The organism is Candidatus Clostridium radicumherbarum (assembly GCF_045310525.1).
In the GTDB taxonomy this organism is placed as follows: domain Bacteria; phylum Bacillota; class Clostridia; order Clostridiales; family Clostridiaceae; genus Clostridium_AT; species Clostridium_AT radicumherbarum.
Window position 1 is genome coordinate 749728 of record NZ_JBJHZY010000001.1, and the last position, 57671, is coordinate 807398.

A 57671-nucleotide genomic window follows, 5' to 3' on the forward strand; every position below is an offset into this window, starting at 1 on the left:
TACAAAGTATTTTTTAATATTGATGTTAGTCCAAGGCTACATAGTTGGTATATTGGATGCAAGATTTTTTTATAACAACAACATGAAGAAGACTGCTATAAAAGCTAGAATTTTGGGTATTGGTTTTATGATTTTAGGCATAGCATTATTTACTTTAAGAGAAATAATGTGAAATATATGGTGTGGAAAGTTGAAGGTGTTGCATTTTGAAGGAAATAATTAGAGACTTAATTTCTCCAAAGGTTGATGAGAATGTTGCCTATATTAAAGGTTTGTTAAAGGATACATCAGATATAGTTTATAGACAATTTAATATTGCCGAATGGAAGGCAGCTCTTATTTACATAGATGGAATGGCAGACAAATTTATTTTAGATAACTTTGTACTTGAATCTGTAATGCTTAAGAGTGAAAGAGTAGAAAATGTAATGCAAATTAAAGATAAGATACTTACAGTGTCTGATATGAAGCAGGTAATGAAGCTTTCTGAAGGCTTAAACGCTGTACTTTCAGGTGATTCAATCATGTTTATTGAAGGTCTGTCTGTTTTATATGTTATTGCAACTAGGGCTTGGCCAACAAGGGGAGTAAGTGAGCCTTCCGGTGAATCTGTTATTAGAGGAGGACGAGATGGATTTACAGAAACCATAAGATTTAATACTGCATTAATTAGAAGAAGAATAAAGGATACCAGACTTAAGATCGAGCCTAAAATTGTAGGTATTAGATCAAAAACAGATGTGGCTATACTTTACATAGATGATGTTGTTAATAAAGATGTTCTGGAAAAAGTTAAGTCAAGAATTCAAAACATAAAAATAGATGCAGTTTTAGATAGTGGATATATTGAGGAATTTATTGAAGACAATAAACTATCTCCTTTTCCCCAATTACAAAGTACTGAAAAGCCAGATGTCATTGCAGCAGGTTTGTATGAAGGCAGAGTAGCTATATTAGTTGATAATTCTCCCTTTTGTATACTTGCACCAGCAACTTTACCAAGTCTTTTTCAGACACCAGATGATTATTATCAAAGATGGATAAATTCATCAATACTTAGGCTTGTAAGATTTTCTGCAATTATTTTATCAATGCTTTTGCCATCACTTTATATTGCCGTGACTTCTTTTCATACAGCTATTATACCTACAAAGCTAGCATATTCTATCGCTGCTTCTAGAGAGGGAGTTCCTTTTCCGGCCTTTGTTGAAACCATAATCATGGAGATAGCCTTAGCATTTATATTAGAAGCAGTGGTAAGATTGCCTAAGGCAATAGGTTCAACAATTGGTATAGTAGGAGGATTAATATTAGGGCAGGCGGCAGTCAGTGCAGGAATTGTAAGTCCTATTATGATAATTATTGTATCCATTACTTCTATTTCTAGCTTTATTACTCCTAATTATGAGGTTAGCTCTGCTTTAAGATTATCTAGGTTGTTTCTCATAATATGTTCTTCAATAATAGGATTGTATGGTATAGCTATTGGCTCAATAATAATAATCATACATTTAGTAAAACTTAAAAGCTTTGGGATTCCATACTTATCACCACTAGTTCATCCTCATAAAAGAGATATGAAAGATACATTCATTAGAGCTCCTATAAATCTATTTAAGAGAAGACCTGAATTTATGGAAACCAAAGATAAAATAAGGCAAGAATAATTTATTACTTACACTGATTATACAGGAAAGTGAGGACTACTCTATATGAGCGAGAAAAGGTTAGTTGGCAAATATGGATTATTTTCAACTATAGTAGTAACGGTAATAGGTGTAGGGGTGTTTTCCTATCCTAGTTCTATGGCTCAACAAGTTGGAACTGATGGGTGGATTGTAACAATAGCTGCTGGTTTTATATGCATGGCATTGTTATTTATAATATATAAAATTGTAGATAAAAATGGGTTCATATCTTTTTATGACCTTACTATAAATACATTAGGAAAACTATTTGGGAATATCATAATATTGTTACTTTGTTTTTATTTTATTTTTTCTATTTCTATTGGCATGAGAATATTTGCTGAAGTAATAAAAATGTACTTATTATTGAAAACTCCAACAGAATTTATATTATTGGTGATGATTTTTACAGGACTATACTTGGTACGTACAGATATTTCTGTATTAGTTAAATTTAATGAAATATCCTTTGTAATTATGTTTGTACCAATGATAATAATTTTACTGTTTTCAACTAATAATGGGGACATTACAAATGTATTGCCTATATTGCAGCACTCCCCAAAAGAATATATAAGTGCACTAATAACTTCCACCTATGCTTTTGGAGGATTTGAAATTGCATTTTTAATTTTGCCATATATGAAAGATGTAAAGGAAATTAAAAAAACACTAATCAGCAGTATATCATTTATTACACTCTTTTATTTAGCGGTTGTAATCTTATGTTTAATGTTTTTTACAAAGGATCTTACTAAAGAGCTTATCTGGCCTACTATGGGTTTGGTAAGAGCTATCATGATACCAGGATCATTTATTGAGAGATGGGAAGGTATAGTAATGGCACTGTGGGTTTTTTATTATTTCACAACTTTTGTAAATATATTCTATTTTTCAGCAGAACTAATTAAAAAGAGCTTTAAGCTTGATGAAATAAAATTAACTGCTTTAATACTCTCACCAATTATTTATTTGCTAGCTTTATATCCTGAAAATATCGCCGAAATTTATGATATATCTAATAAAACCACCTTGTTTTTTGTTACCTTGAGTTTCATATTTGTGCCTTTTGTTTTATTGATATTTAAAGGAGGCAGAAAAAGAGGTGAGAAAAGTGAAGTATAAAAGAATACTGCCTATAATTTTGTGCAGTTTATTCTTAAGCGGATGTTGGGATAAAGTTGAAATTGATAGAAAATTATTTATAACAACTATAGGAATTGATCTAGGTAAAGATGCCGGCAATAATAAGGATGCAAAGGAAATTAAGCCCAATGACCCGTTTCAAGATAGAATTTCTTCTAAGAAGCTTTCAATAATCTATAGCTTCCCTGATATAAGCAGCCTTGGGCCTGGAATAACTAGTACTGCTAGGGATAAATACATTAACGTCGATGCTTCTTCTATGGAGGACGGAATAATTGAGGCTACTGGGAGAAGCAGCAGAAGTATATATTTAGGACAGACAAAGCTTATAATGCTAAATAGTGCAATTTTAGAACAGCCTGATATTTTTAAAGAAATATTAGATTATTTGGAAAGACACCCTTATTTGAACAAAATGATGAGGATTGTAGTTTCTGAAGGAAAGGCTGAGGAATTTGTAAAATTTCAACCTACCATGGAAAAAAATATAGAGAATTATTTAACTGGACTTATGGAAAGCAGTGAAAGTAATGCCTCAATTTTGCCAGTTACTTTAAATGAAGTAATAATTCTTCTTGGCCAGAATGGAAATGCAATTATACCTAAAATTAGCATGGATAAAGAAAAGAAGGATATTGTGCTTTCAGGAGTAGCAGTTATTAAGAATTATAAATTAAAGGGCTTTTTAACACCTGAAGAGGTTGCGGATTTAGAAATAATGAGGGGTAAAATCAAAGGTGGAAAAAGAGTGATTTATATGGATGGTCACCCAATTGATATAGAGATAAATGATATAGAAAGAAAAATAAAAGTAAGTGGAGATAAAAATAAACTTTTCTTTAATATTAATTGTAGGTTAGAAGCGCAGCTTATGGAAGGTTTTAAAGGAAAAGAGATACTTTCAAATACAGAACTTAATTCTATTGAAAAAAATTTTAGCGAATCTATTTCTAAAGAATGTAATATTATTGCTAAACTGTTACAGACTGAGTTTCAGGTAGATCCCATAAATTTAAGGGAATATGTGGAGAAATATAAGCCATCTCTTTGGAAGGGAATTAAGGATAATTGGGATGAAGCTTTTAAAAGTGCAGAAATTACAGTAAATGTTGATGTAAAAATCAGAAGAATTGGTGTTACTAAATAGAGATTGATGAATAATTTAGAAAAATATGGTAATAATTACTGACAAATAAGCAATATGGGGGATAAAAATGAAAAAATTTATATGTGTTGTTATTTGTCTATTCATAGGATATTCAATATTCTGGAGTGGCTTTTCAGTTAAAGGTCTGAAAGCTAACAATGTAAATAGTATGTCACTACAAAATTCAATTGAAAACAAAATTATACGATTCCATGTTATTGCAAATAGTGACAAAGCTGAAGACCAAGCTTTAAAACTGAAGGTTAGAGACAAAGTGCTTGAATATATTGCTCCTAAATTAAAGACATCTAAAAGTATAGAAGAATCCAGGCAAATTCTAATGCAAAACGATACTAACATTCAAAAAATAGCTGATAAAGTTATAAAGGATAATGGATACTCTTATAAATCAGTTACGATGCTATCAAAGGAAGATTTTCCAGTTAAGACTTATGGAAATATTACTCTTCCCCAAGGTGAGTATGAAGCCTATAGAATTATTATTGGAAATGGTTCTGGTCAAAACTGGTGGTGCGTAATGTTTCCACCCCTCTGTTTTATAGATATAACTAAAGGTGAAGTTTCATACAAGGAAACAGAAAAAGCTATGAAAGAGGTACTTTCACAAAATGAATATGAGGAAGTTGACAATACAAATTCACTTTCTAAGGATGGAAAGGAAGAAAAAAATACAAATAAAGATTTAGGAAAGGCTAACACTGAAAATGCAGGAAAAGATACCACAGAAAAGTTAGAAATAAGATTTAAAATTTTGGATGAACTTAAAAAATTATTTTCATAAATAATTAAGAAACTCGGCTTTATATGTCGAGTTTTTCTTTTCTTGGGTGAATAATAAAAATATAACTACAAATACTATGTGAAGAAATTTATGGGAGGTAAAGTCCTATGCAAATGACAAAAAAAAGAATTATATATACTATTGCGGTAACTTTAATTGTTGTATTCTCTACAACATTTGCTATTTTAATGACTTTAGAGAGAACTGATTATAGAAACTATCTTCAAAGCGAATATAGTAAGAATATGCATGAATTAATAACTTCAGTAGAGAATATTAGAGTAGATTTAAGTAAAGCAGCTATAACAAATTCCAGGGAAGAAAAAATAATAACCTTTGAAGAAATTTTTAGATACAGTGCTACAGCTAATGATAAGTTGCATTCACTGCCAATTCCACAGCAAAATATTGAGAGTACAAGTAAATTTCTGTCTCAAGTAGGAGATTTCTGTTACACTTTAGTTAAGGCTTCCTCTGAAGGAAAAGATTTAAGTGATAAGGATTATAACAATATTGACAATTTGAAACAAGAAGCCTTGAAACTACAAAATGATCTAAATGTGGTGTTAGCTGATATAAGTGAAGGCAGGGTAAAATGGGGAGAAGTTAGGCAAAAGGCAACTGGTGTATTAGCAAGCGGAAACGAAGAAGCAGTTTCCACCCAATTTGCAAATATACAAAAGCAAATTGCAGCATATCCATCATTAATCTACGATGGCCCATTTTCTGATAATATTATGGATATAAAACCTAAAATAACTGCTCAAGCTGAAGTTTCTTTATCAGATGCAACTAATGTTGTTTATAAAGTTATAGGAAAAGAAAATATTGGAAAGATTGATAATGTTCCTAATGAGGGAAAAACTAAGATTCCTTCCTATCGCTTTAATGTTACAATGAAAAACAGAAATGCTAAACAGAACACAGTTATATGCGAAATTAGTAAAAACGGAGGCAGGGTAGTTTATCTATTAGATAATAGATTAATTAATAATCCAACAGTTGATTTAAAAAAAGCTGCTGACATAGGAGCTAAATATTTGCTTAATTTAGGCTATAAGAATATGATTACTGCCTATACTCTAAAATATGATAATACTGCTATTATAAATTATGTATTTAAACAAAATGATATAGCAATTTATCCAGATCAAATTAAGCTAAAAATTGCATTAGATAATGGAAATATAATAGGAATTGAATCCGAAAAATATTTAGTTTCTCATGAAGAAAATAGAAAACTTAATACCCCTAAAATTTCTGAAACAGAGGCTGAAGCTAAAGTTAGTAAGAGATTAAGCATTTCTACCAAAAGGCTTGCAGTAATTCCAACAGCAACTAATACAGAAATTCTTTGTTATGAGTTTGCAGGAAGTTATAAAAATGATAAATTCATAGTTTACATTAATGCCCAAACAGGTTATGAACAAAGAATATTACAGATAATTAATACCCCAAACGGAGAACTTGCAATGTGAGATATGGTGAGCCACGGGGACGTTTCTCGTGGCTCATTTTTATGTAGCAATCTACTTGTATTATGATATAATGATTAATGAATAAATATTAAGATATACAAGGAGCTGAAAGTATGAAGAAAAAGGTTGCTGTATTATTTGGTGGTCAATCTACTGAACATGAGGTTTCAAGGGTTTCTGCTGCCTCAGTACTTAGAAATATCGATGTTGCTAAATATGACATATATCCAATTGGCATATCAAAAGAAGGAAAATGGTTTGAATATAATGGAAAAGTAGAAAATATAGAAAATGGAAAATGGGAAAGTGATGAATTTTACAAAGTGTCTGAAGGACAAAAAATATTATTTAATAATGAAGTTGATGTAGTATTTCCAGTATTACATGGATTATATGGAGAAGATGGAACTATTCAAGGTATGTGTAAGCTGTTAAATATACCATGTGTTGGACCTGGAGTTATGTCTTCAGCTATTTGTATGGACAAGATTTACACAAAATACCTTCTGGAGAGGTTTGGAGTAAGGCAGGCTGAATATGTAGTTGTAAATGCCTATGAATATGAAGAAGATAATAAAAAAATATTGAATAAAATTGACGAAACACTTAAATTCCCTGTATTTATTAAACCTTCTAACAGTGGATCTTCTGTAGGAATAACAAAGGCACATAACTTAGAAGAATTAAAGGAAGGTATAGTACTTGCATTAAAACATGATAGGAAGGTTCTAGTTGAAAGAGGGATAAATGCAAGAGAGGTAGAAGTTGCTGTATTGGGTAACGATTATCCTGAAGCGGCTGTCCCTGGAGAAATTATTCCAGCAAAAGAATTTTATGATTATGAGGCAAAATATAATAATGTAGCTTCAAAGCTTTTAATACCTGCTGATTTAGAAGAAGCAAAATTAGAAGAAGTAAAAGCAGCGGCTATAAATATATATAAAATATTAGATTGCGCTGGAATGGCAAGAGTGGATTTTCTTGTAGATAAAGATACAAAGGAAATTTATTTAAATGAAGTTAATACTATACCTGGTTTTACTAGCATTAGTATGTATCCTAAAATGTGGCAGGCTGCTGGTAAAAGCTATAGTAAGCTTATTGATGAATTAATAGAATTAGCAGTAGCTAGGAATAACTGTTAGTAAAAGGGAGGTAGTAAAATATTGAATAAAAAGGCCGTAATAACCATTTCAAGTCAGCAGAATAATGTGGAGGACAGTAGAATTGAAGTAGTTTCTCCTGGTGAATTTTATAAAGACAAGGAAGCCTATTGTGCTGAGTATGATGAAACTGAGATTTCAGGTATGGAGGGTACTAGGACTACTTTAAGAGTTGCTCCAGAAAAATTTACATTATTAAGAGTTGGTACAACAAATGCAGAGATGAATTTCCAAAAGAATGGCAATGCATTAACTATATATAATACCCCTTATGGAGTTATTGAAATGAAGATTGAAACATTAGATTTAAAAATCAATGTAGGTGAATCTGGTGGAGATATATTAGTTAATTATAATCTTATTATTAGTGGAGAAAAGCCACAAAACACAATATTGAAGGTTAATATTAAGGCATAAAGAAATACACAAAGCATTATTTAGAAAATACAAAGGGGGGGAACGCATGAGGACAATAGCTACTGCCAAATACAATTTTCATCATATTATTGGAAACAGCGAAGCCTTAATATGTTGTAAGGATAAAGCAGTAAGGGCCTCTAAAACTTCTTCCCCTATACTTATTTATGGAGAAACAGGTACAGGAAAAGAATTATTTATACAAGCTATACATAATAATTCGGATCGAAGTAATAAGCCCTTTATAGCACAAAATTGTGCAGCTATTCCCAGTAATTTACTTGAAGGAATACTTTTTGGAATAACAAAGGGAGCCTTTACAGGAGCTGAGGATAAAAAAGGCATATTTGAATTAGCAAATGGTGGCACCTTATATTTAGATGAACTCAATTCAATGCCTATTGAGCTTCAGGGGAAACTTTTACGAGTATTACAGGATGGTACTGTTAGAAGATTAGGCAGTTCTATAAATAAAAGCGTAGATACTAGATTAATAGTATCATTAAATGAATGGCCAGAGCTATTAATTGAAGAAGGAAAGCTTAGAAAAGATCTATATTATAGATTAAACGTAGTAAGAATTGATTTACCTCCCTTAAGATATAGAAAAGAAGATATACCTCTAATTACTGAATACTTTATTAAAAAATTTAATAAAAAATTTCATGCATCTATTGATGGAATAGATGCATCCTCCCTGGAAAAATTAATCTACTTAGAATGGCAGGGAAATGTAAGAGAGCTTGAACATGTAATTGAAGGTGTTTTTAACTTAAAGCAAAAGGGCAAAATAAATGATAATGATTTGGAGTATATTGGACTCAACATAGTAAATAGAAATATGTCCCTCAAAAGTAAAGTGGAAGAAATAGAAAAATCCTATATTAAAGAAGCACTTATTATTAATAAATACAACATTTCTAAGGCTGCTGATTTTTTACAAATACCACGGCAGACCTTACAAAGCAAGATAAAAAAATATAATATTCATAATTAGGGAAGAAATTAACTTCCTTTTTTATTTTTAAATTTGTAATTAATCCGAATTTTATGATTTTCATAATTTATTGGGGAAAAGGGTATATTATTTGATGATAATAGTGAAAAATAAGAGATATTACTAAATCTAGAAGCGAATATGGAGCTGTAAAAAGAATTGATAGCAAGCTTTAATAAAAATTTTGATGAAAAGCAAAAAAAATATAGCAAAAAATAAAAAGATATGTTATCATATTATAGTATTTTAAAAAAACATAACAATAATTCCATTTTATAGGGTAATTTCTATTATAATATGTGAAAAAGAACTTGTCAACTAATTTTTAAAAAAATACTAGGGGGTGAATATTGCTTCAAAAATACATTTGAAGTAATAGCTTATGAAAAATACAAAATATATATTCGTCACTGGTGGAGTAGTTTCATCACTTGGAAAAGGGATAACTGCAGCATCCTTAGGAAGACTTCTTAAAAATAGAGGAATAAAAGTTTCAATTCAAAAGTTTGATCCATATTTAAATGTTGACCCAGGAACTATGAGTCCTTATCAGCATGGTGAGGTTTTTGTAACAGATGATGGAGCAGAAACTGATTTGGATCTAGGCCATTATGAGAGATTTATTGATGAAAATTTAAGTAAAAACAGCAACGTTACCACAGGAAAGGTGTATTGGTCAGTTATTTCCAAGGAAAGAAAGGGAGATTATCTAGGCGGTACAGTACAAGTAATTCCACATATTACAAATGAAATAAAACAGAGGGTATATAGAGTTGCAAAGGAAAGAGAAATAGATGTAGTTATTACTGAAATTGGTGGAACTGTTGGTGACATTGAATCACTTCCTTTTTTAGAAGCGATTAGACAGATTAAATATGAAGTTGGAAGAGAAAATGTATGTTTTATTCATGTGACTCTTGTTCCATATTTAGGAAAGGCCGGAGAACTTAAAACTAAGCCAACTCAACATTCTGTTAAAGAATTAAGAGGTATAGGTATTCAACCTGATATAATTGTTTGTCGTTCTGAAAAACCTCTTTCTGAGGATTTAAAAGGCAAAATAGGATTATTCTGCAATATCGATGGAAGATCGGTAATTCAAAACCTTGATGCAGAAAATTTATATGAAGTACCACTAATGCTTCATGAAGAAGGTTTAGATACTCTCGTTTGTGAAAAACTTAGTCTTCCATGTGGGAAAATAGATAACAATGAATGGATAGCTATGGTAAAGAAAATAAAGAACTTATCTAACAATGTAAATATTGCATTGGTTGGAAAATATGTAGAGCTTCATGATGCTTACATATCAGTTGTAGAAGCACTAAATCACGGCGGTTTAAGTAATGATGCAAATGTAAATATAAAATGGATAAATTCAGTTGACTTAGATAAGGAAAATGTAGGCACCTTACTAGCTGATGTGGATGGAATTTTAGTACCTGGTGGATTTGGTGACAGAGGTATTGAAGGAAAAATAGAAGCAATAAAATATGCTCGTGAAAACAAAGTACCTTTTCTTGGTATATGTCTTGGAATGCAGTGTGCTGTAATTGAATTTGCAAGAAATGTATTAGGCTTTAAAGATGCACATAGCTCAGAAATAAATCCAGAGACAAACTACCCAGTAATAGATTTAATGCCAGATCAAAAGGATATAGATGAAATGGGCGGCACTATGAGGCTTGGCTTATATCCATGTAAACTGTCAAAGGAAAGCTTTGCTATAAAAGCCTATAATGAAGACTTAATATATGAAAGACATAGACATAGATATGAATTTAATAATGAATATAGAAAACCACTTACTGATGCTGGTTTAATACTTTCAGGAACTAGTCCTGATGGAAGACTTGTGGAAATAGTAGAACTAAAAGATCATCCTTGGTTTGTTGGTGTTCAATTTCATCCTGAGCTAAAATCAAGACCAAATAGACCTCATGCACTTTTTAAAGATTTTATAGAAGCTGCTATTAAAACTAAAACAAAATAATAAAAAAGATTCTCTTTTGAGAATCTTTTTTTTATAAACTTGCAAAATTACATGTCGAATTAAAAATATGCCCTTAGACAAAGTGAAGTATTTTTTTTGAAGGAATTCCTTAAGATTTATAGAATTATTATATTAAAATAAATTAAAAAATATTTTGGAGGCGAGAAAGGTGCTGATTAATTCTAAAATAAGCATTGCATTAAAGAACGCCTATGATCAATATGAAATTAAAGAGATATCTATATTCGAAATTGAGAAGCTGGAAAAGGCTTTTCCCTGCATTCAGATTAATTCTAAAGGACATAAGCAATTTAGTTTTACAATAAAATGCCCTTTATGTGGAGAGGCACATTATTATAAATATAATATAAATGATTTTCTTAAAAGAGAAGTAATTATTGGTGGCTGCGAAACTTTGGGAGTACCTCTTTTTTATATTGGTAATGAAAGTAAAGTGCATGAAAGAATTAATAAGGTCAATGAGCAAAAAAGTGATTTAATAATTATGCTTTGAGTGAATAAATTCACTCTTTTTATTTTAAAAATAAAAAAATGGATTAAAATCGTAAAATAGTATATAATGTATAAGGTATTACATTTCATGGTAGTTCTTTCTGAAATCCCGATAAAATTATAAATATATAAGTGAATATTTGGAGGTGTATTGTTTGCTTAGCAAAGAATTGGAAGTTAAAACTCTAACAGAGCTTAGAGATATTGCTAAGGAGCTTGGTATAAAAAATATATCAAAGTTTAAAAAAGCAGAGCTTATTGAAGAAATTAGCAAGGTTTCTCCTGCATCCATTGAAAAAAATGGGGTAGTTCTTAGAGAAAAAATAACTCCTAAAAAGGATGAAATAAAAGAAGAAACTGAAAAATCCTATGTAAAAAGTGAAGAAATAAAAGCTGATACAACGAATTTAACTCATGAACCTGCTCCAAGGCCTGAGCCTGTCATAGAAAAAGTTTCCTTTGAAGAAAAAAGAGAAAGGCTTAAAGAAATGATAGATGAATCTGATACTGCTAGGGGAGTATTAGATGTTATTGAAAATAGTTTTGGCTTTTTAAGAGGACAAAACTATCTTTCAGGACCAAATGACATCTATGTTTCTCCTTCACAAATTAGACGATTCAATTTAAGAACAGGTGATATGGTTGAAGGTAAGGTGAGAACTCCTAAAGAAGGAGAAAAGTTTAAAGCTCTATTATATGTACAAGGGGTAAATGGTGAAAACCCTGAAAGAGCTGTTGGAAGAAAAAGATTTGAAACTTTAACTCCTATTTATCCTGAAGAAAGAATCAAATTAGAAACAAGTCCCTTAGATTTATCCTCTAGATTAATGGATATTATTTCACCATTAGGTAAAGGACAAAGAGGTATAATAGTTGCACCTCCTAAGGCTGGTAAAACTACTCTTCTTAAAAAAGTTGCCAATAGCATTAGTAAAAATCACCCGGAAATAAAATTAATAGTTCTTTTAATAGATGAAAGACCTGAAGAGGTTACTGATATGCAGCGTTCTATTAATGGTGAAGTTATATTTTCAACCTTTGATGAAGAACCAGATCATCATACAAAGGTTGCAGAAATGGTGCTTGAAAGAGCAAAGAGGATGGTAGAGCAAGGTCAGGACGTGGTTATATTATTAGACAGCATAACAAGGCTTTCTAGGGCCTACAATCTTACAATAACTCCAACGGGACGTACACTTTCTGGAGGATTAGATCCAGGAGCGCTTATAAATCCTAAAAAATTCTTTGGTGCTGCTAGAAATATTGAAGAAGGTGGAAGCCTTACTATTCTTGCCACAGCCCTTGTAGAAACAGGTAGCAGAATGGATGATATGATTTTTGAAGAATTTAAGGGAACTGGCAATATGGAAGTCCACTTAGATAGGAAGCTTCAAGAAAGAAGAATTTTTCCTGCTATTGATATTTATAAATCTGGTACAAGAAGAGAAGACTTACTTCTTACTTCTAAAGAGCAGGAGGTTATCTTTAATATAAGAAGGGTTATGTACAAAGAAAATAGTGCAGATTTAATTACAGAAAAGCTAATTGAGCATATGGCAAAAACAAGAAATAATGATGATTTCTTAGAAATTTTTATGAAAAATGATATTTTAAGAAAAGATAATGGAAAAGAAAAATGGGAAAGGTAAATCCTTTCCCATTTTTTTATTCTGTAATATTGAACTTCTTTCTAAATTTCTCAACTCTTCCACCTACGTCAACAATCTTTTGACGTCCAGTGTAGAATGGATGGCATTTAGAGCATATTTCTACTTTTAGTTCTTTCTTAACAGAACCAGTTGTAAATGTGTTTCCACATGCACACTTAACCACAGCGTCTTGGTGGTATTCTGGATGTATGCCTTCTCTCATTTCATTCACCTCTTTCAATTATCGAATATGTTTCCATATTCTCAACTACTAGATTATAGCATGCAAATATTTTGTAGTCAATCTTTAATAAAAGGCTGTTTTTTGATACAATATATTTGTTTAGTTTAATTGCTAGGGGGAAATGATATGAGTAAATTATATTTTAGATATGGAGCAATGAATTGCGGTAAATCAACAAATCTTTTACAAGTTGCATACAACTATGAAGAAAGAGGAATGAGTATAATAATAATAAAACCTAAGACTGATACAAAGGGCGGAAATAAGGTTGTATCAAGACTTGGTGTTACAAGGGAAGTAGACCTTTTAATTAGTGAAGATATGAATATATGCACTGAGGTGGAAGCCTTACTTAAGAAAAACATCAGAATAGATTGTATTCTTGTGGACGAAGCGCAGTTTTTCAAAAGCGGTCATATAGATCAGCTTTTTGAAATAGCTGTTTTAATGGACATTCCAGTTATTTGCTATGGCCTTCGCACGGATTTTCAGATGAATGGCTTTGAAGGAAGTTCAAGATTACTGCTATTAGCCCACAGTATAGAAGAACTTAAGAATATTTGCCACTGTGGTAAAAAGGCTCTTTTAAATGGGAGAATGATCAATGGAAAATATGTTTTTGAAGGAAAACAAGTTGCTATTGATAAACAGGATAATGTAGAATACCATGCCCTATGTCCTAAATGCTATTTTGAATTAAAAAAAGAGTTTGAAAATGAAAGATTAAACATGAAGAAATAAGTGAGGAATATTTATGAATAAAAAGGTTTCTGTAGGCGGACAAGCTGTTATTGAAGGTGTAATGATGAGGGGCAGTAAAGGAGTTTCTACTGCAGTTCGAACTCCTGAGGGTGAAATTGTAATAGAAAGGTTAGATATAGTACCCTATTCAAAAAAATATAAACTCTTAGGATTGCCTGTAATTAGAGGCTTCGTATCCCTGATAGAATCTCTTGTTATAGGAATAAAAACCTTAAACTATTCAGCTAAATTTTTTGAAGAAGAAGAGGAACTTTCTAAGTTTGATAAGTGGTTTAAAAATAAATTTAAAGATAAAAGTGATAATATTATTGCAGGAGTATCCCTTATATTCTCATTAGTTGTTGCTGTATTATTATTTTTCTTACTGCCTACCTATGCAGCAAACTTTTTTAAGAAAGTTGCTAACATAAATACGGTATGGCTTAATGTAATTGAAGGAATAATAAGAGTTATGTTATTTTTATTATATATATATTTCATTGGTAAGCTAGAGGATATTAAAAGAGTATTTGAATATCATGGCGCAGAACATAAGACTATCTTTTGTTATGAAAATGGTATGGAGCTTACACCGGAAAATGCAAAAAAATTTAGGAGATTACATCCAAGATGCGGGACTAATTTTTTATTTTTGGTAATGATAGTAAGTATAATTATTTTTTCCTTAACAGGATGGAATTCTTTACTTCAAAGACTTTTATATAGAATAATACTGCTGCCTGTGATATCGGGAATTACATACGAACTTATTAGATGGATGGGTAAGAGTAATAGTAAAGCTGCAAATATACTAGCTTTTCCAGGGCTTATGCTGCAAAAACTTACAACAAGGGAACCGGATTTATCTGAAATAGAAGTGGCTATTGCTGCATTAAAGTCAGCAGAGGGACTAGAATAAATCATAAGGATGATGTAAATGAAAATACAACAATTACTAACTGAGGGTTATGAAATTTTAAAGTATAATAATGAAAATTATATTTTAGATTCTCAGCTGATTTTAGGCAAGGTTTTAAATTTAGATAGAGTGTCAATAATTACTAATAGGGACAAAGAAGTCAGTGAGAAAAGTGTAATTGAATATTTTCGATTAATTGACTTAAGGAAAAATAAGATGCCCTTAAAATATATAACAGAAGAAACTGAATTTATGGGAATATCTTTTTTTATAAAACCAGGTGTTTTAATACCTAGGCCGGATACAGAAATTTTGGTAGAAGAGGTTTTAAAGCTTACAAATAAAAAAGATAAAATGACATTATGTGATGTCTGCTGCGGCAGTGGCGCTATTGGGCTTTCAATAGCTAAAATATCAGAGACTTCAGAAGTTTATTGTAGTGATATATCTGAAGAAGCTTCCGAGGTAACATCTAAAAATATAGAATTGCTTTCATTAAATAATAAAGCTCGTTTTGTTAAAAGTGATTTGCTTCAGTTTGCTCTAGATAATAAGCTTAAGTTTGACATAGTGGTATCAAACCCACCATATATAAGAACATCTGTGATACCAACTTTAATGGAGGATGTAAAGGATTATGAACCATATATTGCCCTATGGGGAGGCGAGGATGGATTAAATTTTTATAGATCCATTACAAAACAAAGCCTTCAGGTTTTAAAGAGGCAGGGGATTCTAGCTTATGAAATAGGGTATGACCAAGCTGAAGAAGTTAAAGGAATCCTTGAAGAAAATGGCTTCAGTAATATTAAGATAATTAAAGACCTTGCAGGGCTTAATAGAGTATTAATTGCTACTCTAAATTAATAATAAAAAATTCCATCGCTATTTTTTGGGGCTTGTGTTATAATAATAAATTGTGAAAATAATATATGGAGTGATTATATAAATGTTAGATAGACTTAATTTTACAGAAAATAAATATGAAGAGCTTTCTAGAAAAATAAGCGATCCTTCAGTTATGGCTGATCAAAAGGAATGGCAGAAGCTCTGCAAAGAACATGCTGACTTAGAAATAATAGTTAATAAATATAAAGAATATAAAAAAACTATAGAAGATATTGAAGCCAATAAGGAAATGCTTAATGAGGACATTGAGAAAGAACTTAAGGAGATGGCTCAAGAAGAGATAAGGGATTTAACTTTAAAATCAGAAGAGCTTCACAAAGAATTAAATATATTGCTTCTTCCAAAGGATCCAAATGATGAAAAGAACGTATTTATTGAAATCAGAGGTGGGGCCGGTGGAGAAGAAGCTGCTCTTTTTGCCTCAAACCTTTTTAGAATGTATACTAGATATGCAGAACGTCACAGATGGAGAATTGAACTAATGAGTGCCAATGAAACTGATATTGGCGGCTTTAAGGAAGTTGTATTTATGGTTAGGGGTCAATCCGCCTATAGTAAGCTTAAATATGAAAGTGGGGTTCACAGAGTACAAAGGGTTCCTGATACTGAATCCAGCGGACGTATCCATACTTCCACAGCTACGGTAGCAGTTTTACCAGAAGTTGATGATGTAGATGTAACTATTAATCCAAATGATATTAGAATTGATGTTTTTAGAGCTTCCGGTCACGGTGGCCAGTGCGTTAATACAACAGATTCAGCAGTAAGAATAACACATATTCCAACTGGTCTTGTAGTGTCCTGCCAGGATGAAAAATCCCAGCTTAAAAATAAAGAAAAAGCCATGAAGGTTTTAATGTCAAGACTTTATGAAAGAGCTGAAGCTGAAAGACATGCTGGAATAGCTGAAGATAGAAAGAGTCAAGTTGGAACTGGAGATAGAAGTGAAAGAATTAGAACCTATAACTATCCTCAAGGTAGAGTTACAGATCATAGAATAGGGCTAACCCTCTACAAGTTAGAAGCCTTTCTAGATGGCGATATTGATGAAATGATCGATGGATTAATTACTGAAGACCAAGCTAGAAAGATGGAAGCAATGGGAAGTAATGAATAATCAAAAGCGCACACAAATATAGAGGTGAAATTATGGACATAAATAAAGCTATTAGGAAGCAAAAAAAATCTAATATTGGGTTTTTGCTATTCTTAAGCTTTATTTTTTTTATGTTGCCATTTATTTTATTTTTAGCCCATAAATCGAATACCTTCTTTATTATTTATCTTTTAATAATTGAGATGCTTATATTAATAACAATATTAATTAATATAAGCAATAATTATATAAAGTACAGCAGTGATAGCTACAGATTAAAAATAAAACTGCTGTATTTTGGCGCGGAAATGAATATAATTTGTGATAAAGTAAAATTTGTACATGCTGAAGGAAAATGTGCGCAGATGTCTATAATCTTTATTATGAATTCTAGATTTAGGAATAAAAAAATTATGCCTATAGATAATAATTTTATAAGTAAACATCCCTATTTAGCACAGCAATATTACTGGTTAAAAACACATAATCCGGAAGATAACTTTTATTATCTTATTATAAATAAAGGTGGCTTTGAGAAATATAAATTATTAGATATGATTTATAGAAATTGTGTAAAAGCTGAATATACTGAAGGGGCCGTAGAAATTATTAAGGAATATAGAGGAAGTAATATTGTATAAATTTTAAGCATATGGTTCTTCACTCCGAGTTTCATAAATAGAATGTATAGAGTTAATTTGTGGAGTAGGAGTGATAACTTGCTTAGAAATAATATTTATTTAATTGTGGCTTTTGGAAGCATTGTATCTTTAATTGGAACTATGCTTGGAGCATCCTTAGGAATTATAGTTAAAAAGCCTTCAAATAGACTCTTAGGTGCTATAATTGGCTTTGCAGGCGGTTTGATGCTTTCTATTGTAGTCTTTGATTTAATTCCTGAGGCTATTGACAATTGGAGCTTTAGCGGCACTTTGATGTTTTGTATACTAGGGATTCTAGTTATATCTATGTTAGATAGAATTATCAATATTACTAGCAGCAACTTTGCTAAAAATAAACATATGAAGGTTGCTTTTATGGCTGCAATTGGATTAATGCTGCATAATCTACCTGAAGGCGTTATTATGGGTGTTGGGTTTCTTGCTGGTCAGAGCCTTGGTTTTAAGATGAGCATAATAATTGCTATACATGATATTCCGGAAGGTATTGCAGTTTCAGCTCCACTGATGGCTTCGAAGGTGAGGGTGAGAAAAATTTTACTATTTGCCTTTTTAACAGCTTTTCCAACTGCCATAGGAACCATGATAGGAGCATACCTAGGAAGCATTTCAGATAATATATTAGGTGCATGTCTTGCTCTTGCTTCAGGAATTATGATGTATGTAGTTTGTGGAGAAATGTTTCCCGAATCTTCAAAGCTTTGGGATGGAATAACAAGCACAGCTGGTATCTTGACTGGAATAATCTTAGGGCTTATAATGACTAAAATGCTCTAATGTACATATAAGCGAAGGAGAAATTTTTAATGAATACTAAAGTTATATTATTAGATGAAGCTAAAATAGATGAGGATAAAATATTATTGGCAGGCAAGGTAATAAGGGAAGGTGGACTTGTTGCATTTCCTACTGAAACTGTCTATGGACTAGGGGCAAATGCACTTGATCCTAGTGCTGTAAAAAATATATTCGAGGCAAAAGGTAGACCTCAGGATAACCCATTAATAATTCACGTATCAGATTTTAATATTAATCCCTACGTTAAACATATTCCTGAAGTAGCTGCAAAATTCATGAAAAGATTTTGGCCTGGGCCCTTAACTCTAATATTTAATAAGACAGAAGTGATCCCAGAAGTGACTAGTGGAGGGCTCTCTACTATTGGCATAAGAATGCCTTCTAATGTAATAGCTAGAGAACTAATTAAAGCCTCAAAAGTGCCAATAGCTGCTCCGTCTGCAAATATATCAGGCAAACCAAGTCCTACTGAAGTTAATAGATGTATAGAAGATTTAAATGGAAAAGTTGATATAATACTTGGAGGCGGAAGTTGTGAAGTTGGGCTTGAATCAACTATTGTAGATTGTACAGTAATTCCCCCTTGTATTTTAAGGCCAGGGGGTATAACCTTGGATATGCTAAAGGAAATAGAACCATCAATATATATGGACCCAGCAATTATGAAAAAACCAAAGGAAGATCTTAAACCAAAGGCGCCTGGAATGAAGTATAGACATTATGCTCCTAATGCGCCTATGAAAATAATACAGGGAGATATAGAAAAAACTATTGCAAAAATTAATGAAATAGTGCAAAATAGTATAGGTGAAAAAATAAGCGTAGGAATTTTAGCTACAGATGAAACTAAAGATAAATATTTAGATGGAATAATTATTTCACTAGGAAGCAGAAATGATATAAGCTCTATAGGAAAGAATTTATTTGAAGCTTTGCGAAGCCTAGATGATCAAAAGGTAGATTTAATTCTTGCTGAGGCCTTTGAAGAAGATGAAATAGGGACAGCCATTATGAATAGAATGAGAAAGTCAGCTGGTTTTGATATTATTAATGTTTAAATTATTAAGGAGGGTTGAAAATGGAAGTGTTATTTGTATGTACAGGTAATACCTGCAGAAGCTGTATGGCTGAAGCCATTTTTAATAGTCTTTGTACTATTAAAAATGTGAAAGCTTCATCTGCTGGACTATCAATTGTAAAAAAAAGTATAGCCTCCATTTACTCAGCCCAATTAATTAAGGAAAATTTATCCTTAGACATTAGTAAAAGATTGGCAATTCAGCTTACTTTGGAAATGTTAAATAATGCTGATTTGATATTAACCATGACCATTAATATTAAAAATATGATCTTATCAAGCTTTCCAAAGCTTAAAGACAAGGTATTCTCTTTGAATGAATATGTCGGCATAAAGGGTGATATAGTTGACCCATATGGCGGTGATTTTCCTGTTTACAATAAAACCTATGAAGCTTTAAATAATAGTATATTATTATTGTTGGACAAAATAAAGGAAGATAAAAGCATTTAAAAAATGTGCTGTTATCTTCTTTTTTGTAATAAAAAATTATAAAAATTCTAAAAATAATATAAGGGATACAAGGAGGAAAATTATGAAAATTGCAATAGGCAGCGATCATGCTGGTTTAAGTTTAAAAAAAGAAGTAGTAAAACATTTAGAAAAAAGAGGTATAGAATTTAAGGATTTTGGAACTTTTACTGAAGATTCAACTGACTATCCTGATTATGCTCAGGCTGTTGCAGAGGAGGTTGCTTCAAAGAATTTTGATTTTGGTATTTTAGTATGCGGTACTGGAATTGGAATAAGTATTGCTGCAAATAAGGTTCCAGGTATAAGGGCAGCACTATGCTCCGATACCTTCAGTGCTCACTCAAGCAGAGAACATAATGATGCAAATATCTTAGCCTTAGGAGCAAGAGTATTAGGTACTGGACTTGCATTTGACATAGTTGATAACTTTTTAAATGCTAGCTTTTTAGGAGATAGACATTTAAAAAGAATTAATAAAATAACAGCAATTGAAAATAAATATATGAAATAGGGGGAAGTAAAATGAGTAAAGTTACACAAATCGCACATCCATTGATATTACACAAATTGGCATTTATTAGGGATAAAAACACAGGTTCAAAAGATTTTAGAGAGCTTGTAGAGGAAGTAGCAATGCTTATGGCTTATGAAGTAACTCGTGACTTACAGCTGGAGGAAGTGGAAATTGAGACTCCTATATGCACTGCTAAATGTAAAATGCTTTCAGGTAAAAAGGTTGCAATAGTCCCAATTTTAAGAGCTGGACTTGGAATGGTGGATGGAATGCTTAAACTTATACCTGCAGCAAAGGTTGGTCATATTGGATTATATAGAGATGAAGCTACACTAAAACCAGTAGAATATTTTTGCAAACTTCCACAGGATATTGAAGAAAGAGATGTAATTGTGACTGATCCAATGCTAGCAACCGGAGGCTCAGCAGTTGATGCAATAGCTTTATTAAAGAGAAAAGGAGCAAAATATATTAAATTGATGTGCTTAATAGCAGCTCCTGAAGGCATAAAAAATGTTATGAATGCTCATCCTGATGTAGATATATATGTAGCAGCTATTGATGAAAAGTTAAATGAACATGGTTATATTGTACCAGGACTAGGAGACGCAGGAGACCGCCTCTTTGGAACAAAATAAGGCAAAGCTTTAAGTTTCAATTTATATTTCTAAATAAATTTAAAAAATAAAAACTGATTCCTGTATAGGCAGGAGTCAGTTTTTTATATTTCATATGGTGATTATTGATTCTATGAAGTAAGAGAATGAGAGTTTTAGGAGGAAACTTTAAAATTAGTCTTTGTATTATTAATATAAATGACTTATAATATTAGTGATTAATGTAGAAATGAGGAATACTGATGGAACGAAGAGATAAGAATAATTATTATCTTGATATTGCTGAGACTGTTCTTGAAAGAGGAACTTGTTTAAGAAGAAATTATGGATCAATTATTGTTAAAAATGATGAGATAATATCTAGTGGATATACGGGAGCCCCAAGAGGACGAAAAAATTGTCATGATATAGGAATTTGCCGTAGAGAACAATTAAATGTTCCAAGAGGTACCCAGTATGAATTGTGCCGCTCAGTTCACTCTGAAGCTAATGCAATTATTAGTGCTTCTAGGCGGGATATGATAGGTGCCACTATATACATTGTGGGTAAGGAAACTAGAACCTTAGAGCTTGTGAGGGATGCAAATTCTTGCACAATGTGCAAAAGGTTAATTATAAATGCAGGTATAGAAAAAGTGATTATTAGAGATACAAAAGATAAATATCGTATAATTTATGTACAGGATTGGATTAAAGATGATGATTCTTTAAGTAATGAATTTGGGTATTAAATAGTGCTTTATATATGGGAGAGGATTCTTACTAATCGATTAAATCAGGAAGGTAACTTATGAATAATTATTTTTTAATTTTAATATCGGCAGTTATATCTTTATTAGCAACTCCATTAGTAAAAAAGTTGGCAGTAAAAATTGGGGCAATAGATGTTCCAAAGGATGAAAGAAGAGTGCATAAAAAGCCAATTCCATTATTAGGTGGTTTAGCAATTTATATTGCATTTATAATAACTATAATTTTAAAAAAAGGCAGCCTTGAAACTTCTGAATTAGGAATAATTTTAGGTTCAACAATAATAGTTATAGGCGGAGTTATTGACGACATTAAGAATTTAAAGCCCTTAGTAAAACTTAGTTTTCAAATTGCAGCCGCCCTGTGCTTAATCGCAAGTGGAGTAAGTATAACAATACTGACAAATCCTTTTGGAGGCATAAATGGACTTATATACATAAGCTGGCTGTATATACCTTTTACAGTAATTTGGGTTGTAGGTATAACCAATGCGTTAAATCTTATTGATGGCTTAGATGGTTTAGCTGCTGGGGTGGCTCTTATTTCTACAATAACAATTTTTATTATTGCTATAATTCATAATAGATCTGAAGCTGCCATTCTTACTTCAGTACTTGGTGGAGCTATTATTGGATTTTTGCCATACAATTTTAATCCTGCAACCATATTTATGGGTGATACAGGAGCACAGCTGCTGGGATTTTTACTAGCAGCAATATCTATGGAGGGGACAATTAAATCAGCTACAGCCTTTGCAATATCTGTTCCAATACTAGCTATTGGGCTGCCAATCTATGACACTATATTTGCTATGATTAGAAGAAAGGTAAATGGGAAACCAATTTCTCAAGCAGACAGAGGGCATTTGCATCATAGATTGTTAGACCTTGGACTATCACAGAGGCAAGCTGTTATTATAATGTATTTAATTAGTGCAATTCTAGGAGGCATCGCTATTATAGCAATGCAAATAAGTACCGTTCGTTCTTATTTCTTAATGGCTTCAGTAATAACAATTATTGTATTTGTTGCTTGGAAGATGGGCTTCTTTAAACATGACTAGCATATTGCTTAGGAGGAAATAAAATGGAGAAAATTAAAGTGATTACCATATTCGGAACTAGACCTGAGGCGGTAAAAATGGCTCCTCTGGTAAATGAATTACAACAAAGAGAAGAGATAGAATCTTTGGTTTGCGTAACAGCACAACATAGACAAATGTTAGATCAAGTCCTTGAACTTTTTAATATAATTCCTAATTACGATTTGAATATTATGCAGGCAAAGCAAAGTTTAACAGGTATAACTACTAAAGTATTAGAAGGCCTGGAAGAAGTTTTTGAAAAAGAACAACCAAACTTGATTTTAGTTCATGGTGATACAACTACTACCTTTGCTGGATCTCTTGCTGCTTTCTACAAGCAAATAAAGGTTGGTCATGTAGAAGCGGGTCTTAGAACCTTTGATAAATACTTTCCTTTCCCTGAAGAAATGAATAGAAAACTTACAGGGGCCATTGCTGATCTTCATTTTGCACCTACTGCAGGGGCAAAAGAAAACCTTTTGAGAGAAGGAATTAAGGAAAGCGACATTTATGTAACAGGAAATACCGTAATTGACGCTATGAATTATACAGTTGAAGACAAGTATGAATTTACAAATAAAGAATTAAATGAAATAGATTATAAGTCTAAAAAGGTAATTATGGTTACAGCTCATAGAAGAGAAAATTGGGGTGAAGGCATAGAAAATATATGTAAGGCTCTAAAAAATATTGTAGAAAACAATAAAGAAGTTGAGCTTGTTTATTTAGTTCATTTAAATCCTGTAGTTAAAGATGTTGTTTACAAATATTTAGATGGAGTTGAAAGAGTACATTTGCTGCCACCGCTTGATACAAAGGAAACACATAATCTAATGAATAAGTGTTATATGATTATGACTGATTCCGGCGGCCTTCAAGAAGAGGCACCGCATCTCGGGAAACCAGTCCTGGTACTTAGGGATGTAACAGAAAGACCTGAAGCTGTGGAAGCAGGTACTGTAAAACTTATTGGAACCAACATGGAAGTTATAATAAATAATGCTAATGAGTTAATAAGAGATAAAGATGAATATGATGTTATGAGAAAAGCCATAAACCCTTATGGCGATGGTAAAGCTTCTAAAAGAATAGTTGATGCTATATTATATAATTTTGGTTATAAAAACAAAACCTTAACTGAATTTAGTGTAAATGAGAAGCATTAAAAGATATTAAAATATTATAAAGACACAAACTTTTTTAAAGCTTGTGTCTTTTTCTTATGTAAAAGTTGATAAATGCAAAGTAATCGAATATAATGAAATTGTTTACATGGGTATTTTAAATTTAATAAATGGGGGAATGAGAATGAGAGATGTAGTAATTGTAAGTGCAGTTCGAACTGCAATTGGTTCATTTGGGGGGAGTTTAAAGGATATACCAGCTCCAGAACTTGGAGCAATAGTTGTTAAGGAAGCACTTAAAAGAGTTAACTTAAAACCTGAAATGGTGGATGAAGTTATACTAGGAAATGTTCTGCAGGCAGGGCTTGGACAAAATACTGCAAGGCAAACTGTAATAAAAGCAGGACTTCCAGTTGAGGTACCAGCAATGACCATTAATAAGGTATGTGGTTCTGGTCTTAGAGCAGTTGAGCTAGCTGCACAAATTATTAAAGCTGGAGATGCTGATGTAATTATTGCAGGCGGTATGGAAAACATGTCTAGGGCACCTTATATTTTAAATGATGCTAGATGGGGATATAGAATGGGTGCAGGTTCCTTAGTAGATTCTATGCTTAGTGAAGGACTTACTGATGTTTTTAATGGATATCATATGGGAATAACAGCTGAAAATGTAGCAGAAAAGTGGAATATATCAAGAGAAATGCAGGATGAATTTGCACTTAATTCACAATTAAAAGCTGAAAAAGCAATTACTGAAGGTAAGTTTAAAGAAGAAATAGTTCCTGTAAGTAACCCACAGAGAAAAGGAGAACCTATTATTTTTGAAGTGGATGAGTTTCCGAGAAAAGGCAGCACTATAGAATCACTAAGAAAATTAAAGCCTGCCTTTAAGAAAGACGGAACTGTAACTGCAGGCAATGCTTCTGGAATAAATGATGGTGCAGCAGCTTTAGTAATAATGAGTTTAGAGAAGGCAAAAGAGTTAGGTCTAAGTCCTATGGCAACCATAGTTTCATATGCTCAAGGTGGGGTAGATCCGTCAATTATGGGCTATGGACCTTATAGCGCAGTGAGAAAGGCTTTAGAAAAAGGAAAGCTTGAACTTAAGGACATAGATTTGATTGAAGCTAATGAGGCTTTTGCTGCTCAAAGCTTAGCAGTAGCTAAGGATTTAAAGCTTGATATGAATAAGGTTAATGTAAATGGAGGTGCAATTGCTTTAGGGCACCCTATAGGTGCATCTGGAGCACGAATACTTGTTACTCTTATTCATGAAATGCAAAGAAACAATGTTAAGAATGGATTAGCTACATTATGTATAGGTGGGGGAATGGGAACTGCAATTATAATTCAAAGATAGTATAAAAACACAAAGAGGCTTAGGCCTCTTTTTTTTCACACTTTTTAAAATTTCTTATATATTAATAGTATATTTATGGAATAAAAGTTAATGGTTTTGTCCATAATCAAAAGAGAAAGGTAGGGGGTCTCTTTGAAAAATAAAATCATTATATTAGTTTTCTTATTTATTTTATCTTTGTCAAACTTAAATAATTTATCCTTTGCGAAAAAAAATACGAGTATATTGAATAAAATAATTGAATCAGCTAATGGAAGTATTGTTGAGTATGGTATCAGAGCCAATTTCGAAATTGATGAAAATGGTGAAAAGTATTGTCTTAATTTATTAAAAAAATTAAATCTATCAGATAGCAATATAAACATTTCAAAGGATGGCAAATATTACAGTGTGGATTTTAAATCAGAGGCAGTAAATGGCTACATAGAATATTCGGATTATGATAATCATAATCTTGTGAGTTTAAATATTGTTAGAACCAATAATGAAAACAGACTAGATGAGCTTATAAACACAATTGACTCAGCTGTTAATAAAAAAGATGTTAAGTATTTTCAATATTTAAAGGCAAAGGTTCCGGAAAGCGATAATGAAAAATTAAATAATGAAATTATAAAAATGTTAATGATAGAAAATACAAGTAATATCTCAACAGTTAAATTAAAAAATGGTACTAGTACTGTAGCATATACAAAGCAATTTATCCCAATAAAGGATAATGGAAAACTTGTAGATTTAAATTTTGCTGTCTGCAGTTATGGAGCAGGAACCTATTTAATAATCGGTACGCCAATCATTATAGAAGCTTATTAATAAGAAGTGGGGGAATTGTATGGATAAAATAGTCATTAATGGAGGAAATAAGCTTGCTGGAAAAGTAAAGGTAAGTGCTGCAAAGAATTCTGTTTTGCCTATTATAGTTTCAAGTATTTTAAGTGGTGACAAATGTATCATAGAAAATGCACCTATGCTTGAAGATGTTTGTGTTATAGTGGATACCTTAAGGTCCTTGGGAGCTGAAATAAGCATTAACAAAGAAAATAACAGAATCCTTATTGATACCACTAAACTAATATATGGTGAGCCTTCAAGTGAACTAGTAAGAAAGATGAGAGCATCTTTTCTTATTATGGGACCTATGATTGCAAAATTTGGAAGATTTAAAATATCCCTTCCGGGAGGCTGTAATATAGGAACAAGACCAATTGACTTGCATTTAAAAGGCTTTACTGCATTAGGTGCAGAGGTTAATGTTGGCCACGGCTATGTTGAGGCTAAGGCAAATAAACTAATTGGAAACAAAATTTATTTGGATTTTCCTTCAGTTGGAGCTACAGAAAACATTATGATGGCTGCAATTTTTGCTGAAGGTGAAACTATAATTGAAAATTCTGCTGAAGAACCAGAAATTGAGGACTTAGCAAAATTTCTAAATAGTATGGGAGCCGAAGTTATAGGCGCAGGTAGTGATACAATTAAAATTATAGGAGTAAAAAGCTTAAAAGGAACCATACACAAACCTATTTGTGATCGAATAGAAGCTGGAACCTATATGGCTGCTGCAGCTATTACAAGAAGCAAAATTATAATTTCAGGAATAAATGAAGAACATATAAAACCAATAATTGCTAAACTCACTGAAATAGGTGTTTCAATAGAAGCAAATGGTGACGAAATAATTGTAGATGCCGATAGAGACTTAAAGCCGGTAGATATAAAAACAATGCCATATCCGGGATTTCCTACTGATATGCAGGCACAAATGATGAGTCTTTTATGTGTACTAAAAGGAACAAGTATAGTAACTGAAACCATATTTGAAAACAGATTTATGCATGTTCAGGAACTGAAGAGAATGGGTGCAAACATAAAAATTGATGGAAGAACTGCAGTTATCGAAGGAATAGAAAGATTTAGCGGTTCAGAGGTAAGAGCTACTGATCTTAGAGCAGGAGCAGCCTTAATACTTGCTGGACTTGCAGCAGAGGGAACAACGGAAATTAGTGATGTTTATCATATAGACAGAGGTTATGTAGATATTGAAGGTAAACTTAAGGGCTTAGGTGCTGATATAGAAAGAAAATATTTTTAAGGGGCTGTGAGAGCAGCTCTTTTTTTATGCTTAGAAAGTAATATTCATATAAATCACTAAATAAAATAGTATATAAGCTTATAGAAAAAAGGCAAAGCTTAAGGCTTAGCTTAACAAATGAGGGGGATTGTATTGCAAAGAGTATTTGTTTCTCTAAGACTTGGAAAGTTAGTGATTTATTTCATTTTATCAATTTTACTACTTATTATATTTTCTATGTTAATTATCGGTATTGAAAATAAAGGAATTAATTTTAGTAAAGGTGACGAAGGCATATCTAAATACAACCCTACTAAAGAAGATATTTTAAAAAATAATGACAAAACTACAATTATAAAGGTGTACTTATCAAAGGAAAATAAGGTAGTTGAAATGAATCTTGAGGAATATGTAAGGGGGGTAGTGGCTGCAGAGATGCCTGCCGAATTTAATTTAGAAGCCCTTAAGGCTCAAGCAGTTGCGGCAAGAACCTATGCCTTAGCACATATGGAACAGTATGGTGGAACGAAATGCTCCTATGCTAAAGGCGCTGACATTTGCGATACTGTCAATAGTCAAGCTTATATGAGTAAAGAAGAGAGATTTAGACTTTGGAAAAATAGTTCAGCTATAGGCTATTGGAATAAGATTACTGATGCAATTAATCAAACAGAAGGAGAAATATTAACCTATGATGGTAAACTAGTTCTTGAGCCATATTACTTTGCAGTTAGCAGCGGAAAAACTGAAAATGCGGCTGAAGTTTTTGCTACTAGCGAGCCTTATCTTAAATCTGTGAATAGTCCTGGGGAAGAGGCGTCAGGAAATTATAAGACTACTCATAAATACAGTATTAATGAATTTATCAATATTGTTAATTCAAAATATTCTAAGGCAAAGCTTAATTCCAAAAATATTAAGAGTCAGATAAACATAGTAGAGAGAACCTCAGCAGGAAGTGTGAAAAAAATAAAGCTTGGAAATGTTGTAATATCTGGAACTGACTTTCGAACAATGTTAAATTTAAATTCTGCAAATTTTAAAATTACCATAGCTAAAGATTTACAAGTTGAATGCTTTGGTTATGGCCACGGAGTAGGAATGAGTCAATGGGGTGCAGAAGCTATGGCAAAGGCAGGAAGCAGCTTTCAAGAGATTCTATCTCATTACTATCAAGGAATAAAGATAGAAAAGATAAAAGATTTAAAATAAAAATTAAATGAAAATAGCTACAATAAATAAAGTATGTTACATAAACTGATCGCTGCATAATAAGCTCTAAGCTCAGAATAGCCACAAAACCAAGTGTTGGCCTGAATTCATTTCATTCAGACGAACAACACTAGGGCTTTGCGGCTATTCTTTTGCTAAGTGCTTCTATACTGGGCAGCTTAACCGTATTCGCTGCCACTCGTAAGCAGCCAGTGAAAAGCCATTTAAGCTTTTCACCTCTTTTTGCTCATTACAGATATTATATTTATTTGCGCTAAACTTCATTTAGCTAATTTTATAATACAATATTTTAAAAAGAATGTCGAAAAATAAGGAAAAAAATTCTAGTATAATTTCATAAAATATGTATTTTTTACTAACCTCTGGACAAACTACAAAAAGGAGGTGTTTGTATGGACAAAAAATTATTCAGCAAAACGTCAAATTTTTTTAAGAAGGAAGGCTTCTATGTAATTCTGTTTGTTTGTCTTTGTATTGTTGCAACAGTTGCAGCAGTTACATCAAGAAATGCAAGATCAGTTAAAAAACCACCTGTTGCTAATCAACAAACAACAAGTGAAGCTGATAAGCAAACAGCATTAATAGATGAACTACCTAAAAATGGCTATCAAAATGCCCTTGAGGTAAAAGGAAATACCAATACTGGAATTACCGTTCCTAGTAATGGAGCAACTGCAGTGGTAAGTACTGCTAATACAAAATTTGCAAAACCTGTTGAGGGAACTTTAGCAAGAGCATATTCAGAGGATCCTGTTTGGTCAGATACTACAGAAACTTATAGACCTAACTTTGGACTAGATATCAAAGCTGATTTAGGAAAAGATGTCTATGCTGTACTTGATGGAAAAGTTGAAGAAGTAGGCGAGAGCAAAGAAGGCTATGGTATTCAGGTTGTTATAAATCACCAAAATGGGTTAAAGACAATATATGCAAATCTTGATCCAAATAGTACAGTTGCAAATGGTAAAACAGTTAAGAAGGGTGAAAAAATCGGAAAGGTTGGAAACACAACCCTTAGAACATCCTATGAAAAGTATGGTAGTCACTTACACTTTGCAGTTATGCAGGGTAAGGAATATGTTGATCCAGCAAAATATATAAAATACGACACTAAATAATGGAAACATATAAACTTACTACATTGAGAGTAATACTTAAAATTATAGGATTTAGCATTACAGGTTGAGTCATATTTTTTAAGTTTACTTTTAGTTTAGTATTTGCAGAAAAAATTCTTATCTGCAAATAAAACAAAACTAATGATGTTTCATTAGCCATTTTGCGAAATTCATATCGGAAAATGGCTAATGAAAGTAATTTAAAGAATTATAAATGCATATTATTAATATAGAAGGGTTAAGGAGGTAGCACTTTGAAAGACTACATTGAGGAGAGAGTTCTTGAAGTCGCAAACTACATTATCGATTCAAAAGCTACAATAAGAAAAACAGCCAAGGTTTTTGGAGTTAGTAAAAGTACAATTCACAAAGATATGACTGAAAGATTACCTAAAATAAATCCTCAAATAGCGGATGAAGCTAAAAATATTTTAGATTACAATAAAGCTGAAAGACACATTAGAGGTGGAAAAGCTACTAAGTTAAAATATAAAGCTATTGAAGGTTAAAAACATTCCTATTATAATAAGAGTAAGAGATAATGTAATTCAAGTTTAGTACAACTTGTTTTTATAGTATTACAAAAGAGCAGGAGAGTTGATAGGAATGTGTTTTAGAATTGGTACGGATATGGGGATTGACTTAGGTACAGCTACAGTACTTGTTTATATTAAAGGAAAGGGTGTTATACTTAAAGAGCCTTCTGTAGTTGCAATTGATAAAAGTTATAATAAAGTTAAGGCTGTGGGTGAAGAAGCTAGACAAATGATTGGAAGAACTCCTGGTAATATAGTAGCAATTCGTCCATTAAGAGATGGAGTTATTTCAGATTACGATGTGACTGAGACAATGCTTAAACATTTTATTAGAAAGGCCTGTGGAAATAGAAGAATGTCTGCACCTAGAGTCATGGTATGCATTCCCTGCCAGGCAACTGAAGTTGAAAAAAGAGCAGTTAGAGATGCAGCTGTAAATGCTGGAGCAAAAAAAGTTTTTCTAATAGAAGAACCATTAGCAGCTGCTATAGGAGCTAATTTGGATATAACTGAAGCAAGCGGAAGTATGGTTATTGATATTGGCGGAGGCACAACAGATGTTGCAGTTATTTCTTTAGGCGGCATCGTAGTTAGATCTTCAATTAAAGTTGCAGGAGACAAGTTCGATGAAGCAATAGCAAGATATATTCGAAAAAAACATAAGCTCATGATTGGAGAACGAACAGCAGAAGACTTGAAAATAAATATTGGATCTGCATTTAAAAGAGAAAATGAAGTTACTATGGAAATAAGAGGAAGGGACCTAATTACTGGTCTTCCCAAGAATATAACTGTATCTTCAGAAGAAATGAGAGAAGCACTAAGTGATACAGTAAATAGTATAGCTGATTGTACTCATGCTGTACTTGAAAAAACTCCTCCTGAACTTGCTGCTGATATTGCAGACAAAGGCATAATAATGACTGGTGGAGGATCACTTCTAAATGGGCTAGATAAACTAATTGCTAGTGTAACTAATGTACCAGTATTTGTTGCCGAAGAACCTGTGTCTTGTGTGGCAATAGGGACTGGAAAAGCTCTAGAATATCTAGATAAAATTGATATTAGCTCAAATGGTTATGATGTTTCATTAATTGATAAATAAATTTACATTTCTTGAGTTTAACATAAATTAGCCGCGTAAAAGCATTCTGTTTGATAATAAACATGGATAATGCTTATACTGCGGCTTTTATTTTGGATTTTATTATTTGCCTGTAAAATTTATTCTGTTACCAGAATAGAGGTAATATGAATGAATAATAGCATGTGTTATTACCTTTGAAAGTTTCATTATTAAATCCAATCTTATATTTCTTGTAGTAAACAATTCATTGCTGTCACTAGAATCAACTATTCCTATAATAGAGGCTCTGCCAACCTCCGGCAGCGATTTGCCAACTCCCTTGCCAGGATGGATAGGATAATCCCTAACCTGGATCTCACCTATACTTTCAGTATCTCCCAAACATGCATCAATACCTATAATATTTCCTTTAGGATATATATTTTTTATTTCATTCAATTTTCTATCAATGTTTAAAGCATGAATTGGTTCTGAAATGGTACCAAATACCGGAAAGGGGAAAAAATTATCTTTTAATAAAGTACCCACTAATGGACCTAGACAATCTCCAATACATCTATCTGTTCCAATACAAACTATAATTGTATTTTCATCAATATAATCTTTTAGAAAGGTTGCAATTTCATAATATGCTAAAGGATTATCATAATGGGATCTAACTTTACTCAAAATATGCCCTCCTTGCAAAAAAATGTTTTTCTCAATTGTTACAGGCCTAAGATTAAAATTAAAAATGGAAATTATTCAATAATATATATGCTTGAAATCTATTAAATATAAGATGAAATATGTATAATTAATTTAAAATAATTTATTGACAGTTTTAATTTCCTATGTTATTCTAATTTAGAATTAAATTATAAGCTCTTATCAAGAGAGGTGGAGGGAAATGGCCCTATGAAACCCGGCAACCAAGTATTATACTAAGGTGCCAATTCCAGCAGAGTTTTATCTGCAAGATAAGTGATGTGTTAAACACGCCTCTTCTTGTAGAAGAGGCTTTATTTTGTTAAAACTTACTTGTAACATATAGGAAGGAGTTATAAAATGAGAAGATTATTTACTTCAGAATCAGTTACTGAAGGGCATCCAGATAAAGTTTGTGATCAAATTTCAGACGCAGTGTTAGACGCTATATTAGCCCAGGATCCAAATGCAAGGGTTGCCTGTGAAACAGCAGTTACTACAGGTATGGTATTAGTTATGGGAGAAATATCAACTAATTGTTATGTAGATATACCTAAGGTTGTAAGAAAAACCGTTGAGGAAATTGGATATACTAGAGCAAAGTTTGGATTTGATGCAGATACTTGCTCAGTCCTCACTTCAATTGATGAACAATCCACAGATATAGCTATGGGTGTCGATCAAGCTCTTGAGGCCAAAAATGGACAAATAGAGAATATTGGAGCAATAGGTGCTGGTGACCAAGGTATGATGTTTGGTTATGCTACTAACGAAACACCAGAATATATGCCGCTTGCAATAGCTATGGCTCATAGACTTGCTAGAAAGCTTTCAGAGGTTAGAAAGGATGGTACATTATCATACCTAAGACCAGACGGAAAAACTCAAGTTACTGTAGAATATGAAGATGACAAGCCAATTAGAATTGACACAATTGTAATATCTACACAACATAATCCAGAAGTAACTCGTGAGGAAATCGAAAGAGACTTAATTGAACATGTTATAAGAAAAGTTGTTCCAGAAGAACTCTTAGATGAAAACACAAAATATCTAGTAAATCCAACTGGCAGATTTGTTATTGGTGGACCAAATGGAGACTCAGGACTTACTGGCAGAAAAATTATAGTAGATACCTATGGTGGATATGGAAGACACGGTGGTGGAGCATTTTCAGGAAAAGACCCAACAAAAGTTGATAGATCTGCTGCCTATGCAGCTAGATGGGTTGCTAAAAATTTGGTGGCTGCCGGTGTTGCTGATAAATTAGAAATTGAGCTTGCATATGCTATAGGAGTAGCAAAACCGGTTTCAATTGAAGTTGATACCTTTGGTACAGGAAAAATAAAAGATGATATAATAATTGATATTATTAACAAGGTATTTGATTTAAGACCAGCAGCAATAATTAAGGCCTTAGATTTAAGAAGACCAATATATAAGCAAACAGCTTCATATGGCCATTTTGGAAGAACTGATATTGATCTTCCATGGGAGAAAAATAATAAAGTAGAAGAAATAAAAAAATATTTATAGTTAATTTATAAGACTACTGACTAAGTCAGTGGTCTTATGTTCTGTTTAAGACTTTTTGTTTAAAAGAGGATGTAATTACAAATAACTATAATAAATGAATAATATGTATTTTAATTGTAAAAACTATAATTAGCAAAAGTTTAAATTACACTATGTACTGAAAAGAGGAATATTATGAAAAGTGAATGGAGAGAAAGAGTTATCAAAATTTTAAAAGGAATAAGAGTTTTATTTAATAGAGTATTAGTATTGCTAGCTGTTATAGCTATAGGAACTGCTATGCTTTCAGCTTATTCGTTTATTCATTTCATTAATAAAATGGCTTATATTTATAGGGGCAATCCTAATACTATTTTAATAGGACTTGTAATTCTGATTATTATTCCATTAATATCATTTTTGCTGGAAAAAAGCTTATCATCAAGATTAAATAACTAATAAAAAATCTCTGGCTATCTTAAGCCGGAGTTTTTTTATTGCTGCTGAATTGAATATTAAAGATTACATTAATTATTATTGGACAATAATATAGACAGCAGAATTATTAAGTTAAATAAAGTTGTTTAAAGTTATTCAATAATGTATCCTATAATTACAGGTTATATATTTTTATTAAGTTTAGGAGAGATTTTATGCCAGAAATTCAAGGCGTAGTTGAGGATATAATATTTAAAAATGAAGAGAATGGCTATGTAGTTGCTATTATTAAAGATGCAGACAAAAAGAATACAATTGTAGGTTATATCCCTTATTTAACTGAAGGACAGAGCTTAAAACTGCAAGGCATATGGGTTAAACATCCTCAGTTTGGTGATCAATTTAAGGTGGAAGGCTATGAGGAATTATTGCCTAGTTCTATAATTGGCATTGAAAGATATTTATCTTCTGGAGTTATTTCTGGTATTGGGCCAGTTACAGCTAGAAAAATAATTGAGAAATTCGGAGATAAAAGCCTTGAACTAATGGATAAAGATATAGATTGTCTTAAAGAAATAGAAGGGATTGGAGAAAAAAAACTTGAAATTATTAAAGAGTCCTATTTAAGACAAAGAGAAGTTAAAAATATAATGGTTTTCCTGCAAACCTATGGTGTAACTACAAGTCAATGTGTTAAAATTTACAAGAAATTTGGTGATGACTCCATAAATGTAGTTAAACAAAATCCATATATTTTAACTGAAGAAATTAATGGAATAGGCTTTAAAACCGCAGATAAAATTGCAAGAAGCTTAGGGGTAGAACTGAACTCTCCATATAGGATAAGCAGTGGCATTAACTACATTATTAATGAGTTTTGCAGCCTTGGAAATACTTATATGCCATTACATCTTCTTTTAAAGGAAGGAAAGAATATACTTACAATAAAAGAAGAGGACATAGAATTAGTACTATATGATAATACTGTTGAAGGAAAGATAAAGGTTGAGGTTATTGAGGATAAAAAGTGTGTATTTTTGATTCCCTTTTATTATTCGGAACTTGGAGTAACAAAAAAAATACTAACTCTTGCCTTAGACACTTATGAACCTATTAATACGGATGTAGAATTTGAAATAAAGCAATTTGAAAAGGAACGTAATATTAATTTTGAAGCTTCTCAAATCGAGGCTATAAAAGGTGCAATAGAAAATGGTATAGAAGTTATTACCGGAGGCCCTGGCACAGGTAAAACAACAATTATCAACTGCATAATCGATATTTTTGAGAAGGCTAATATGAAGGTGTTTATGGCTGCCCCAACAGGCAGAGCAGCAAAAAGAATGTCTGAAGCTACAGGAAGAGAAGCAAAAACTATTCACAGACTTCTAGAGATTGGCTTTAATGAAGAGGACACTATGGAATTTGTCAAAGATGAAGCTTCAAGTTTAGAGTGTGATGTTGTAATTATAGATGAAGCCTCAATGATTGATATTATGCTGATGAATAGCTTGCTTAAGGCAATTGCCCCAGGTACAAGGCTAATCATTGTTGGTGATGTTGACCAACTTCCTTCTGTAGGACCTGGTAATGTTCTTAGAGATATTATTGAAAGCAATTGCTTAAAAGTAGTAAGGTTAAAACAAATTTTTAGACAGGCTAAGGAAAGTATGATTATTGTAAATGCACATAAGATTAATAATGGTGAAATGCCCCTTCTTAATGAGAAAAATAAGGATTTTTATTTTATTAGCGGGGAAGATCAAAATAATATTTTAAATACAATAGTTGGACTTATAGATAAAAGATTACCTAAATTTAACTCCAGATGGAATAAACTACAGCACATACAAATTCTATCCCCTATGAGAAAAGGAGTTCTAGGTGTTCAAAACCTAAATAAAGTGCTTCAAAATACCTTAAATCCAAGACACATAAGTAAAGATGAAAAGGAGTTTAGGGAGCTTATTTTTAGAACTGGCGATAAAGTAATGCAAATAAAAAATAATTACACTCTCAAATGGACGAGAGTAGCAGGATTAGGAGAAGATGAAGGCTTAGGAGTGTTTAATGGAGATGTGGGGTATATTGAGAATATAGATATTGAAAATGATTTAATTACAGTAATTTTTGATGATGAAAGAAAAGTAATATATGAAAGTATGTTCTTAGATGAATTAGATTTAGCTTATGCTATAACTATACATAAAAGTCAAGGTAGTGAATTCCCGGTAATTATAATACCAAGTTTCATGGGACCGCCGCTTTTAATGAATAAAAATCTATTATATACAGGAATTACAAGAGCTAAACAATTAGTGGTTTTAGTTGGTTCTATTAAAGCAGTTCATTTTATGATTAATAATAATAGAAGCTTTGAAAGATATTCGGCACTTAAATGGAGAATTGCTGATATAATAGAAAGTGATATTCTATAGTTTCTAAAATATATTATATTAATGATTTAATAGAGGTAAAATGATATGTTAACTTTTAAAACCTCCAGTTTCGCTAATTTTTATAATAGAATCGGTGAGAGTATTTTAAACTTTAGTTACAGTAAAGAGAAGGCATTAAATGTGATTGCACCTCCATTTAGCTCTCCTAGTATATTTATAAAAATTATTTTAAAATTCGTTGAAGCTAAAAAAAGTATCTTATATATTACAGGAGAAGTAGAGGAAAACGTTCAGCTTTTAAACATTTTAAAGAAACAAACAGATTTCAGAGCTTATAGCTACATAAGAAATAATTTATATAAAACCAATGCCCTTTTAACGGTCACTAACTATACAAACGCAGCTTTTATAGAAGAGAAATACGATTTAGTAATCTATGATGATATTAATAGCTTCCCTAAGTACAATACCTTTGAAATTATTGATGTTATTATGAAATGTGTAAAAGAATCAGGAAAAGTAATTTCCTTTTCCATAGAAGGTATATTTAGGGCACAAAGGGATATACTTATTCCTACTAGAAGTAATAAAAAACCCTTATCGGAACCCCGTTATGTTATTACAAGAATAGATTTAAATAAAGAAATGCCTTTCATAATTTATGATTACCTTAATTTTTCTGTTGAAAATGATAGGAAGGTTGTAATTTATATTCCTAATAATACTGAAAAGGTTCATAATGTGTTTTCTTATTTATGCAACTTTAGAAGCATTTTAAGTAAAAATATTATGTATTTTATAAATGGAGAAAGTGACGAAAAAATACTCTATAATTTTTCTAGAATTAAAAAAGCTATTCTTGTTACAGATGATTATAAGGATAGAAGCATTTGCTTAGACGATGCAGATGTTATAGTTTATTTTTCTGATGACATATTTTTTGATTATAAGAAGTTAACTTTTTTATGTGGAAAGGTAGGAAGAAGTGAAAAGCTTCGGGCTTCAGAAGTTATATTTTTGGCTAACGATGAAACTTATGACATGGATAAGGCGAAAAATATTATTCGATACTTCAACAAGGAATCATGGGAATTGGGATTGTTAAATATTTAATAGAAAGTGTTTTAAATGTTATTTACTGCTCAAATGAGACCTGTTTAATCTGCAATGATTACATCGATTCTGATGGACCATTATGCAAAAACTGCAGTGGAAAAATTGAGTATTGCAGCGATTCATTTAAATTAGAAAATAAAATTGAGTGCTATAGTGCTGCATATTATGCTTCCTGCATTAAAGAAATGATAAGAAGGCTAAAATATAAAAGTGATTTTGCTGCAGGTGAATTTCTTGGAGAAATGCTGCTTAATTCTGTTAAAAAGAATAATATAGAATTTGACTTGATCACCTTTGTGCCTCTTAGTAAAAAGACCTATAAAAAAAGAGGTTTTAATCAAAGTGAATTTTTAGCAAGATATATAAGTAAAGGTGCTAATACACCTATGAAAGAATTATTGCGTAAGAAGAAGGATACAAAGGATCAAATAGGCTTAGACGGGTATAATCGATGGCAAAATATGCTAGATTGCTTTGAAACATTAAATTATAATTTAGATAATAAAAAAGTAATTCTTATTGATGATGTTATAACAACTGGAGCTACAGCTTTTTATTGTGCAAAGCAATTATTTAAAAGTGGTGCTGATAAAGTTTCTGTATTGACTGTGGCAAAAAGTAGGTTATAATAAATATGTTAAGTTAGGTTTGTGATTGAAAGTCGATGCCAGTCGCAGGCAAAACGATCCACGTAAGTTAAACAAAGCTTTAATGAGCATGGTGCGGCTTAGAAGTAAATCCTGCCGATAATATCGAGAGAACTAGTAGTGAGAGGTTGATTCTGGGTAGCGAAAATTCCAGCAGGTGAGTGTGGGGTCAAAGATCAGGTCAGCTAACTTAATATGCAGTAATAATGCAGTATGGCAGTCTTATTTTAGACTGCTATATTTATTTTTTGAATAAATTAGCCTCCTATTAACCACCTAAAAAATAAATAAAAAAGGATATCATACCCTAGGCACATTTATTTTAAAGTTTAGAAAATCTGAGAGTGGAAGTTGTAATAGCTGTAATTAAAGAATAGGTTTGCTCTGTGAAAGAAGGGGAAAAAATTGAAATCTAAATAATATGGTATCAAAAATAAAGGATTTAACTCATATATAGAATTGATAGTCATATATTAATATTAATAATATCAAATATAAATGTATATTACTTTTAACTGTCAATATCAATTTGAAGAAGGATTTAGTAATGAATTTTAATTTAAAAACTACATTAATCTATTCAGTAGTTATACTATTAGCAGCATTGATAAACTTTATATATTCCATCATAAAAAGAATGCAATTAAGAGATGCAATTATTTTACTATGTATTTGCGTTATCGTATTCTGTGTTGACCTTGTAATTTGTATAAAAAATGACAACTTTAAAAAATGAATATTAGCATTTATTCTATATTATAGCTGTTGTGATTTCATAGTGGGGATTATAAGGTTACAGCAGCAGAATAAAGAGCACTCTAAAAATAGGGTGCTTTCTATTATCACAAAAACACCTTAATTTAAATAGTATATATGGACAAGCAGTTCATAGGATTTGTTGTTCTCCTTTCATTACTTAAGAAGAAAGAGCACTCAGAAATGGGTGCTTATAAATTTTATGCATATAAAAAAATTATAGTGCAAATACTAATAAGTGGAAAGCGGAAGCCTCCTTCAATTTGATACATACATAAAATAGCAGTTGACCCCGTTGGTAGCTGCTTTTTATTTGGAAAATATAAAAGCCTTAGAATAACCTGAAGCTATTATTTAATTCATCAAGTGAAATTGAATATATTAATAATAACAATTAAAAGCCCTGATTATCCATGGATTTATTTTTTTATCTTGACGTAAAAGAAGTAAGCACTATCAAATTTTTAAGAATGATAGTGCTTTTATTTAGGTAATCTTTTTGGAACTAACAAATAATATAATTATTATTCTTTTCTATCCTAAAATCCATGATGGTGAAAATGTGGGAAGAAAGGATGGAAAAAATGGTGATGAAAATGGTGATGAAAATGATGAAAGCGACGACCAAAACGAGGATCTGGGTCCACAGGATCCATTTGAGACATCATATTTAACTCTCCCATCATTGGACAGCTGTTCTTCATTGGACATGTTTCCATCGAAGGACAATAGGACATTGGCGCCATCATATAAGGCATTTCCATATAATATTTATCTGTATGTTTGCGGCGGTCAGCATCTAGATTTTCTGTAGTAATTATCCCAGATTCATTGTTGCTATAATCTTGTTCATTGTTATTTCTATAATACATTGGTTTACCTCCATGAAATTTACCTACAATAATATACTATGCTGTTAGCTTGGAATGTGATACAAAAGTTTACCTGAAATTTAAAAGGCCTAGAGGAATTAGCTCTCCTTCTATCTGTATTCCTAACCCGTTCTGTATTTCTGTTTCTTTCGGTATTCATTTAACCAAGTTCATTTGAGAACTCATTAATAAATTTTATGGAAGATGTAAAGATAAAACATATAAAACCAGTGCTTATATTTGGTATTATGTTATGCGAAATTATAAATTGAAAAACAATAGGTGAGTGTGGGGCCAAAGATCAGGTCGGCTAGCTTAATGAAAAATCCAAGTAATTCTTGAATTTTTTTATTTTTACTTAAATTTTTATTAAGCTATTGAGGGATATTATTTTTAATAATACACATAATTATAAATATCAAATTAGAATAAGCCTAAATAAAAGTAAATATTAAATAATAACTATGTAAATTTATTTAATATTTTGTGAATTATATCGAAAAAGCTTGTTATTTTTCATATTTAGTAATAAAATGATATTAATAAATTCTACTAACAAAGCATAAATTTAACTTTATGCAAATACATTATAAAACCAGTAAATTATCACCTAATATAGGTAGAGAGGGGCTGTGTTGTATGAAGATAAATATATTAGGAAAGAACATTGAGGTTTCTGAAGGTTTAAGAAATGCAATCGAAAAGAAAATCTCAAGGCTCGATAAGTTCTTTGAAAACGAGCAGGAGGCATTTGTAACATTAAGTGTTCAAAAGGCAAGAAAAATCATTGAAGTTACTATACGATTTAATGGAGTACTTTTAAGAAGTGAAGAAGCTAATTCAGATATGTATGCTGCAATAGATATTGTTAGTGATAAATTAGAAAGACAGATGGTTAAACAAAAATCAAGACTTGAAAGAAAATATCATACAAATGTTCCATTAAAATATAAAGAAATTCCAACATATGAATATCATGAAGGTGAAGTAATAGATCCACATATAGTAAAAACTAAAAAATTTGCTGTAAAGCCTATGTCTTCCGAGGAAGCAGTTCTTCAAATGGAGCTGTTAGGACATGATTTCTTTGTATACTCTAATGCTGAAGATGGAGTAGTAAATGTAGTATATAAGAGAAAAGATGGCAATTATGGATTAATTGAACCAGAATTTTTGTAATTAATATTTTTAAAGATAAAGGAGAGCTTTAGAGCTCTCTTTTTTATTTATTCATTCGCATACATTTTATGTAAATTATTTTAAATATTGTTCATAAAAGTTGAATGAGAATTAAATAGATGGTATAATCTATAAAGTATAATGATTTCTAATTTAACTAAGATAGTGAGGATGAAAAATGGGTGTATTTAATAAAATATTTGGCAGCTATAGTGAAAGACAAGTAAAAAATATTATTCCTACAGTAGATAAAATAGAAGCCTTAGATAAGACTATGCAGGGCTTGACTGATGAGGAGCTAATAAATAAGACTCAGGAATTTAAAGATAGATATTCAAAGGGAGAAACCTTAGACGAATTACTTCCAGAGGCCTTTGCAGTATGTAGAGAAGCTTCCTGGAGAGTTCTTGGAATGAAGCATTATAGAGTACAGCTTATAGGTGGAATTGTTCTTCATCAAGGAAGAATAGCAGAAATGAAAACTGGTGAAGGTAAGACCTTAGTTGCTACTTTACCTGCTTATTTAAATGCTATTTCTGGCAAAGGTGTGCATATAGTTACCGTAAATGATTATCTAGCAAGCAGAGATAAAGAGTGGATGGGCAAAGTTTATGAATTTCTAGGATTAAGCGTTGGCTGCATTCTTCATAATCTTAATAACGATGAAAGAAGAGAAGCCTATGGTTCAGATATAACTTATGGTACAAATAACGAATTTGGCTTTGATTATCTTAGAGATAATATGGTAATTTATAAGGAAGAAAGAGTTCAAAGGCAGCTTAATTTTGCTATAGTAGATGAAGTTGACTCAATTCTTATTGATGAGGCCAGAACACCTTTAATTATTTCCGGTGAGGGAGATAAGTCAACAGAATTATACAGAATTGCAGATATGTTTGTAAAAACACTAGCTAAAGAAAAAGATTATACCTTGGATGAAAAAGCTGGAGCTGTAATGCTTACAGATGATGGTGTTTTAAAGGCGGAAAAATTCTTTGGCCTTGAAACCTATACAGATGCTTCTAATATGGAAATCCAGCATCATGTAGTTCAAGCACTTAAAGCTAATTATCATATGAAACTTGACAAGGATTATATAGTAAAAGAAGGAGAAATCATAATAGTTGATGAGTTCACCGGAAGACTTATGGAAGGAAGAAGATACAGCGATGGTCTTCATCAAGCCATTGAAGCAAAAGAAGGTGTTAGAGTTCAAAAAGAATCTAAAACTCTTGCAACTATTACCTTCCAGAATTATTTTAGAATGTATACAAAGCTTTCTGGTATGACTGGTACTGCACTTACAGAGGAAGCTGAATTTAGAGAAATATATGGTCTTGACGTTATAGTAATACCTACAAACATGCCAATGATAAGAATAGACCACTCTGACTTAGTTTATAAATCTGAAAAGGGTAAATTTAATGCTATTGTTGATGAAATAGTTGAAACTCACTCTAAGGGCCAGCCAGTACTTGTAGGTACTGTAAGCATTGAAAAATCAGAGGTAATATCCGCACTATTAAAAAAGAAGGGTGTTCCTCATCAAGTTTTAAATGCCAAGTTCCATGAGATGGAGGCTGAAATTGTTTCACATGCCGGCGAAATGAATATGGTAACTATAGCTACAAATATGGCAGGACGTGGTACTGATATTAAGCTTGGAGAAGGTGTTACTGATGTAGGTGGATTAAAGATTATAGGTACTGAAAGACATGAATCTAGACGTATTGATAATCAGCTTAGAGGTCGTTCTGGCCGTCAAGGTGACCCAGGTGAATCAAGGTTCTATGTATCCCTTGAAGACGACTTAATGAGAATATTTGGATCTGAAAGATTACAAGGTATAGTTGAAAAGCTTGGACTTGAGGAAGATGAAGCTATAGAAAGTAAAATGGTTACAAGTTCTATAGAAAAAGCTCAGAAAAAGGTTGAAGGAAATAACTTTGACATCAGAAAGACTTTGCTTGGCTATGATGATGTAATGAATACTCAAAGAGAAATTATCTATAAGCAGCGATCACAAGTTCTAGAAGGAGAAAATCTTGAAGAGCAAGTTAAAGATATGATTACTGAAGTTATAACTTCAGCAGTAGATTCACATTATACAGAAGTTGAAGAAGAACTTGAAGAAGATTTACAAAAATTACTTGCCTTCTTAGATGAAATTTATCTTCCTAAGGGTATAGTTTCTTTAGATGAACTTAAAGAAATGCCAATTCAAGAAATTAAAGATAAATTCCTTGATATTGCAAAGGATATATACAGACATAAGGAAGATAATTTTGGATCTGAGCAGATGAGAGAAGTTGAAAGAGTAATTCTCCTTAGAGTTGTAGACACTAAGTGGATGGATCATATAGACAATATGGATCATTTAAAACAAGGTATAGGCTTAAGAGCGTACAAACAGCAGGATCCAGTGCAGGCTTATCAATTTGAAGGCAGCGAAATGTTTAATGAAATGATATATAATATAAAGGTAGATACGGTTAAATACCTATACCATGTTCAAGTTGAGAGAGCACCTGAGAGAGAGAAGGTAGCTGTAGAGACTGCAACTAACACAGACGATTCTCTTCCAAAACAGCCAATTAAGAAAGACAAAAAGGTTGGAAGAAATGATTTATGTCCATGTGGCTCAGGAAAGAAATATAAAAATTGCTGCGGAAGACTTGCATAATTATTTTGGAGGGAAAGATATGTTTGCTGAATTTGAAGAGGCTGTAAATTCCATGGATACTTTGCAGATAGAACTTGACGAAATTAGGGGGTCTCTTTGACATTGAAGCCTTAGAAAAAAGACTTGAAGAATTTGAAAATAAAATGCAAGAGCCAGACTTTTGGAATGATTCAAGGAGCGCTCAAGGTATAACTCAAGAGGCAAAGCTTATTAAGGATAAAATTGAAAACTTTAATTCTTTAAAAAATAGATTCGAAGATGTTATAGTTTTAATTGAACTATCATCTCTAGATGAGGATGAGAATATTAAGAGAGAAGTAATAAGTGAAGTAAAGCTTCTTTTAAAGGATTTGGAAAAACTTAAAATTGAGATAATGCTTTCGGGAGAATATGATAGGGATAACGCAATATTAAACTTACATGCTGGAGCAGGAGGAACTGATGCTCAGGATTGGACTGAAATGCTACTGCGAATGTACACAAGGTGGTGCATTGATAAAGGTTACAAAATAGAAACTATAGATTTTGAACCTGGAGATGAGGCAGGAATTAAAGGCACCGCTGTAAGAGTAATAGGTGAATTTGCTTATGGTTACTTAAAGGCCGAAAAGGGCATTCACAGGCTTGTAAGAATTTCTCCATTTAATTCAGCTGGAAAAAGACAGACTTCCTTTGCTTCTGTTGAGGTACTGCCAGAACTTACTGATGAACAGGATATAGAAATTAGGCCTGAGGATTTAAAAATTGACACATTTAGAGCTGGCGGTGCAGGTGGTCAATATGTAAATAAAACCGAGTCAGCAATTAGAATAACTCATATTCCAACAGGTATTGTTGTTCAATGTCAAAATGAGAGAAGTCAGCACAGCAATAGAGAAACAGCAATGAAAATGTTAAAAGGAAAACTAATTGAACTAAAGGAAAGAGCACATAAGGAAAAAGTAGAAGACTTAACTGGAGAGCTAAGAGACATAGGCTGGGGCAGCCAAATTAGATCCTATGTTTTTCAGCCCTATACCATGGTTAAGGATCATAGAACAAATGCCGAAGCAGGTAATATTGGAGCTGTTATGGATGGAGACATTGATATGTTTATTAATGAATACCTAAAGCAAAGCAGCAATGGGAAATTAGATTTATAAAAAGTAAAAATCTTTATGGATATTTTCATAGAAGAAATTAAAATTTTTAAGACACTAAAATAACAGAAAGCACTGAAAACACTGATAGAATACATTAATTAAATTCTATCAGTGCTTTAGCGGATTTTCCTATTTCAGTGTCTTTTATTATTAAATTTTCTAACTTGAAGCATAAGCAAAACAAAAAATATTAGAGTTCCTACACTAGAGAAAATTAAAATATACTTATTATAATTAAGAAAAACATTACTGGAAAAGCCGTTTTTAAGTATTTCCTTAGAAGCTACTTTAAAGCATCTATCTATTGCTGAAGTATTTATATATTGAACTTTATCCTCTGGTGTATGAATTTTAGATGAATCACTGTCACAAAAGGTAATAGCGTCTATGTTATTTTTTCTAAAAGCTTCATGATCACTTGAGTCTTGAAAAAGTAGGTTATAATTTACTTTTTCATTAATGCAGGTTTGACTTACGGCATGTATAAAAGGAGTTTTATCCGTATCCTTGCTTCCACCCATAATACTTAAAGGTACTGCGCTGCTTCCTATCATATCAAAATTATATACTTTAGAACCTTTTAATTCATTTGAATATTTGTAGACGAAATGCTCAGAACCTAAACAGCCAAATTCTTCTGCATTAAAAGCTGCAAAGATAATATTTCTATCAGGTTTTCCAAGTGTTGTAACATATTTAACAAGTTCAAGCAAAAATGAGACACCAGAAGCATTATCAAAGGCCCCCTTATATATGTTTCCGGAAAGATCACTACCAAGGTGGTCAAAATGTGCTGATATAATTATTGGAGGTAAATTAGGATTTTTGCCTTCAATAAAACCAACTACATTATTTAAAGTCGTATTTTTAATATCAACTGGTATATAGCAGGATATTCTATAATTTTTATGAATATATGATTCTATTTCTGCAAGAGTATTCTTTGTAACCATTATGTATAAACTTTGAAAGCGAGGGTCTGACCCCATGAAGGAGCTTCTGAAAGCTAATGAATTATTATTCGGTACTAAAAATACAAAGCTATCTGTTCCTACAGTTACTTGAAGTGCTCCTTCAACCTGCTTTATAGAATTTTTATTAGTAAAGTTAATTGTGTTTTTTTTGAAATTTAACATTTCCTCTTTATAATCTATACCATATTTAAACTCTTTTACTAGCCCACCTTTACTATCGTATATTTTGAGATAGGGAATATCGTTTATTCGATGAGGATAATTAGTTTCAAACTGATCGTAGTAATTACCATCATAGGGAAGCAGCCCATTTTTTTCATACTCATTTTTAATAAAAGCTGAAACCTCAAAATTTTCAACTGTACCTGATAATCTGCCCTTAAAATAATCAGAGGAGAGATAGCTTATATTTTCTTTTACTTCGGCATGGCTAAAGCTATACACATGATTATAAATATTTAAGCTGTATAATAGTACAAAAAAGAATATTATTAGGAAAAAAGATGAAATATATTTTTTCAAATTTAAGCTCCTTTTATATAGTTGTCCTTAAATAATATGAAATATATTTTTTGTATATAACTTTTGACTAATAAAATATATTTCTGTAAAATTATATAGTAGTAATAAACTATTAGATCTATAGCTAGACTTTAAGTAAATTGGAGGAACATAAATGAATAGTATAGAAAATAGACTTACAAGGGAATTTAACATTAAGTCCTTTCAAGTAGAAAACGTAATATCACTATTAGATGCAGGAAATACTGTGCCTTTTATAGCTAGATATAGAAAAGAAGTTACTGGTGGTCTTGATGATGTAATTTTAAGAAATTTATCTGAAAGATTGACCTATCTTAGAAATTTAGATGAAAGAAAAGAAGCAGTTTTAAAGACGATAGAAGAACAAGGAAAATTAACAGAAGAAATTAAGCTTGCAGTAGAAAACTCAGAAACCTTAACAGAAGTAGAGGATATTTATAGACCATTTAAACCTAAAAAAAGAACAAGAGCCATTATTGCAGAAGAAAAGGGATTAAAGCCTATAGCTGAGGTTATTTTTAATGGAGATTTTAAGGGCGATATAAAAGAATTTGCAAAAGAATTTATAAATGAAGAAAAGGGTGTTAATTCAGAGGATGAAGCTCTTCAAGGGGCTATGGATATAATAAGTGAAATGATTTCTGATGTAGCTGAATACAGAAAGTGGATTAGAAGTCTCCTGCAGAGGGAAGGTTTAGTAGAAACAAGCGGGGGCTCAGAGGAACCTACTCCCTATGAAATGTATTATGATTATAAGGAAGCTGTAAAGTCTATCCCTTCTCATAGAATACTTGCTATAAACAGAGGTGAAAAAGAAAAAATATTATCAGTTAAAATAACAGCCGATAATGAAAAAATAATTCAGTATTTAAATTCAAAATGCCTTAAAGAAAATAATATCACTGATTTTTACATAGAAGATGCAGTAAGGGATGCTGTTAAAAGACTTATTTATCCTTCCATTGAAAGAGAAGTAAGGTCAGATTTAACGGAAATTGGTGAAAATGGCGCTATAGATATATTTAAAGCTAATTTAAAGGCACTATTAATGCTATCTCCCATTAAAGGAAAGGTAGTATTAGGCTTTGATCCTGGTTTTAGAACAGGCTGCAAAATTGCAGTTTTAGATGATACAGGTAAATTTTTAGATCAGGCAACTGTTTATTGTACTGCACCGCAAAATGACATTGAAGGCTCTATTAAAATTCTTAAGAATTTGGTTTATAAATACAAGGTAGAGGTAATTTCACTTGGCAATGGTACTGCCAGCAGGGAATCTGAAGAGGTCTTAGCAAGACTTATAAAGGAAGTAAAGGAAGAGAAGGGCATAGAACTTTATTATGTAGTTGTCAGTGAAGCTGGTGCTTCTGTATATTCAGCTTCTGAGCTTGCTTCAAAGGAATATCCTGATGTTAATGTATCCATAAGAGGAGCAATTTCAATATCAAGAAGACTACAAGATCCACTTGCAGAACTGGTTAAAATTGATCCTAAAGCCATTGGCGTTGGGCAGTATCAGCATGATGTTACACCTAAAAAACTTGATGAATCTTTAAGAGGAGTAGTTGAAGATTGTGTAAACAGTGTTGGAGTGGACTTAAACATTGCTACACCAGCTCTGCTATCTTATATTTCAGGAATTAATTCTGCAATAGCTCAGAATATAGTATCCTATAGAGAAGAAAATGGTAAATTTAAAAGCAGAAAAGAACTTTTGAAGGTTAAAAGACTTGGAGACAAGGCCTTTGAGCAATGTGCAGGTTTTTTAAGAGTTATGGAAAGCAGTGAACCTCTTGATAACACTTCTGTACACCCAGAGTCCTACAAAGCATGTAAAGAACTTTTAAATATACTTGATTATTCAATTTCAGATTTAAAAAATGGGAAATTAATAGATATAGATGATAAAGTATCTAAAGAAGGTTTAAAAGCTTTAGCAGTGAAATTAGAAATAGGAGAACCAACCTTAAAAGATATAATTAAAGAAATTAAGAAGCCTGGAAGAGATCCTAGAGAAGAACTTCCAAAGCCAATTTTTAAAACAGGTGTGATTGATATAAAACATCTTAAATCAGGCATGCTGCTTATGGGAACAGTAAGAAATGTAGCTGACTTTGGCGCTTTCGTAGATATTGGTGTGCATCAAGATGGATTAGTTCATAAAAGTCAATTGGCAAATAGATTTGTAAAACATCCTTTAGATATAGTTAAGGTAGGAGATATAGTAGAAGTAAGAGTTCTTGAGGTAGATGAAAAAAGAAAGAGAATATCACTGACTATGAAAAAAGAACAGTAGTTAAAAATGCAGGGTATCATAACCCTGCATTTTCTTTTGTTATATTATGTTTCCACATAATAATACCATCTTCTATAGGATCTAAGTAGTAATTTTTTCTAACACCTTCTTCAACAAAGCCATGCTTTTTATATAGGTTTTGAGCTGTAGTGTTTGATTTTCTTACTTCTAAAGTCATAGCTATAATGTCTTCTAGAGCACATACCTGAATAAGTGCATCTAGTAATAAATGGCTGATACCTAAACCCCTGAATTCAGGGTGTACGGCTATATTTGTTATCTGACCTTCATCTAATATAAGCCAGACGCCTCCATAGCCAATGACCATATTATCCTTTACTGCTACAACATAACGTGCTACTTCATTTTTAAGTTCTTTTTCCATTGATTCTCTTGACCAAGGTGTTTTAAAACTCAACTTGCTTATTGTAAAAACACCATCAACATGCTCTGGAGCTAAAGCTAATATAGTAATATTATCCATTGATTTCAAGTCCTGTCCGCTTTTCATATTCCCTTACAGCTTGAGGCTTCCTTATATAAATTGGAGCAGTGCTGAATAGTTCATCCCTAATTCCAGAAGATAGTAGATTTAAGCCTAATTCGCCTAAAGAAGAAGCTTTAACTAAGTTAAGATGATTAGGTGCAAAATGATTTTTATCAAAACTTTTTAGTAATTTACTTTTAAATTTCAAGGAAGCGTCTCCTAAAAAGGTGACTGAGCAGTCATACTGTTTTAGCATTTCTATTAGCTCATCAATATGCAGAACCATATAATCTGTCAGTTTTATCAATTTATCATTTTTAAAGGAATATAAGGCAGTATAGACATTATCACGTAAAGCATCAAGCATTGGGCAGATAATGCCTCCTGTATATGCCATGTTATAAGCTAGAGCATCTAGTGAAGAAACCGAAATAAAGGGCTTATTAGTTCCTTGGCTTAAACCTTTTATCATTGACATACCAATCCTGAGTCCAGTAAAAGAGCCAGGGCCTTTACTTACTACAAAACCATCCATATCTTTTATAGTGAGTTCAAGTGATTTTAACAGACTGTCAACCATAGGCATCAATATAACCGAATGCTGCTTTTTATGATTTAGACTAATTTCACCTAATAATTTATTTTCATCAATAACTGCTATGCTTGCACATTCCGTTGCAGAATCTATACTAAGTATTTTCATATATGAATCTCCTTTATGTAATTAAATCTATCTCCATAGCCTTCTATTGTAATTTTTCTAAAGTTTTCGCCTTGAAATGGAAGTTTATTAATTATTATTCTAATATGTTTTTCTGGAATAAGCTCCTCAATATAATTAGCCCATTCTATCACGCTTACACTATCAGAAAAGATATATTCATCAAATCCTATAGCATATATTTCATCTGGGTCACTTACTCTATATACGTCGAAATGGTTTAGCTTTAACCTACCAGAGTATTCATTTACAATGGTGAAGGTTGGACTAGTTATATCGTCACTTATTCCAAGTCCTGCTGCAATTCCTTTAGTAATATGTGTTTTACCCGTACCCAAATCTCCAATCAAACAAATAATATCTCCAGGGTTTGCAAGTTCTCCAATTTGTTTACCTAATGCAAAGGTTTTTTCCACACTATCAATGATAAAGTCCACAAGTATCACTCCTAAATAATAAGAACTTTCATGCATTATATTTTATAATAAAACAATAATAAAAAAAAGACAAATTTATTATTAAAATTACTTTTGATTTGCATAATTAGACTATTTTATGTAAAATAATAGGTGGTAATATGAAGTAATTAAAAGGAGGTTAAAGCCCTGAATGGGCTTTAACGAGTAGTTTTACGAGCGGGAGCGAGTAGTATTAAACTACTCAGTGTTCCAACTGAAAGGAGGAAGAGGCGTGAAAAAAAGTATTTATACCCTTCTCATAACTATAATTTTCCTTTTTACTGCTTGTAGCAAGAACGTACCTGAAACTCAACCGAGTCCAAATATGGAAATAGACACAAACAAGCAGATCAGCTTAAATATAATAACAACAAACAAATTATTGTACAATATGGTAAAGGATATTGTACAGGATAGACACAGTGTTTCCTATATGTTTTCTTCCAAAGATAGACTATGGAATTTTAATTTTACCGATGACAGCATTAATAATATAAGTAAAAAAGATTTATTTTTTTATTGGGGCACAAGTTTTGAACCTTGGAGTTCCGGTTTTGTTGATAAGTTAAGCAAAACCAAGGTTGGCCCCATAGATATTTCTAGAGGCGTTAAACTTATTGGCTATGATAGTGAAGTAAAATATCAAAATACTATTATTAAAGATAATCCATACTATTGGATGAACATAGATAATTATAAAATTGCAATGCTTAATATAAAAAATGCCATTGAGGATAAAGACACTAAAGATAGAGATTATTATGAAAATAATTTTTCTAAACATATTAAAGACGTGGAAGCTTATCAAAAAAAGTTAAAAGATACAGCAGATTCATTAAAGGATTTTACTTTTATAGTAGAAGGGGACAGCTTAGATTATTTTGTTAAATATTATGGATTTAAAGTTTTAAAGGTAAATACCCTTACAGAAGGTAATGCAAGCAACATTGAAAATGATAATAAAGCCGTTTACGATAAAATTAAAAGCCTTAATAATTCTAGTAACGTAGTTTTTTTATATGATGAGAATAGCAAGCTAACATCACAGGCACAGTTAATAAACGAATTTAAACTAAAAACAGCAAATATAATAAGCTACAAGGATGACATAAAATATTTAGATATTTTAGATCACAATTTAAAGACCTTACAGGGAATAAATCCTTCAGCCAAGAAGTAACATAGAGGCTATAAAATTAATTAATTAATTTCATGAGTTTAAAATTGTTTGAATTTTGTATATATTTTAGGTATAATATCTTTAAGAATAAATTAGGGAGAGTGCAATTATGTTTGTGAAAAATTTAATGCTTCCAATTGAAAAATTAGTAATAATAAGTCCAAAGGATACCATAAAAAAGGCGTTGGATTTAATTGAAGAAAACAATTTCTTATCTATTCCAGTTGCAGAGGATGAAAAATTTTATGGGTCTATTTCGAAAGAAAGAATATATGCTTTTTATTATGAAAAGTGTTTAGATAAGGAATGTCTACTATCTGATTTTAAGGTAGAAAATGTTATGAGAGATGATGTTCCAACAATTCATCCTTTAGAGCAAATGGAGAAAGCAGCTCATTTTTTAGAAGTAAAAAATATTTCTTTTGTAGCTGTTGTTGACGAGTATGGCACCTTTAGAGGCATAATAACTCATCATGCGATTTTTCATGAATTTACTGAACTTTTTGGCCTTAATAAGGGAAGAAGACTTGCTGTAATAGCCTATGATATACCTGGACAAGTATCAAAACTCTCGAAGATAATATCTGAAAATGGTGGGGATATAATTAGTTTTGTTGTTGTAGATCCTAAAAGTGTAACTGATGTAAAGGAAATTGTAATTAGAATTAGAACTGAGAACTTCCAGCAAATTCTTGAAAAAGTTAAGGATTCAGGCTTTAAAATTCAATAATATTAAAAACCAGGTTTAGAGACCTGGTTTTTTTATGAAAAAAATGTACCTTTTAAAACTTATGCATATTATATTATAGGATTTATAAAAAACTATAATTAATATCTTATGGAGGGGAGAAATGGCTTATACAATAAATCAAAGATTTATTTCGATGAACAGGTCCAATATACAACTAAAACCAATAGGAACCGTTGTTCATGAAACCAGCGATCCAGGAGCAACAGATGAAAATGAATTCAATTACTTTAATTCAGGAAATAGAGGGGCATCAGCCCATGCTTTTGTGGATAAGGATAGCATAACTCAAACTATTCCTTGGGACGAGCAGTCCTGGCATGCTGGTCCAACAGCAAACACAAATTTTATAGGAATAGAGCTATGCCATTATGATGATGCTGAGGGTTTTAAAGAGGTATGGTTAAGGGCAGTTTGGTTATTTGCCTATGTTCATGTGTTTATCATTAAGAGATTTCCAATAACAAAATTCAATTTAATGTCACATGCTGAAGTAAGTGAAAAGTGGCATGAAACAAATCATACTGATCCAGTAAGTTATTTTGAAAAGTTCGGAAAGACAGTTGATGATTTTAGAAATGAAGTTCAGCTTGAAATAGATAAAATGCTTAATCAGCAATTACCAGCTGCCCCTATTGAAAATAAAATAAGTAATGATGTTTTACAGCTTCAGAAAAGCTTAAATAGATTAAACATTACCGACGGCAGCTCTAATAAATTAGTTGAAGATGGAATTCAAGGACCTAAGACAACTGAAGCTATTAAAAAATTTCAAAGTGTAGCAGGCATAAAGGTAGATGGAATTGCTGGAGCACAAACCTTAGGTGCTATTAACTCTATAATTAAAAAACCGTTACTTTCTATAAATTCTACTGGTGTTGCGGTAAGATATCTGCAATATAGGTTAGGTGCTAATATAGATGGCATTTATGGCCCAAGAACAAGGAGCAAAGTAGTAAGTTATCAAAGTTCAAATTCATTAAAAGCTGACGGCATTGTAGGCAATAATACTTGGTATAGGCTTATTGGATAAAAAATAATTTCTAGTACAAATATATCAATTTCCTATCACTCCACATATTATGGTAGCAAATGAGGGAGGTGATGGAAGTGTTAAGAGATATATTTGTAAATCAAGTTATTCCTCAGCTGCTTTATATTGTAATAACAACGATACTAGGAATTATTAGCTATTATGTCAAAAAGGTACTAGATGCTAATAAAGCTTACATTGAAGTGCAAAAGCAGCAAATAATACAAAAAATTGGTAAAGATGCTTATAATCAAGATATTGCTATTGCTAAGCAAATAATTTTGGCGGTGGAGCAAATGGGAAGGGAATTTAACTGGCAGAGCGAAGTAAAACATTCCAAGGCTACCGAAATGATTTCTAAACAAACTGGACTAAGTCAAGATGAAATATATAATATTATTAAAGCTACTGTTGGAGAATTTAATAATAATAAATTAACCTCTAGGTAAAACTAGGGGTTTTCTTGTAAAAAAATAAAGGAATAAATTTATTTACCCAATTGTAAATAAATGGTAATATAATTATATTAATTAAATTAGGAATGGGGTTTTGATTTTCATGATAATTATATTATTCCTATTAAGTTTCTTCATACCTATACTTATAATACTATTTTCTTTAGGTACCGCATCTATTAATAATGGCAAGCTGTTAGATGAAAAAATACTTAAAGAAATTAAATATTGATTTTTTAGAAGTAGCCCTTTTAGGAGCTGCTTTTATTTTTTAAAAATAAAAATATAAAAATTTATATAAATTTACTTGAAATTAACTGATTAATCGATTAAAATATAACTGTTGTGTTAAAATTTGTCATGCAAGAAAAAGGGTGAATTAATTTGTCAGAAACAAATGAGATTGAAAATTTAAGAACAAAGCTAAATAGCATGATTTCTACTAAGGAAATTATAACTAATGATTCAGAACTATTAACCCTAAGCATTGAACTTGATGAGAAAATAAATACTTTTATGTATAAGGAAAATGATAGGAAATAAATAGTTCTAGATGAAAAGCAATAATTACAAAATTTAGTTTTGAATTAATAATATAAGCTTGTAGAATAACAAATCTACAAGCTTTTTTTTTTATTGCAATAATCATTCTTACAGAATTTTATGTATAATATTACTTGACGTATAATACTATACATTGTATAGTATAAATAAAGGGAGAAATTTCTAACTAAAATATTGGTCCAATATTTATTAGATATAAATTTGAGGGGGAATAAAAATGAACTATCAGATAAGGCCAGATAAAGTTTATTTTGAAGTTACAAATTACTGTAACTTTAAATGTGATTTTTGTCCTATCAATTCTTCAATTAGAGAAAAAAAGCATATGGATTTCTCGTTGTTTAAGAAAGGTATTAATGATATAGTAAAAGATGGAATAACAGATACCATAGCATTTCATATATTAGGTGAGCCTCTGCTTTATCCTCATATTTTTGAAGCATTGAGTTATGTAAAAAGCCAGGGTTTAAAGACTGATTTAACAACCAATGGCTCACAGCTTTCTATTGAAAAAGCAAAAATAATTGTAGATGAAAATCTTATTGACAAGCTAAACATCTCTGTTGAAACTATTAATGAATTAGAACATGAATGCAGAGGCTCTAATTTATCCTTTGAAAGTTATTATAGGGGCATTATGGAGACCGTAAGCTATATAAAGCAATCAGGCTCCAAAACAAATATTGAAATGTGCCTTATGAATACTGAAACAAAGAAATATTTTGATATTGATAAAGAAATGCACTTCATTGTTGAAAGAGATTCATTTAAGAAAAAGCTTATACCATTTATTATTGATATTTACAAGGCAATTGATAAAAAAGTTACCTATGATACAGTTGAAACACTTATGAATGGAATAAATTTGCAAAGGCCTAATCTTATTCGAATCGACGATCATATAACTGTGTATATTCAACTCCTTGCAGACTGGGGTAATGCTTTTACTTCAAAGGCTGTTTACCCTTGTAAGCATGGGTTCTGTGGATATGCACTTACTAATGTTGGAATTTTAAATAACGGAGAAGTAACTATTTGTTGTGTGGATTATGACGGAAAAACTTCTCTTGGAAACATAAATAATAATTCCTTAAGTGAAATTTTTTCAACAGGTAGAGCAGGTAAAATCTTAGAAGGCTTTAACAAGGCAAAGATTCTTGACCCCTATTGTCAAAGGTGTTTTGGAAGCACAAATAGATACAAAGCTGTGTTTAAGGGACTTCTTAGTATATATTTGTTTAAGTATTAAATTTTCAACCTGCAAATGTAAGAGAAATAAATCTTGGATGATAAGTTAGTTTAATATGTAGCTCTAACTTAATTTAGGAGGTAATAGTTTGGATGCCCAGATGAAAAAAGGACTATTGGACGTATGCGTTCTTTCTATATTATTAAGAGAAGATACCTATGGATATAAGCTTACTCAAGAGGTTACGGCACTGATGGATACTTCAGAATCAGCACTTTATCCAGTTCTCAGACGTCTTGAAAATCAAAATTTGTTAGAAACCTATTCTGTTGAATACTCAGGGCGTCTTAGAAAGTATTACCGAATAACATCAGAAGGAATATTAAGGTTCAATGAATCTGTTGGTGGTTTACAGGATCTAAAAAGAGTTATTGATCATATTATAGGTGGTGTAAATAATGAATGAAAAAATTAAAATTTTTATAGATGATTTAAAAAAGCAGCTTTTGGGACTTCCACAAGATGAGATTAATGAAGCTGTTAATTACTTTGAAGAATATTTAACTGAATCATTAGAAGCTAGAAATAATTTAGAGGAAGTATTAATTGAACTGGGTTCTCCAAAGAAAATTGCCGAAACACTTAAAAGAGAGTCTAATTTAACCAATGCTAAAAACAAACCTGGAATAAGAAATTTCACAATGGTTATTAAAGATGCATTTAAAAGTGTATCAACGCCTCTATCCATTTTTTCTCTCTCCATTACTGCATTAATATCTTATTGCATTATAGCCTTAATTTTTGGTGGGGCTGTAATTTGTGGAATGTCAGCAGTTATAACTGTTGTATTATGTATTTATCAAGCCTTTACCATACCATTTAATTATATACTTGAGATTATTGGAACTTTTGGTTTGGGTATTTTAACTGGCGGGATTTTATCTCTTTTGACACTTTATCTTTTAAAATGTGGAAAACTTTTTATAAAGCTTTCAATTAAACAGATAAGTTTAATGTTAAAATTATCTGGAAAACCTGAATTAAAAGCTGCTAAAGAGGATAGGAAAAGATTATGGCCAGTTACACGTATACTTTTAATATTTTCTGCAGCTGGCTTTATATTATTCGGAGCCTCAGGACTTCCATGGAGATTTATTACAATATTCAACAGTTTCAAGCCTGAAGGAAATTTAAAGAAGTTTATCACAGAATATAATATTTCGGACATAAATAAAATATCTGCCCTCACTGCACATTCTATTATAAAAGTTGAGGAAGGATCTTCGGATAAGATAATAGTTTCCTATGAGGAACCAGATTGGCTTACACACGAAATCAGCAATACTCTAGGCACACTTAATTTCCGCGAAAAGTCAAATGGCAAATTACCTTTCTTTGATCTAATATCCCTACATGATAGCCAGACAGAGTTAAATATAACCTTGCCAAAAGGATTTAAGAATGATTCCATCTTGCTTCAAAGCACAGGTGGAAATATACTTATTTCAAATATCTCTGGAAATGTAGTAGCAAAAACATTAACTGGAGAAATCCAATATAATTCAGGTACTTTAAAAAACAGCATTACAGCACATACTGGAAGCGGATATATTGCTGTGATTGACTCTGCAACAGGGAAAAAAGTAAATGGATTAAAGGAATATTTTAATGGAGTTAATACAACTAGCAAAATAAGTTTAACTAGTACAAGCGGAAGCGTAATTATAGAAAAATAAATAAAAAATAAAAAAGCTTGTAGATTACTGAATCTACAAGCTTTTGCTTTGGCAGGGGTACTACAAGATGGTTATATATTAAATAGTACAATAACTGGTGATGAAAAAGATAGCCAAATCCAACAAAAAACAAGAGCTCTGGTTTTCAGAGCTTTATTTATTTACCCTTGACTTCTAACAAAATAAATTAGCACCATCAAATATAAAACTTGATAGTGCCTTTATATAGGAAATTTCAATGAATTACAATCCGCCACTTCCAACAGAATTATGAACGAATGCTGCAATTCTATCTATAGGTATATCAACAACTGCCCCAAGATTTCTTCCAGTACAATCGAATCTGTCTGTAATTCTTCTTCTATCTGTATTCCTAACCCTACCTGTATTTCTATTTCTTTCAGTATTCATTTCACCAAGTTCA

The 57671-nt window shown here is 31.5% G+C and carries 57 protein-coding genes and 1 riboswitch (2 of these 58 only partly in view); of the genes, 49 read left to right on the top strand and 8 right to left on the bottom strand.

Annotated features, from left to right (window positions below; translation table 11 throughout):
- The 12 genes from ACJDUH_RS03555 to rho form a co-directional block, all read left to right on the top strand.
- A protein-coding gene (locus ACJDUH_RS03555) for a CLC_0170 family protein (protein ID WP_406763777.1) crosses the window boundary here: on the top strand, positions 1–172 show its 3' portion. The gene continues 20 nt to the left of window position 1, outside the view; the window shows 172 of its 192 coding nt (coding positions 21–192); its start codon lies beyond the left edge, outside the window; its stop codon occupies positions 170–172.
- A 34-nt stretch (positions 173–206) separates the two neighbouring features.
- Entirely contained in the window at positions 207–1667 is a 1461-nt protein-coding gene (locus tag ACJDUH_RS03560; protein ID WP_406763778.1) for a spore germination protein, read from the top strand.
- Between the two features lie 45 nt (positions 1668–1712).
- Positions 1713–2813: a GerAB/ArcD/ProY family transporter gene (locus ACJDUH_RS03565; protein ID WP_406763779.1), complete on the top strand. Its 1101-nt coding sequence runs from the start codon at positions 1713–1715 to the stop codon at positions 2811–2813.
- On the top strand, positions 2794–3981 hold the full coding sequence (locus ACJDUH_RS03570; protein WP_406763780.1) for a Ger(x)C family spore germination protein: 1188 nt from the start codon (positions 2794–2796) through the stop codon (positions 3979–3981). Before ACJDUH_RS03565 ends, ACJDUH_RS03570 begins: the two co-directional genes overlap by 20 nt.
- Positions 3982–4048: 67 nt before the next feature.
- Positions 4049–4783 carry a stage II sporulation protein R gene (gene spoIIR / locus ACJDUH_RS03575; protein WP_406763781.1) on the top strand — a complete coding sequence of 245 codons (735 nt, stop codon included), beginning with the start codon at positions 4049–4051 and terminating at the stop codon, positions 4781–4783.
- A 107-nt stretch (positions 4784–4890) separates the two neighbouring features.
- Positions 4891–6261: a germination protein YpeB gene (ypeB, locus tag ACJDUH_RS03580; RefSeq protein WP_406763782.1), complete on the top strand. Its 1371-nt coding sequence runs from the start codon at positions 4891–4893 to the stop codon at positions 6259–6261.
- A gap of 113 nt (positions 6262–6374) precedes the next feature.
- On the top strand, positions 6375–7406 hold the full coding sequence (locus tag ACJDUH_RS03585; protein WP_406763783.1) for a D-alanine--D-alanine ligase family protein: 1032 nt from the start codon (positions 6375–6377) through the stop codon (positions 7404–7406).
- Positions 7407–7427: 21 nt separating this feature from the next.
- Positions 7428–7841, top strand: coding sequence for a YwiB family protein (locus ACJDUH_RS03590; RefSeq protein ID WP_406763784.1), 414 nt, complete (start codon positions 7428–7430; stop codon positions 7839–7841).
- 46 nt (positions 7842–7887) lie between these two features.
- On the top strand, positions 7888–8838 hold the full coding sequence (locus ACJDUH_RS03595) for a sigma-54 interaction domain-containing protein (protein WP_406763785.1): 951 nt from the start codon (positions 7888–7890) through the stop codon (positions 8836–8838).
- Between the two features lie 382 nt (positions 8839–9220).
- Entirely contained in the window at positions 9221–10831 is a 1611-nt protein-coding gene (locus ACJDUH_RS03600; RefSeq protein ID WP_406763786.1) for a CTP synthase, read from the top strand.
- Positions 10832–11000: 169 nt separating this feature from the next.
- Positions 11001–11345, top strand: coding sequence for a hypothetical protein (locus ACJDUH_RS03605; RefSeq protein ID WP_406763787.1), 345 nt, complete (start codon positions 11001–11003; stop codon positions 11343–11345).
- A gap of 154 nt (positions 11346–11499) precedes the next feature.
- The gene (gene rho, locus ACJDUH_RS03610) at positions 11500–12993 is read left to right on the top strand and encodes a transcription termination factor Rho (protein ID WP_406763788.1); all 1494 of its coding nucleotides are present in this window, start codon (positions 11500–11502) and stop codon (positions 12991–12993) included.
- A gap of 16 nt (positions 12994–13009) precedes the next feature.
- Here the strand turns inward: rho and rpmE are convergent, their stop codons facing one another.
- Positions 13010–13216 (bottom strand): 50S ribosomal protein L31, encoded by a 207-nt coding sequence (gene rpmE / locus ACJDUH_RS03615; protein ID WP_406763789.1) that lies wholly within the window; start codon positions 13214–13216, stop codon positions 13010–13012.
- A 147-nt stretch (positions 13217–13363) separates the two neighbouring features.
- Here rpmE and ACJDUH_RS03620 point away from each other — a divergent pair, with 147 nt between their 5' ends.
- From ACJDUH_RS03620 to mreB, 20 genes are all read left to right on the top strand, one after another.
- On the top strand, positions 13364–13978 hold the full coding sequence (locus tag ACJDUH_RS03620; RefSeq protein WP_406763790.1) for a thymidine kinase: 615 nt from the start codon (positions 13364–13366) through the stop codon (positions 13976–13978).
- A 13-nt stretch (positions 13979–13991) separates the two neighbouring features.
- Positions 13992–14897 (top strand): DUF1385 domain-containing protein, encoded by a 906-nt coding sequence (locus tag ACJDUH_RS03625; protein WP_406763791.1) that lies wholly within the window; start codon positions 13992–13994, stop codon positions 14895–14897.
- 18 nt (positions 14898–14915) lie between these two features.
- Positions 14916–15764, top strand: coding sequence for a peptide chain release factor N(5)-glutamine methyltransferase (gene prmC / locus ACJDUH_RS03630; protein ID WP_406763792.1), 849 nt, complete (start codon positions 14916–14918; stop codon positions 15762–15764).
- A gap of 82 nt (positions 15765–15846) precedes the next feature.
- Positions 15847–16923, top strand: a complete 1077-nt coding sequence (prfA, locus tag ACJDUH_RS03635; protein WP_406763793.1) for a peptide chain release factor 1 — start codon at positions 15847–15849, stop codon at positions 16921–16923.
- A gap of 32 nt (positions 16924–16955) precedes the next feature.
- A complete protein-coding gene (locus ACJDUH_RS03640; RefSeq protein WP_406763794.1) occupies positions 16956–17543 on the top strand; it encodes a hypothetical protein in 588 nt (195 codons plus the stop codon).
- A gap of 42 nt (positions 17544–17585) precedes the next feature.
- Positions 17586–18359 carry a ZIP family metal transporter gene (locus tag ACJDUH_RS03645; protein WP_406763795.1) on the top strand — a complete coding sequence of 258 codons (774 nt, stop codon included), beginning with the start codon at positions 17586–17588 and terminating at the stop codon, positions 18357–18359.
- Positions 18360–18388: 29 nt separating this feature from the next.
- Positions 18389–19438: an L-threonylcarbamoyladenylate synthase gene (locus ACJDUH_RS03650; RefSeq protein ID WP_406763796.1), complete on the top strand. Its 1050-nt coding sequence runs from the start codon at positions 18389–18391 to the stop codon at positions 19436–19438.
- Positions 19439–19458: 20 nt separating this feature from the next.
- Positions 19459–19911: a low molecular weight protein arginine phosphatase gene (locus ACJDUH_RS03655; RefSeq protein ID WP_406763797.1), complete on the top strand. Its 453-nt coding sequence runs from the start codon at positions 19459–19461 to the stop codon at positions 19909–19911.
- 82 nt (positions 19912–19993) lie between these two features.
- The gene (rpiB, locus tag ACJDUH_RS03660; protein ID WP_406763798.1) at positions 19994–20443 is read left to right on the top strand and encodes a ribose 5-phosphate isomerase B; all 450 of its coding nucleotides are present in this window, start codon (positions 19994–19996) and stop codon (positions 20441–20443) included.
- A gap of 11 nt (positions 20444–20454) precedes the next feature.
- Positions 20455–21084, top strand: coding sequence for a uracil phosphoribosyltransferase (upp, locus tag ACJDUH_RS03665; RefSeq protein WP_406763799.1), 630 nt, complete (start codon positions 20455–20457; stop codon positions 21082–21084).
- Positions 21085–21305: 221 nt separating this feature from the next.
- Positions 21306–21794: a deoxycytidylate deaminase gene (locus tag ACJDUH_RS03670; protein WP_406763800.1), complete on the top strand. Its 489-nt coding sequence runs from the start codon at positions 21306–21308 to the stop codon at positions 21792–21794.
- A gap of 59 nt (positions 21795–21853) precedes the next feature.
- Positions 21854–22876: a glycosyltransferase family 4 protein gene (locus ACJDUH_RS03675; protein ID WP_406763801.1), complete on the top strand. Its 1023-nt coding sequence runs from the start codon at positions 21854–21856 to the stop codon at positions 22874–22876.
- Positions 22877–22899: 23 nt separating this feature from the next.
- Positions 22900–24063 (top strand): non-hydrolyzing UDP-N-acetylglucosamine 2-epimerase, encoded by a 1164-nt coding sequence (gene wecB, locus ACJDUH_RS03680; RefSeq protein ID WP_406763802.1) that lies wholly within the window; start codon positions 22900–22902, stop codon positions 24061–24063.
- A 142-nt stretch (positions 24064–24205) separates the two neighbouring features.
- Positions 24206–25384, top strand: coding sequence for an acetyl-CoA C-acetyltransferase (locus tag ACJDUH_RS03685; protein ID WP_406763803.1), 1179 nt, complete (start codon positions 24206–24208; stop codon positions 25382–25384).
- A gap of 132 nt (positions 25385–25516) precedes the next feature.
- Entirely contained in the window at positions 25517–26197 is a 681-nt protein-coding gene (locus ACJDUH_RS03690; RefSeq protein ID WP_406763804.1) for a YwmB family TATA-box binding protein, read from the top strand.
- 19 nt (positions 26198–26216) lie between these two features.
- Positions 26217–27476, top strand: coding sequence for a UDP-N-acetylglucosamine 1-carboxyvinyltransferase (gene murA, locus ACJDUH_RS03695; protein WP_406763805.1), 1260 nt, complete (start codon positions 26217–26219; stop codon positions 27474–27476).
- Between the two features lie 132 nt (positions 27477–27608).
- Positions 27609–28667, top strand: coding sequence for a stage II sporulation protein D (spoIID, locus tag ACJDUH_RS03700; protein WP_406763806.1), 1059 nt, complete (start codon positions 27609–27611; stop codon positions 28665–28667).
- Between the two features lie 413 nt (positions 28668–29080).
- The gene (locus ACJDUH_RS03705; protein WP_406763807.1) at positions 29081–29806 is read left to right on the top strand and encodes a peptidoglycan DD-metalloendopeptidase family protein; all 726 of its coding nucleotides are present in this window, start codon (positions 29081–29083) and stop codon (positions 29804–29806) included.
- Between the two features lie 254 nt (positions 29807–30060).
- Positions 30061–30315, top strand: coding sequence for a sporulation transcriptional regulator SpoIIID (gene spoIIID, locus ACJDUH_RS03710; protein ID WP_406763808.1), 255 nt, complete (start codon positions 30061–30063; stop codon positions 30313–30315).
- A gap of 97 nt (positions 30316–30412) precedes the next feature.
- Positions 30413–31447 carry a rod shape-determining protein gene (mreB, locus tag ACJDUH_RS03715; protein ID WP_406763809.1) on the top strand — a complete coding sequence of 345 codons (1035 nt, stop codon included), beginning with the start codon at positions 30413–30415 and terminating at the stop codon, positions 31445–31447.
- Between the two features lie 102 nt (positions 31448–31549).
- Here the strand turns inward: mreB and yyaC are convergent, their stop codons facing one another.
- Positions 31550–32098, bottom strand: a complete 549-nt coding sequence (gene yyaC / locus ACJDUH_RS03720; protein ID WP_406763810.1) for a spore protease YyaC — start codon at positions 32096–32098, stop codon at positions 31550–31552.
- 195 nt (positions 32099–32293) lie between these two features.
- Positions 32294–32395: riboswitch (SAM riboswitch) on the top strand.
- A gap of 81 nt (positions 32396–32476) precedes the next feature.
- Here yyaC and metK point away from each other — a divergent pair.
- The 5 genes from metK (at position 32477) to ACJDUH_RS03745 (ending at position 38213) form a co-directional block, all read left to right on the top strand.
- A complete protein-coding gene (gene metK, locus ACJDUH_RS03725; RefSeq protein WP_406763811.1) occupies positions 32477–33652 on the top strand; it encodes a methionine adenosyltransferase in 1176 nt (391 codons plus the stop codon).
- Between the two features lie 174 nt (positions 33653–33826).
- Complete coding sequence (locus ACJDUH_RS03730; protein WP_406763812.1) at positions 33827–34090, top strand: hypothetical protein; 264 nt, start codon at positions 33827–33829, stop codon at positions 34088–34090.
- 194 nt (positions 34091–34284) lie between these two features.
- On the top strand, positions 34285–36507 hold the full coding sequence (gene recD2 / locus ACJDUH_RS03735; protein ID WP_406763813.1) for an SF1B family DNA helicase RecD2: 2223 nt from the start codon (positions 34285–34287) through the stop codon (positions 36505–36507).
- 45 nt (positions 36508–36552) lie between these two features.
- Positions 36553–37581 carry a hypothetical protein gene (locus ACJDUH_RS03740; protein WP_406763814.1) on the top strand — a complete coding sequence of 343 codons (1029 nt, stop codon included), beginning with the start codon at positions 36553–36555 and terminating at the stop codon, positions 37579–37581.
- Positions 37554–38213, top strand: coding sequence for a ComF family protein (locus ACJDUH_RS03745; protein ID WP_406763815.1), 660 nt, complete (start codon positions 37554–37556; stop codon positions 38211–38213). The genes ACJDUH_RS03740 and ACJDUH_RS03745 overlap by 28 nt, the downstream gene beginning before the upstream one ends.
- 1313 nt (positions 38214–39526) lie before the next feature.
- On the opposite strand, the gene ACJDUH_RS03750 is transcribed toward ACJDUH_RS03745, so the two are convergent.
- The gene (locus ACJDUH_RS03750) at positions 39527–39859 is read right to left on the bottom strand and encodes a hypothetical protein (RefSeq protein WP_406763816.1); all 333 of its coding nucleotides are present in this window, start codon (positions 39857–39859) and stop codon (positions 39527–39529) included.
- Positions 39860–40498: 639 nt separating this feature from the next.
- Here ACJDUH_RS03750 and hpf point away from each other — a divergent pair.
- The 3 genes from hpf to prfB all read left to right on the top strand — a co-directional run bounded on the left by hpf (position 40499) and on the right by prfB (position 44863).
- Positions 40499–41038 carry a ribosome hibernation-promoting factor, HPF/YfiA family gene (gene hpf / locus ACJDUH_RS03755; RefSeq protein ID WP_406763817.1) on the top strand — a complete coding sequence of 180 codons (540 nt, stop codon included), beginning with the start codon at positions 40499–40501 and terminating at the stop codon, positions 41036–41038.
- A gap of 178 nt (positions 41039–41216) precedes the next feature.
- Positions 41217–43721 carry a preprotein translocase subunit SecA gene (gene secA / locus ACJDUH_RS03760; RefSeq protein WP_406763818.1) on the top strand — a complete coding sequence of 835 codons (2505 nt, stop codon included), beginning with the start codon at positions 41217–41219 and terminating at the stop codon, positions 43719–43721.
- Between the two features lie 19 nt (positions 43722–43740).
- Positions 43741–44863 (top strand): peptide chain release factor 2 gene (gene prfB, locus ACJDUH_RS03765; RefSeq protein WP_406763819.1). Its coding sequence is split into 2 segments (ribosomal slippage): positions 43741–43818 and positions 43820–44863, totalling 1122 coding nucleotides; the frame shifts between segments, so codons are not numbered across the junction.
- Positions 44864–44997: 134 nt separating this feature from the next.
- Here the strand turns inward: prfB and ACJDUH_RS03770 are convergent.
- On the bottom strand, positions 44998–46359 hold the full coding sequence (locus ACJDUH_RS03770; protein WP_406763820.1) for a M28 family metallopeptidase: 1362 nt from the start codon (positions 46357–46359) through the stop codon (positions 44998–45000).
- Positions 46360–46513: 154 nt separating this feature from the next.
- Between ACJDUH_RS03770 and ACJDUH_RS03775 the strand changes: the two genes are divergently transcribed.
- Complete coding sequence (locus ACJDUH_RS03775) at positions 46514–48676, top strand: Tex family protein (RefSeq protein WP_406763821.1); 2163 nt, start codon at positions 46514–46516, stop codon at positions 48674–48676.
- A 16-nt stretch (positions 48677–48692) separates the two neighbouring features.
- Here ACJDUH_RS03775 and rimI read toward each other — a convergent pair whose 3' ends face one another.
- Genes rimI through tsaE form a run of 3 tightly spaced genes read right to left on the bottom strand, consistent with a single transcriptional unit; the run spans position 48693 to position 50321 of the window.
- The gene (gene rimI, locus ACJDUH_RS03780) at positions 48693–49160 is read right to left on the bottom strand and encodes a ribosomal protein S18-alanine N-acetyltransferase (protein WP_406763822.1); all 468 of its coding nucleotides are present in this window, start codon (positions 49158–49160) and stop codon (positions 48693–48695) included.
- Complete coding sequence (tsaB, locus tag ACJDUH_RS03785) at positions 49153–49866, bottom strand: tRNA (adenosine(37)-N6)-threonylcarbamoyltransferase complex dimerization subunit type 1 TsaB (RefSeq protein ID WP_406763823.1); 714 nt, start codon at positions 49864–49866, stop codon at positions 49153–49155. The genes rimI and tsaB overlap by 8 nt, the downstream gene beginning before the upstream one ends.
- Positions 49863–50321 carry a tRNA (adenosine(37)-N6)-threonylcarbamoyltransferase complex ATPase subunit type 1 TsaE gene (tsaE, locus tag ACJDUH_RS03790; protein ID WP_406763824.1) on the bottom strand — a complete coding sequence of 153 codons (459 nt, stop codon included), beginning with the start codon at positions 50319–50321 and terminating at the stop codon, positions 49863–49865. The genes tsaB and tsaE overlap by 4 nt, the downstream gene beginning before the upstream one ends.
- Before the next feature lie 253 nt (positions 50322–50574).
- Here tsaE and ACJDUH_RS03795 point away from each other — a divergent pair, with 253 nt between their 5' ends.
- From ACJDUH_RS03795 to ACJDUH_RS03830, 8 genes are all read left to right on the top strand, one after another.
- A complete protein-coding gene (locus ACJDUH_RS03795; RefSeq protein ID WP_406763825.1) occupies positions 50575–51522 on the top strand; it encodes a metal ABC transporter substrate-binding protein in 948 nt (315 codons plus the stop codon).
- 109 nt (positions 51523–51631) lie between these two features.
- Positions 51632–52252, top strand: a complete 621-nt coding sequence (locus ACJDUH_RS03800; protein ID WP_406763826.1) for a CBS domain-containing protein — start codon at positions 51632–51634, stop codon at positions 52250–52252.
- A 121-nt stretch (positions 52253–52373) separates the two neighbouring features.
- Positions 52374–53303, top strand: coding sequence for a peptidoglycan recognition protein family protein (locus ACJDUH_RS03805; protein WP_406763827.1), 930 nt, complete (start codon positions 52374–52376; stop codon positions 53301–53303).
- Between the two features lie 77 nt (positions 53304–53380).
- Entirely contained in the window at positions 53381–53752 is a 372-nt protein-coding gene (locus ACJDUH_RS03810; RefSeq protein ID WP_406763828.1) for a hypothetical protein, read from the top strand.
- 390 nt (positions 53753–54142) lie between these two features.
- A complete protein-coding gene (locus ACJDUH_RS03815; protein ID WP_406763829.1) occupies positions 54143–54301 on the top strand; it encodes an aspartyl-phosphate phosphatase Spo0E family protein in 159 nt (52 codons plus the stop codon).
- Positions 54302–54539: 238 nt separating this feature from the next.
- Positions 54540–55571 (top strand): radical SAM/SPASM domain-containing protein, encoded by a 1032-nt coding sequence (locus ACJDUH_RS03820; protein ID WP_406763830.1) that lies wholly within the window; start codon positions 54540–54542, stop codon positions 55569–55571.
- Positions 55572–55659: 88 nt separating this feature from the next.
- Entirely contained in the window at positions 55660–55977 is a 318-nt protein-coding gene (locus tag ACJDUH_RS03825; RefSeq protein WP_406763831.1) for a PadR family transcriptional regulator, read from the top strand.
- Positions 55970–57247 (top strand): HAAS signaling domain-containing protein, encoded by a 1278-nt coding sequence (locus ACJDUH_RS03830; RefSeq protein WP_406763832.1) that lies wholly within the window; start codon positions 55970–55972, stop codon positions 57245–57247. The genes ACJDUH_RS03825 and ACJDUH_RS03830 overlap by 8 nt, the downstream gene beginning before the upstream one ends.
- A 243-nt stretch (positions 57248–57490) precedes the next feature.
- Here ACJDUH_RS03830 and ACJDUH_RS03835 read toward each other — a convergent pair whose 3' ends face one another.
- Positions 57491–57671 carry the end of a hypothetical protein gene (locus ACJDUH_RS03835; RefSeq protein ID WP_406763833.1) on the bottom strand. It continues 245 nt past the right edge of the window, so only the last 181 of its 426 coding nucleotides appear in the window; its start codon lies off the right edge, out of view; the stop codon is at positions 57491–57493.

Excerpts from the sequence above, each read along its gene's own strand:
- wecB (WP_406763802.1), top strand. The coding sequence starts at position 22,900 with ATGGAGAAAATTAAAGTGATTACCATATTCGGAACTAGACCTGAGGCG.
- spoIIR (WP_406763781.1), top strand. The coding sequence starts at position 4,049 with ATGAAAAAATTTATATGTGTTGTTATTTGTCTATTCATAGGATATTCA.
- ACJDUH_RS03705 (WP_406763807.1), top strand. The coding sequence starts at position 29,081 with ATGGACAAAAAATTATTCAGCAAAACGTCAAATTTTTTTAAGAAGGAA.
- ACJDUH_RS03565 (WP_406763779.1), top strand. The coding sequence starts at position 1,713 with ATGAGCGAGAAAAGGTTAGTTGGCAAATATGGATTATTTTCAACTATA.
- ACJDUH_RS03820 (WP_406763830.1), top strand. The coding sequence starts at position 54,540 with ATGAACTATCAGATAAGGCCAGATAAAGTTTATTTTGAAGTTACAAAT.
- ACJDUH_RS03830 (WP_406763832.1), top strand. The coding sequence starts at position 55,970 with ATGAATGAAAAAATTAAAATTTTTATAGATGATTTAAAAAAGCAGCTT.
- rpmE (WP_406763789.1), bottom strand. The coding sequence starts at position 13,216 with ATGAGAGAAGGCATACATCCAGAATACCACCAAGACGCTGTGGTTAAG.
- mreB (WP_406763809.1), top strand. The coding sequence starts at position 30,413 with ATGTGTTTTAGAATTGGTACGGATATGGGGATTGACTTAGGTACAGCT.
- secA (WP_406763818.1), top strand. The coding sequence starts at position 41,217 with ATGGGTGTATTTAATAAAATATTTGGCAGCTATAGTGAAAGACAAGTA.
- ACJDUH_RS03640 (WP_406763794.1), top strand. The coding sequence starts at position 16,956 with ATGGACATAAATAAAGCTATTAGGAAGCAAAAAAAATCTAATATTGGG.
- recD2 (WP_406763813.1), top strand. The coding sequence starts at position 34,285 with ATGCCAGAAATTCAAGGCGTAGTTGAGGATATAATATTTAAAAATGAA.
- ACJDUH_RS03740 (WP_406763814.1), top strand. The coding sequence starts at position 36,553 with ATGTTAACTTTTAAAACCTCCAGTTTCGCTAATTTTTATAATAGAATC.
- ACJDUH_RS03625 (WP_406763791.1), top strand. The coding sequence starts at position 13,992 with ATGAATAAAAAGGTTTCTGTAGGCGGACAAGCTGTTATTGAAGGTGTA.
- ACJDUH_RS03650 (WP_406763796.1), top strand. The coding sequence starts at position 18,389 with ATGAATACTAAAGTTATATTATTAGATGAAGCTAAAATAGATGAGGAT.
- ACJDUH_RS03675 (WP_406763801.1), top strand. The coding sequence starts at position 21,854 with ATGAATAATTATTTTTTAATTTTAATATCGGCAGTTATATCTTTATTA.
- ACJDUH_RS03805 (WP_406763827.1), top strand. The coding sequence starts at position 52,374 with ATGGCTTATACAATAAATCAAAGATTTATTTCGATGAACAGGTCCAAT.
- ACJDUH_RS03620 (WP_406763790.1), top strand. The coding sequence starts at position 13,364 with ATGAGTAAATTATATTTTAGATATGGAGCAATGAATTGCGGTAAATCA.
- ACJDUH_RS03585 (WP_406763783.1), top strand. The coding sequence starts at position 6,375 with ATGAAGAAAAAGGTTGCTGTATTATTTGGTGGTCAATCTACTGAACAT.
- rpiB (WP_406763798.1), top strand. The coding sequence starts at position 19,994 with ATGAAAATTGCAATAGGCAGCGATCATGCTGGTTTAAGTTTAAAAAAA.
- metK (WP_406763811.1), top strand. The coding sequence starts at position 32,477 with ATGAGAAGATTATTTACTTCAGAATCAGTTACTGAAGGGCATCCAGAT.
- rimI (WP_406763822.1), bottom strand. The coding sequence starts at position 49,160 with ATGGATAATATTACTATATTAGCTTTAGCTCCAGAGCATGTTGATGGT.
- ACJDUH_RS03730 (WP_406763812.1), top strand. The coding sequence starts at position 33,827 with ATGAAAAGTGAATGGAGAGAAAGAGTTATCAAAATTTTAAAAGGAATA.
- ACJDUH_RS03655 (WP_406763797.1), top strand. The coding sequence starts at position 19,459 with ATGGAAGTGTTATTTGTATGTACAGGTAATACCTGCAGAAGCTGTATG.
- ACJDUH_RS03645 (WP_406763795.1), top strand. The coding sequence starts at position 17,586 with ATGTATAGAGTTAATTTGTGGAGTAGGAGTGATAACTTGCTTAGAAAT.
- upp (WP_406763799.1), top strand. The coding sequence starts at position 20,455 with ATGAGTAAAGTTACACAAATCGCACATCCATTGATATTACACAAATTG.
- prfA (WP_406763793.1), top strand. The coding sequence starts at position 15,847 with ATGTTAGATAGACTTAATTTTACAGAAAATAAATATGAAGAGCTTTCT.
- ACJDUH_RS03600 (WP_406763786.1), top strand. The coding sequence starts at position 9,221 with ATGAAAAATACAAAATATATATTCGTCACTGGTGGAGTAGTTTCATCA.
- ACJDUH_RS03595 (WP_406763785.1), top strand. The coding sequence starts at position 7,888 with ATGAGGACAATAGCTACTGCCAAATACAATTTTCATCATATTATTGGA.
- ACJDUH_RS03800 (WP_406763826.1), top strand. The coding sequence starts at position 51,632 with ATGTTTGTGAAAAATTTAATGCTTCCAATTGAAAAATTAGTAATAATA.
- tsaB (WP_406763823.1), bottom strand. The coding sequence starts at position 49,866 with ATGAAAATACTTAGTATAGATTCTGCAACGGAATGTGCAAGCATAGCA.
- ACJDUH_RS03670 (WP_406763800.1), top strand. The coding sequence starts at position 21,306 with ATGGAACGAAGAGATAAGAATAATTATTATCTTGATATTGCTGAGACT.
- prmC (WP_406763792.1), top strand. The coding sequence starts at position 14,916 with ATGAAAATACAACAATTACTAACTGAGGGTTATGAAATTTTAAAGTAT.
- ACJDUH_RS03745 (WP_406763815.1), top strand. The coding sequence starts at position 37,554 with ATGGGAATTGGGATTGTTAAATATTTAATAGAAAGTGTTTTAAATGTT.
- ACJDUH_RS03685 (WP_406763803.1), top strand. The coding sequence starts at position 24,206 with ATGAGAGATGTAGTAATTGTAAGTGCAGTTCGAACTGCAATTGGTTCA.
- ypeB (WP_406763782.1), top strand. The coding sequence starts at position 4,891 with ATGCAAATGACAAAAAAAAGAATTATATATACTATTGCGGTAACTTTA.
- murA (WP_406763805.1), top strand. The coding sequence starts at position 26,217 with ATGGATAAAATAGTCATTAATGGAGGAAATAAGCTTGCTGGAAAAGTA.
- hpf (WP_406763817.1), top strand. The coding sequence starts at position 40,499 with ATGAAGATAAATATATTAGGAAAGAACATTGAGGTTTCTGAAGGTTTA.
- ACJDUH_RS03750 (WP_406763816.1), bottom strand. The coding sequence starts at position 39,859 with ATGTATTATAGAAATAACAATGAACAAGATTATAGCAACAATGAATCT.
- ACJDUH_RS03775 (WP_406763821.1), top strand. The coding sequence starts at position 46,514 with ATGAATAGTATAGAAAATAGACTTACAAGGGAATTTAACATTAAGTCC.